Annotated in this window: 53 protein-coding genes and 2 pseudogenes (2 of these 55 cut by a window edge); 22 read left to right on the forward strand and 33 right to left on the reverse strand. The window is 71.0% G+C overall.

Annotated elements, in window-relative coordinates:
• Window positions 1-1,274, forward strand: the final stretch of a protein-coding gene (ligD, locus tag HS104_35205) for a DNA ligase D (GenBank protein ID MBE7485204.1). Its footprint begins 1,849 nt before the window's first position; only the last 1,274 of its 3,123 coding nucleotides appear in the window; its start codon lies beyond the left edge, outside the window; it ends in the stop codon at window positions 1,272-1,274.
• Between the two features lie 9 nt (window positions 1,275-1,283).
• On the opposite strand, the gene HS104_35210 is transcribed toward ligD, so the two are convergent.
• From HS104_35210 to HS104_35220, 3 genes are read right to left on the reverse strand one after another with little or no spacing between them, the layout of a single operon-like run.
• Window positions 1,284-1,910, reverse strand: a complete 627-nt coding sequence (locus HS104_35210) for a hypothetical protein (protein MBE7485205.1) — start codon at window positions 1,908-1,910, stop codon at window positions 1,284-1,286.
• Window positions 1,911-1,970: 60 nt separating this feature from the next.
• Complete coding sequence (locus HS104_35215) at window positions 1,971-2,462, reverse strand: YeeE/YedE family protein (protein MBE7485206.1); 492 nt, start codon at window positions 2,460-2,462, stop codon at window positions 1,971-1,973.
• A gap of 11 nt (window positions 2,463-2,473) precedes the next feature.
• The gene (locus tag HS104_35220) at window positions 2,474-2,896 is read right to left on the reverse strand and encodes a YeeE/YedE family protein (GenBank protein ID MBE7485207.1); all 423 of its coding nucleotides are present in this window, start codon (window positions 2,894-2,896) and stop codon (window positions 2,474-2,476) included.
• A 199-nt stretch (window positions 2,897-3,095) separates the two neighbouring features.
• Here HS104_35220 and HS104_35225 point away from each other — a divergent pair, with 199 nt between their 5' ends.
• The 5 genes and pseudogenes from HS104_35225 to HS104_35245 all read left to right on the forward strand — a co-directional run bounded on the left by HS104_35225 (window position 3,096) and on the right by HS104_35245 (window position 7,374).
• Entirely contained in the window at window positions 3,096-3,980 is an 885-nt protein-coding gene (locus HS104_35225; GenBank protein MBE7485208.1) for a sulfite exporter TauE/SafE family protein, read from the forward strand.
• Window positions 3,981-4,036: 56 nt separating this feature from the next.
• Window positions 4,037-4,936 carry an MBL fold metallo-hydrolase gene (locus HS104_35230; GenBank protein MBE7485209.1) on the forward strand — a complete coding sequence of 300 codons (900 nt, stop codon included), beginning with the start codon at window positions 4,037-4,039 and terminating at the stop codon, window positions 4,934-4,936.
• Between the two features lie 7 nt (window positions 4,937-4,943).
• Window positions 4,944-5,726: a universal stress protein gene (locus tag HS104_35235; GenBank protein MBE7485210.1), complete on the forward strand. Its 783-nt coding sequence runs from the start codon at window positions 4,944-4,946 to the stop codon at window positions 5,724-5,726.
• A gap of 27 nt (window positions 5,727-5,753) precedes the next feature.
• Window positions 5,754-7,067, forward strand: coding sequence for a sigma-54-dependent Fis family transcriptional regulator (locus HS104_35240; protein ID MBE7485211.1), 1,314 nt, complete (start codon window positions 5,754-5,756; stop codon window positions 7,065-7,067).
• 121 nt (window positions 7,068-7,188) lie between these two features.
• Window positions 7,189-7,374 (forward strand): annotated as a pseudogene (locus HS104_35245) (hypothetical protein).
• Window positions 7,375-7,923: 549 nt separating this feature from the next.
• On the opposite strand, the gene HS104_35250 reads toward HS104_35245, so the two are convergent.
• The gene (locus HS104_35250) at window positions 7,924-8,667 is read right to left on the reverse strand and encodes a 1-acyl-sn-glycerol-3-phosphate acyltransferase (GenBank protein ID MBE7485212.1); all 744 of its coding nucleotides are present in this window, start codon (window positions 8,665-8,667) and stop codon (window positions 7,924-7,926) included.
• A 62-nt stretch (window positions 8,668-8,729) separates the two neighbouring features.
• On the opposite strand from HS104_35250, the gene HS104_35255 reads away from it, so the two are divergent.
• Window positions 8,730-9,029 carry a hypothetical protein gene (locus HS104_35255; protein ID MBE7485213.1) on the forward strand — a complete coding sequence of 100 codons (300 nt, stop codon included), beginning with the start codon at window positions 8,730-8,732 and terminating at the stop codon, window positions 9,027-9,029.
• 24 nt (window positions 9,030-9,053) lie between these two features.
• Here the strand turns inward: HS104_35255 and HS104_35260 are convergent, their stop codons facing one another.
• Together HS104_35260 and HS104_35265 are read right to left on the reverse strand one after the other, a co-directional pair.
• Window positions 9,054-9,344 (reverse strand): hypothetical protein, encoded by a 291-nt coding sequence (locus tag HS104_35260; protein MBE7485214.1) that lies wholly within the window; start codon window positions 9,342-9,344, stop codon window positions 9,054-9,056.
• Entirely contained in the window at window positions 9,332-9,640 is a 309-nt protein-coding gene (locus tag HS104_35265; protein ID MBE7485215.1) for a hypothetical protein, read from the reverse strand. The genes HS104_35260 and HS104_35265 overlap by 13 nt, the downstream gene beginning before the upstream one ends.
• A 198-nt stretch (window positions 9,641-9,838) precedes the next feature.
• Here HS104_35265 and HS104_35270 point away from each other — a divergent pair, with 198 nt between their 5' ends.
• On the forward strand, window positions 9,839-10,495 hold the full coding sequence (locus tag HS104_35270; protein ID MBE7485216.1) for a tetratricopeptide repeat protein: 657 nt from the start codon (window positions 9,839-9,841) through the stop codon (window positions 10,493-10,495).
• A 48-nt stretch (window positions 10,496-10,543) separates the two neighbouring features.
• Window positions 10,544-11,890 (forward strand): thioredoxin family protein, encoded by a 1,347-nt coding sequence (locus tag HS104_35275; GenBank protein MBE7485217.1) that lies wholly within the window; start codon window positions 10,544-10,546, stop codon window positions 11,888-11,890.
• Window positions 11,891-11,935: 45 nt separating this feature from the next.
• On the opposite strand, the gene HS104_35280 is transcribed toward HS104_35275, so the two are convergent.
• From HS104_35280 to HS104_35315, 8 genes are all read right to left on the reverse strand, one after another.
• On the reverse strand, window positions 11,936-12,847 hold the full coding sequence (locus tag HS104_35280; protein ID MBE7485218.1) for a hypothetical protein: 912 nt from the start codon (window positions 12,845-12,847) through the stop codon (window positions 11,936-11,938).
• The gene (locus HS104_35285) at window positions 12,838-14,742 is read right to left on the reverse strand and encodes a DUF4339 domain-containing protein (GenBank protein ID MBE7485219.1); all 1,905 of its coding nucleotides are present in this window, start codon (window positions 14,740-14,742) and stop codon (window positions 12,838-12,840) included. Before HS104_35285 ends, HS104_35280 begins: the two co-directional genes overlap by 10 nt.
• An 87-nt stretch (window positions 14,743-14,829) precedes the next feature.
• Window positions 14,830-15,468: a ComF family protein gene (locus HS104_35290; protein MBE7485220.1), complete on the reverse strand. Its 639-nt coding sequence runs from the start codon at window positions 15,466-15,468 to the stop codon at window positions 14,830-14,832.
• Between the two features lie 33 nt (window positions 15,469-15,501).
• A complete protein-coding gene (locus HS104_35295; protein MBE7485221.1) occupies window positions 15,502-16,131 on the reverse strand; it encodes a hypothetical protein in 630 nt (209 codons plus the stop codon).
• A 5-nt stretch (window positions 16,132-16,136) separates the two neighbouring features.
• Window positions 16,137-16,535, reverse strand: coding sequence for a (deoxy)nucleoside triphosphate pyrophosphohydrolase (locus tag HS104_35300; protein ID MBE7485222.1), 399 nt, complete (start codon window positions 16,533-16,535; stop codon window positions 16,137-16,139).
• Between the two features lie 22 nt (window positions 16,536-16,557).
• Window positions 16,558-17,625 carry an FHA domain-containing protein gene (locus HS104_35305; protein MBE7485223.1) on the reverse strand — a complete coding sequence of 356 codons (1,068 nt, stop codon included), beginning with the start codon at window positions 17,623-17,625 and terminating at the stop codon, window positions 16,558-16,560.
• Between the two features lie 146 nt (window positions 17,626-17,771).
• Window positions 17,772-18,377 (reverse strand): Holliday junction branch migration protein RuvA, encoded by a 606-nt coding sequence (gene ruvA / locus HS104_35310; GenBank protein ID MBE7485224.1) that lies wholly within the window; start codon window positions 18,375-18,377, stop codon window positions 17,772-17,774.
• A gap of 6 nt (window positions 18,378-18,383) precedes the next feature.
• Window positions 18,384-18,941, reverse strand: coding sequence for a hypothetical protein (locus HS104_35315; GenBank protein ID MBE7485225.1), 558 nt, complete (start codon window positions 18,939-18,941; stop codon window positions 18,384-18,386).
• Between the two features lie 83 nt (window positions 18,942-19,024).
• On the opposite strand from HS104_35315, the gene HS104_35320 reads away from it, so the two are divergent.
• Window positions 19,025-19,261, forward strand: coding sequence for a hypothetical protein (locus HS104_35320; GenBank protein MBE7485226.1), 237 nt, complete (start codon window positions 19,025-19,027; stop codon window positions 19,259-19,261).
• A 3-nt stretch (window positions 19,262-19,264) separates the two neighbouring features.
• Here HS104_35320 and HS104_35325 read toward each other — a convergent pair whose 3' ends face one another.
• On the reverse strand, window positions 19,265-20,122 hold the full coding sequence (locus HS104_35325) for a hypothetical protein (protein ID MBE7485227.1): 858 nt from the start codon (window positions 20,120-20,122) through the stop codon (window positions 19,265-19,267).
• Between the two features lie 151 nt (window positions 20,123-20,273).
• Between HS104_35325 and HS104_35330 the strand changes: the two genes are divergently transcribed.
• Genes HS104_35330 through HS104_35345 form a run of 4 tightly spaced genes read left to right on the forward strand, consistent with a single transcriptional unit; the run spans window position 20,274 to window position 25,925 of the window.
• Complete coding sequence (locus HS104_35330) at window positions 20,274-21,950, forward strand: PEGA domain-containing protein (protein ID MBE7485228.1); 1,677 nt, start codon at window positions 20,274-20,276, stop codon at window positions 21,948-21,950.
• Window positions 21,950-23,278, forward strand: a complete 1,329-nt coding sequence (locus HS104_35335; GenBank protein ID MBE7485229.1) for an FG-GAP repeat protein — start codon at window positions 21,950-21,952, stop codon at window positions 23,276-23,278. Before HS104_35330 ends, HS104_35335 begins: the two co-directional genes overlap by 1 nt.
• Before the next feature lie 23 nt (window positions 23,279-23,301).
• Window positions 23,302-24,738, forward strand: coding sequence for a sigma-54-dependent Fis family transcriptional regulator (locus HS104_35340; GenBank protein ID MBE7485230.1), 1,437 nt, complete (start codon window positions 23,302-23,304; stop codon window positions 24,736-24,738).
• Window positions 24,735-25,925 (forward strand): formylglycine-generating enzyme family protein, encoded by a 1,191-nt coding sequence (locus tag HS104_35345; GenBank protein ID MBE7485231.1) that lies wholly within the window; start codon window positions 24,735-24,737, stop codon window positions 25,923-25,925. The genes HS104_35340 and HS104_35345 overlap by 4 nt, the downstream gene beginning before the upstream one ends.
• A 194-nt stretch (window positions 25,926-26,119) precedes the next feature.
• On the opposite strand, the pseudogene HS104_35350 reads toward HS104_35345, so the two are convergent.
• Together HS104_35350 and HS104_35355 are read right to left on the reverse strand one after the other, a co-directional pair.
• Window positions 26,120-26,224 (reverse strand): annotated as a pseudogene (locus HS104_35350) (peptidoglycan endopeptidase).
• A 57-nt stretch (window positions 26,225-26,281) separates the two neighbouring features.
• On the reverse strand, window positions 26,282-26,470 hold the full coding sequence (locus tag HS104_35355) for a hypothetical protein (GenBank protein MBE7485232.1): 189 nt from the start codon (window positions 26,468-26,470) through the stop codon (window positions 26,282-26,284).
• A gap of 43 nt (window positions 26,471-26,513) precedes the next feature.
• Here HS104_35355 and HS104_35360 point away from each other — a divergent pair, with 43 nt between their 5' ends.
• Complete coding sequence (locus HS104_35360) at window positions 26,514-27,890, forward strand: PE-PGRS family protein (protein ID MBE7485233.1); 1,377 nt, start codon at window positions 26,514-26,516, stop codon at window positions 27,888-27,890.
• Window positions 27,891-27,897: 7 nt separating this feature from the next.
• Here HS104_35360 and HS104_35365 read toward each other — a convergent pair whose 3' ends face one another.
• Complete coding sequence (locus HS104_35365) at window positions 27,898-28,323, reverse strand: hypothetical protein (GenBank protein ID MBE7485234.1); 426 nt, start codon at window positions 28,321-28,323, stop codon at window positions 27,898-27,900.
• Between the two features lie 63 nt (window positions 28,324-28,386).
• Between HS104_35365 and HS104_35370 the strand changes: the two genes are divergently transcribed.
• Window positions 28,387-29,547, forward strand: a complete 1,161-nt coding sequence (locus HS104_35370; protein ID MBE7485235.1) for a hypothetical protein — start codon at window positions 28,387-28,389, stop codon at window positions 29,545-29,547.
• 58 nt (window positions 29,548-29,605) lie between these two features.
• Complete coding sequence (locus HS104_35375) at window positions 29,606-31,945, forward strand: serine/threonine protein kinase (GenBank protein MBE7485236.1); 2,340 nt, start codon at window positions 29,606-29,608, stop codon at window positions 31,943-31,945.
• 1 nt (window position 31,946) lies between these two features.
• On the opposite strand, the gene HS104_35380 is transcribed toward HS104_35375, so the two are convergent.
• The 9 genes from HS104_35380 to HS104_35420 all read right to left on the reverse strand — a co-directional run bounded on the left by HS104_35380 (window position 31,947) and on the right by HS104_35420 (window position 42,066).
• A complete protein-coding gene (locus tag HS104_35380; GenBank protein MBE7485237.1) occupies window positions 31,947-33,380 on the reverse strand; it encodes a hypothetical protein in 1,434 nt (477 codons plus the stop codon).
• Between the two features lie 5 nt (window positions 33,381-33,385).
• The gene (locus tag HS104_35385; GenBank protein ID MBE7485238.1) at window positions 33,386-35,029 is read right to left on the reverse strand and encodes a B12-binding domain-containing radical SAM protein; all 1,644 of its coding nucleotides are present in this window, start codon (window positions 35,027-35,029) and stop codon (window positions 33,386-33,388) included.
• Window positions 35,030-35,080: 51 nt separating this feature from the next.
• Entirely contained in the window at window positions 35,081-35,530 is a 450-nt protein-coding gene (locus HS104_35390; protein MBE7485239.1) for a hypothetical protein, read from the reverse strand.
• Window positions 35,527-36,072: a hypothetical protein gene (locus tag HS104_35395; protein ID MBE7485240.1), complete on the reverse strand. Its 546-nt coding sequence runs from the start codon at window positions 36,070-36,072 to the stop codon at window positions 35,527-35,529. Before HS104_35395 ends, HS104_35390 begins: the two co-directional genes overlap by 4 nt.
• A 190-nt stretch (window positions 36,073-36,262) precedes the next feature.
• Complete coding sequence (locus tag HS104_35400; protein MBE7485241.1) at window positions 36,263-37,000, reverse strand: hypothetical protein; 738 nt, start codon at window positions 36,998-37,000, stop codon at window positions 36,263-36,265.
• 40 nt (window positions 37,001-37,040) lie between these two features.
• Window positions 37,041-38,126 (reverse strand): patatin-like phospholipase family protein, encoded by a 1,086-nt coding sequence (locus HS104_35405; protein ID MBE7485242.1) that lies wholly within the window; start codon window positions 38,124-38,126, stop codon window positions 37,041-37,043.
• Window positions 38,127-38,135: 9 nt separating this feature from the next.
• Window positions 38,136-39,017 carry an SDR family oxidoreductase gene (locus HS104_35410; GenBank protein MBE7485243.1) on the reverse strand — a complete coding sequence of 294 codons (882 nt, stop codon included), beginning with the start codon at window positions 39,015-39,017 and terminating at the stop codon, window positions 38,136-38,138.
• A gap of 104 nt (window positions 39,018-39,121) precedes the next feature.
• Window positions 39,122-40,087, reverse strand: coding sequence for an alpha/beta fold hydrolase (locus HS104_35415; protein ID MBE7485244.1), 966 nt, complete (start codon window positions 40,085-40,087; stop codon window positions 39,122-39,124).
• Window positions 40,084-42,066 carry a protein kinase gene (locus tag HS104_35420; GenBank protein MBE7485245.1) on the reverse strand — a complete coding sequence of 661 codons (1,983 nt, stop codon included), beginning with the start codon at window positions 42,064-42,066 and terminating at the stop codon, window positions 40,084-40,086. Before HS104_35420 ends, HS104_35415 begins: the two co-directional genes overlap by 4 nt.
• A gap of 55 nt (window positions 42,067-42,121) precedes the next feature.
• On the opposite strand from HS104_35420, the gene HS104_35425 reads away from it, so the two are divergent.
• Window positions 42,122-42,970: a hypothetical protein gene (locus tag HS104_35425; protein ID MBE7485246.1), complete on the forward strand. Its 849-nt coding sequence runs from the start codon at window positions 42,122-42,124 to the stop codon at window positions 42,968-42,970.
• Window positions 42,971-42,976: 6 nt separating this feature from the next.
• Here the strand turns inward: HS104_35425 and HS104_35430 are convergent, their stop codons facing one another.
• Complete coding sequence (locus HS104_35430; protein ID MBE7485247.1) at window positions 42,977-44,758, reverse strand: hypothetical protein; 1,782 nt, start codon at window positions 44,756-44,758, stop codon at window positions 42,977-42,979.
• Between the two features lie 37 nt (window positions 44,759-44,795).
• Between HS104_35430 and HS104_35435 the strand changes: the two genes are divergently transcribed.
• Complete coding sequence (locus HS104_35435) at window positions 44,796-46,169, forward strand: alkaline phosphatase family protein (protein MBE7485248.1); 1,374 nt, start codon at window positions 44,796-44,798, stop codon at window positions 46,167-46,169.
• A gap of 5 nt (window positions 46,170-46,174) precedes the next feature.
• Here HS104_35435 and HS104_35440 read toward each other — a convergent pair whose 3' ends face one another.
• Window positions 46,175-47,953, reverse strand: coding sequence for a hypothetical protein (locus HS104_35440; protein ID MBE7485249.1), 1,779 nt, complete (start codon window positions 47,951-47,953; stop codon window positions 46,175-46,177).
• A gap of 77 nt (window positions 47,954-48,030) precedes the next feature.
• Here HS104_35440 and HS104_35445 point away from each other — a divergent pair, with 77 nt between their 5' ends.
• Both HS104_35445 and HS104_35450 read left to right on the forward strand, forming a co-directional pair.
• Window positions 48,031-48,738: a hypothetical protein gene (locus HS104_35445; GenBank protein ID MBE7485250.1), complete on the forward strand. Its 708-nt coding sequence runs from the start codon at window positions 48,031-48,033 to the stop codon at window positions 48,736-48,738.
• A gap of 5 nt (window positions 48,739-48,743) precedes the next feature.
• The gene (locus HS104_35450) at window positions 48,744-48,914 is read left to right on the forward strand and encodes a hypothetical protein (GenBank protein MBE7485251.1); all 171 of its coding nucleotides are present in this window, start codon (window positions 48,744-48,746) and stop codon (window positions 48,912-48,914) included.
• A 5-nt stretch (window positions 48,915-48,919) separates the two neighbouring features.
• Here HS104_35450 and hypE read toward each other — a convergent pair whose 3' ends face one another.
• From hypE to HS104_35470, 4 genes are all read right to left on the reverse strand, one after another.
• Window positions 48,920-49,972, reverse strand: a complete 1,053-nt coding sequence (gene hypE / locus HS104_35455) for a hydrogenase expression/formation protein HypE (protein MBE7485252.1) — start codon at window positions 49,970-49,972, stop codon at window positions 48,920-48,922.
• Window positions 49,969-51,333, reverse strand: a complete 1,365-nt coding sequence (hypD, locus tag HS104_35460) for a hydrogenase formation protein HypD (protein ID MBE7485253.1) — start codon at window positions 51,331-51,333, stop codon at window positions 49,969-49,971. The genes hypE and hypD overlap by 4 nt, the downstream gene beginning before the upstream one ends.
• A complete protein-coding gene (gene hypF / locus HS104_35465; protein ID MBE7485254.1) occupies window positions 51,305-53,560 on the reverse strand; it encodes a carbamoyltransferase HypF in 2,256 nt (751 codons plus the stop codon). Before hypF ends, hypD begins: the two co-directional genes overlap by 29 nt.
• 141 nt (window positions 53,561-53,701) lie before the next feature.
• Complete coding sequence (locus HS104_35470) at window positions 53,702-54,910, reverse strand: hypothetical protein (GenBank protein ID MBE7485255.1); 1,209 nt, start codon at window positions 54,908-54,910, stop codon at window positions 53,702-53,704.
• A gap of 231 nt (window positions 54,911-55,141) precedes the next feature.
• On the opposite strand from HS104_35470, the gene HS104_35475 reads away from it, so the two are divergent.
• On the forward strand, window positions 55,142-56,016 hold the 5' end (the start) of the coding sequence (locus HS104_35475) for a hypothetical protein (GenBank protein ID MBE7485256.1). Its footprint extends 952 nt past the window's final position; only the first 875 of its 1,827 coding nucleotides appear in the window; the start codon lies at window positions 55,142-55,144; the stop codon falls past the right edge of the window.

Here is a 56,016-nt window from a genome sequence, read left to right on the forward strand (position 1 = left end):
AGGGCCGCGGGGCGCGTCGGGCGCTCGGTGCGCTCTGCCTGGCCAGCTACGAGCAGGGAGAGCTGGTGCTGCGCGGCAAGGTGGGGAGCGGCCTGGACGGCCCCACCTTGAGAGCGCTCGAAACGCGGCTCGCGCCGCTCGAAGTCCCGGAGAGCCCGGCGCGCGGCGAGCCCGGCCGGACCCGCGGGGCGGTCCACCACGTGAGACCGGAGCTGGTGGTGAACGTGCGCTTCGTCGGTTGGAGCGACGACGGGCACCTGCGCGAGCCGGTGTTCCGCGGCGTGCGCGACGATGTCCCGCCGAGCGCGTGCACCGTGGCTCCGCCGGGCGGCGAGCGCCTGGACCCGGCCAGCTTGCCCGAGGCTGCCGCGCTGTCGACCCGTGTGGCGCTCACCAATCGCGACAAGGTGTTCTGGCCGGAGCAGGGCTACACCAAGGGCAACCTGCTCGACTATTACGCCAGCGTCGCCCCCGTTCTATTGCCCTTCCTGCGCGATCGGCCGGTCATCTTGGTGCGTTATCCCGACGGCATCGGGGGCAAGAGCTTCTACCAGTGGCGCCCGCCGGAGGGCGCGCCGGCCTGGATCCGCACGCTCGAGCTGCGCGACGAGGAAGATCGCGAGGCCCGCGGCGACAAGAGCGTGTTCCTGATCGATTCCCTCGACGCGCTCCTCTACATCGTGAACCTGGGCTGCATTCCCCTGCACGTCCTGGCGAGCCGGGCCGGCGATCTGGACCATGGGGACTTCTTCACCATCGACTTCGACATCGGCGACGGCAGCTTCCGCGATGCCGTCCTGTTGATGCTCTCGCTGCGTGATTTGCTCACGGAGGCGGGCCTGGTGGGGTTTCCGAAGACCAGCGGTCAGACCGGGCTCCACGTGCTGGTGCCCGTGGGGCCGCGGGTCCCCTTCGCGGTGACCAAGGTGCTGGCAGAGCTGTTCGGCCGCCTACTGGAGGCTCGGCACCCGAAGATCGCCACCACCGAGCGGCGCGTGGACCGGCGAGGCCCGCGGGTGTTCGTGGACACGGGACAGACCGGGCGCTCGCGGGCCATCGTCGCGCCGTACTCCGTGCGCGCGGTCTCCGGAGCCACCGTGTCCACCCCGCTCGTCTGGGAGGAAGTGAACTTGGCGCTCGACCCGAGGCGCTTCGACATCACGACGCTGCCCGCGCGCCTGGCCCAGCGCGGCGATCCGATGGCGACCTTGCTCGACGCTCGTCCCGACGTCGCCGCCGCCGTCGCGGCGATCGAGCAGATGGTTAAGGTCTGACTCCCTCGTTCACTGGCAGTCGTACGTGGTGGCGATGGGCCAGCAGAACCTGGTGAACGAGTTGCACTCGTACTTGGGCGGGCAGTCTTTGGGGGCGTCGCAGGCGTGGGTGCAGATGAACGGGTTCGAGAGCTCGCCGAAGGCCATGCACAGGTTGCCCTGGCACTCCTCGCCCGCCTGGCCGTCGCCGGTGGCGACGCAGCAGCCGCCGATCGGCGTCGAGCCGGACGTCCACTGCTGGGCCGGGATGCAGGTCGGGGATCCGCTGGGCACGCACTCGCCGGCGGCGGTGTCGCACTTCATGTTCGGCGCAGCGTTGCAGCTCGTGTCTTGGGTCGTGCAGGAGTCGCTGCACATCTTCACGCCGCCGAAGTCGCGGCAGTTGCGGTACCGGCACTCGGAGTCCGACGTGCAGCAGTAGCCGCTCGGGAGCGAGCCGTGCACGCCCGGCCCGGTCACGCCTCCGGCGCTGCCGCCGCTGCTCGAGCCGCCGCTGCTGGAGCCGCCGCTCGAGGCCCCGCCGCTCGTCGCGCTTCCGGAGCCGGCGGCGCCCCCAGAGCCCGGGCCCTCGCCCACGGTCTGGCCCTGGCAGCCCAGGGCGAAGAGCAGGAGCAGCGGCAGGGCGCGGGCGGTCACGTCCGGAATGTGGCACGCGGGGGTGGGCGACCGCCAGCGGCGGCCGCCGGTCGGCGCTGGTCAGACGGCCGACTCGGCGTTCCCGCGGACCACGGCGCGCTCGCGGCGAGCCTTCGCGCGCTGGGTGAAGAGGGCGTCCAGCTTCGCGGTCGCGAACATCCCGCCGAGCATCGCCGCCACGAACGCCAGCACCGTGGGCGCACCGGTTCCCAGCGAGACCAGGCCGGGGCCTGGGCAGAACCCGCCGACGCCCCAGCCGACGCCGAAGAGCGCCGCGCCGGCCAGGAGCTTCACGTCCAGGTCGCGCCGGGTGGGCAGGGAGAAGCTCGGCGTGAGCAGCGGCGAGCTCCGCCGCTTGACCAGGCGGTAGGCGACGAAGTGCACGGCGATGGCGCCGGCCATCACGACCATCAGGCTCGCGTCCCAGCGCCCGAGTGGATCCAGAAAGCCGACGACTTTGCTCGGCTGCGTCATGCCGCTCACGGCGAGCCCGACGCCGAACACCAGACCGGCGAACAGAGAGACCAGAAGCTGCTTGGATTCGCGTTTCATGTGTTTGCCTCTCAACCAGCGCCCAGCATGCGGAGCAAGGTCACCGTACCCATACCGGCGCCGATGAAGGTGACGGTCGCAGCCAGCGATCGCACCGAGAGCCTGCTCAACCCGCACACGCCGTGGCCGCTGGTGCAGCCGTTACCCAGGCGCGTGCCCGCGCCGACCAACAGGCCCGCGGCGATCGCGAACCCGATGCCGCGAGGCGAGCTGCCGAAGCTGGCTGGGGACAGCGCCCAAGCGGCGGCGCCAGCGATCACCAGTCCGGTGATGAATGCCGCGCGCCACGACACGTCACCGCGCGTGGGGAAGAGCAGTCCGCCGATCAGGCCGCTGATGCCTGCGACCTTGCCGAGCACGAGCAGCAGGATCGAGGCCGAGAGCCCGATCAGGGCTCCACCTGCGAGTGCGCTCCAGGGTGTGAAGTCGTGCATGTCGCTCCCCCAGTGCACGCAGCGTGCCGAGCGCGATCCGCCGAGAAACGCGCGGCGTGCGCGATGCCTGAAACATCCGCGTTTCACCGGTTTCGAGCGAGCGTTTCGCGCTGCGGCTGGTTTTGGCGGACAAGCCCGGGAAAGCGCCCGAACCTGCGCGTCCACGCCGCTGGCACGCGGCTCGCAGTGGCGAGCGCTCATGATCATCGTCGCCGTCATCTTGGCTCTGCTCGTGGGGGTGTCGCTCGGCCTGCTCGGTGGGGGAGGCTCGATCCTCACGGTGCCGATCCTTCGCTACGTTCTGGGCATGGAGGCGCACCGCGCGGTGGCGCTCTCGCTCTTGGTGGTGGGGACGACCAGCCTGGCCGCGCTGATCCCTCACGCTCGAAAGGGACGCGTCCGCTGGCGCACGGCGCTGATCTTCGGCGCGGCGGGGATGGTCGGGGCGTTCCTGGCTGGGCGCGTTGCACACCTGATTCCGGCCGTGCTCCTGCTCGTGGCGTTCGGGGTGATGATGCTCGTGACCGCAGTCGCCATGTTGCGCGGTCGAAGCAGCGTCAGCGCTCCCGCCCAGCGCGAGCTCCCGGTCGCCAAGGTGCTGGGCGAAGGCTTGGTCGTGGGCGCCGTTACCGGTCTGGTCGGCGCGGGTGGCGGGTTCCTCGTCGTGCCCGCGCTGGTGATTCTCGGCGGCCTGCCAATGGAAGTCGCCGTGGGCACGTCGCTGGTGGTCATCGCCATGAAGTCCTTCGCGGGGTTCGCCGGGTTCTTGGGGCACACTCCCATCGACTGGACGCTGGCCGCCTGGGTGAGCGGCGCCGCGGTGGTCGGCAGCTTCGCCGGCGGAGCTCTCGCGGACCGCATCTCGCCAGCGCGGCTGCGCAGCGCGTTCGGTTGGTTCGTGGTCGCGATGGCGTTCTTCATCCTCGGCCAGGAGCTGCCGCGGGCCTTCGGCCTGGTGCCGTCCGTGGTCCTGGCGGTGGGTCTCGCGGTCGTGGGCACTGCCCTCGCTGCCGCCGGAAAGCAGCTGTTCTCGCGCGCAAAGGCCGCCTCGATGCTGGCGTCCGGCGCCGCGGCGGCGGAGTAGGTGCGAATCCTTTTCGCACCTGGCGGCTCGTATGCTGAAACGACCGAGAGGAAACGATGAAACGCGAAGTCCAGGCCTTTTTCGACCAGCGCACCTTCACGCTCAGCTACGTCGTCTGGGACGAAGAGACACGAGACGCGGTGGTGATCGACGCGGTGCTCGACTACGAGCCGGTCGGCTCCTACACGTGGACCGAGTCGGTCGATCAGATCTCGACCTTCGTGCGGGAGAAGGGGCTGAAGCTGCACTACGCGCTCGAGACCCACGCCCACGCCGATCACCTGTCGGGCGCTCAGCTGCTGCGCCGTCGCTTCGACGCTCGAGTCGTGATCGGCGAGCGCATCCGCGAGGTGCAGGAGGTCTTCAAGAACGTGTTCGACTTGGGGCCCGACTTCGCCGTGGACGGCAGTCAGTTCGACCAGCTGGTGAAGGACGGCGAGGTTTTTCACGCGGGTAGCCTCCCCATCGAGGTCATCGCCACGCCGGGTCACACCCCCGGCTGCGTGAGCTACCAGATCGGGGACGCAGTGTTCACCGGTGACGCGCTGTTCATGGAGGACTACGGCACCGGACGTACCGACTTCCCGAAGGGCTCGGCGGAGGCGCTGTACGACTCGATCCAGAAGCTCTATGCCCTGCCGGACTCGACGAGGGTGTTCGTCGGGCACGACTACCTGCCGAACGGTCGGAAAGTGAAGTGGGAGACCACCATCGGAGCTTCGAAGCGCCTGAACGTGCAGCTCAACGCGGCGACGAGCCGGGAAGAGTTCGTCAAGATGCGTACCGAGCGCGACAAGGGTCTGGCCGCTCCCAAGCTGCTCTTCCCCAGCGTTCAGGTGAACGTCAACGCCGGCAAGCTGCCGGAGCCCCGGCCGAACGGCATCCGCTACCTGGCGACTCCCCTGAACTTCCTGCGCAAGGCGGACGAGCTCGGCGAGCCGATCGGCTGGAAGTGAGCGACTCGTGCCCGTAATCGTCCACACCACCGACCTCTCCGGCGACGACTCGGCAGCCTTCGCCCACGCCGTGGCCCTGGCGGCGCGGCGCGGCGCGAAGCTCTGCAGTGTGCACGCCTGCACCGGCCCTGCGCCGGAGCGGGGCTTCCCCGATGCCACGCGCTTGCTCGAGAGCTGGCGCTCGGAGCGCGAGCCCGTCGCCCACGAGGCGATGCTCCACCAGTGCTGCGATGACGTCACCGACACGCTGCTAGACGCGCTCCGGCGCGTGGAACCCGAGCTGGTGGTCACGGCGACTCACGGCAGGACCGGCGTGGCGCGCATCTTCTCCGAGAGCGTCGCGGAGTCGGTGGCGCGCAACGTGAAGGTCCCCACGCTGATCGTGCCGCTCGCCGGCGACGGCTTCGTGGACCCCGCGACCGGGGCAGTTCGGCTAGGCCGCGTGCTGGTCCCCGTGGGTAACGCCGGCGACGCCGAGCGTGGCCTCCGGGCGGCGGTCTGGCTGCTCGAGCTGGCGGCGGTGGGCGACGCCGAGATCGTGCTGCTCCACGTGGACGACGGCACCCCGATGCCCGCAGTGACGCTACCGGAGGGGGTGACCACGCGCGTGCGCCTGGCCAAGGGTGCGCTCGAGGACGCCATCGTCGAGGCGGCGAAGAGCGAGCGCGCCTGTGTGATCGTGATGGCCACGCACGGCCACGACAGCATGTCGGACGTGCTGTTCGGCAGCCACACCGAGCGAGTGCTCGGCGCCGCCGGCTGTCCCATCCTGTCGGTGCCCCTGGCGTGAAACGTGAAACATGCTAGAAACGCCGGTGTGAAACGCGATGCCGAGCCGTCGGGGTCGTTGCCTGCCCTGGCGCTGACCGAGGCCGCGGGCGCGGCGCTGGTGCTGGATCGCGAGCTCTCGGTGGTGCTGGCCACGGAGTCCGCCGAGCGCCTACTGGGCCCAGTGAAGCTGGGCGTCTCGGCGCCGAAGCTGCTCTGCGCCGAGGGCGCGAAGCGGCCCATCGCCGAGGCCCTGGTCGCGGGGCGTTCGGTGCGCGCCGTGATCCCCAAGCCCCGACCCGCCGACGGCGAGCGGCTCTTGGAGGTGCGCTCACTCCCGCTGCGGCACGACGGCGAGCTCTCGGGCTGGCTGCTCCTGCTCGAGGACGCCGGCCCCGCCGACGAAGGCGCCGTGGAGTTTCACGGCATGTGGGCGCGCACCGCCAGCATGAAGCACGTGTTCCACGTCATCGAGCAGGTGGCTGCCGACGACGTCACCGTGCTGGTGCGAGGCGAGACCGGCAGCGGCAAGGAGCTGGTCGCGCGGGCGCTGCACACGCTCTCGCGGCGCAGCGCAGGGCCGTTCCGAGCGCTCAACTGCGCAGCGCTACCCGGTAACCTGCTGGAGAGCGAGCTCTTCGGTCATGTGCGGGGCGCGTTCACCGGCGCCGTGAAGGACACGCCGGGCCACATTCAGCTGGCGCACGGCGGCACGCTCTTCCTGGACGAGATCGCGGAGATGCCCCTGGACCTCCAGGCAAAGCTCTTGCGCGTGATCGAGACGCGGAGCGTGATTCCGGTCGGGGCGCGAGAGCCGATTCCGGTGGACGTTCGCATCGTGTCCGCCACGCACCGCTCGCTCCGCGCCGAAGTCGAGGCCGGACGCTTTCGAGCGGATCTGATGTACCGCTTGCGCGTCATCCCGATCTTCCTGCCGCCGCTGCGCGAACGACGCGAGGACATCGTGCTGATCGCGAATCAGCTGATCGCGCAGGCGAACGAGGGCGCGCGGCGGCGCATCGAGCGCATCGCTCCCGCCGCGGAGGCGGTGCTCACGCGCTACGACTGGCCCGGCAACGTGCGCGAGCTGCGGAACGTCTTGGCCTATGCCTACGCCATCGGCAAAGGCCCCATCCTCCTGCCCAGCGAGCTGCCCTGGGAGCTCTCGGAGCCGAAGCTCGAAGACCGCGGCGAAGGCAGCGAGAGCATCGCTCGGAGGAGCGGCGAGCTGGACGCCGAAGGCCAGCGCATTCTGGCCGTGCTCGAGCGGGCCGGCGGCAGCAAGAGCCGCGCTGCCAAGGTCTTGGGCATGAGCCGCGTCACGCTCTGGCGCCGGCTCAAGGCACTGGGCATCGAAGGCTGACGACGCAGACATTGCGCACCTCTCTCTGCCTGGTGCTGGGATCATCCCGGTACTCAGAGTGCGACAGGAGGCGAGGATGCGACGTTTGCTTTTGCTGGGTGTGGTTTCTGCTCTGGCGCTCGCGGGCTGTGGAGGCGACGACGACGGAGGGGGTGGCAGCGGCGGTAGCGGCACGGGCGGCAGTGGCACCGGCGGCAGCGGCACCGGCGGCAGCGGCACCGGCGGCAGCGCTGGCTCCGGCGGCGCGGCGGGCACTGGCGGCGCGGCGGGCAGCGGCGGCGCGGCGGGCAGCGGCGGCGCGGCGGGCAGCGGCGGCGCGGCGGGCAGCGGCACCGGCGGCAGCGGCACGGGCGGCAGCGGCACCGGCGGCAGCGGCACCGGCGGCAGCGGCACCGGCGGCAGCGGCACGGGCGGCAGCGGCACCGGCGGCGGCAGCGGTGCGTTCTGGCCCGCGGCTTACAACGCGAGCTGCACGCCGGCGAAGAGCTCCCCGGGCAATCACAGCGGCTTCTCCGGCATGGAGTGCGTGAACTGCCACAAGCAGGGCGGCACGGCTTCCGGCAAGAACTGGCAGTTCGGCGGCGTGGTCTGGAGCAGCGCGGCTGCCACCGACGGGGCGCCCAACGTCGAGGTCGGCGTGAAGGACGGCACGAACTTCATCTACGCCTGCACCGACAGCAAGGGGTTCTTCTTCGCGGACACCAAGAACACCACGGCCCCGAACTGGGCGACGGCGGAGATCCGCATCCGCTCGGCGACGGGCGAGAAGACCATGCTGACCAAGGCGGTCCAGGCCGGCACCTGCAACGCCTCGGCCTGCCACGCCGGCACGACGAAGCTGGTCAAGCCCTGACGGTCAGGCCGGCTGCTGGTGCTCCGGCAGCGTCTTCAGGAACGGCGCGCGCAGGGCCTCGATGTGATCGTCGATGCGCTCTTCGCTCCAGTCGGCGGTCGAAATCGGAGGCAAGAACACGATCTTCACCTCAGCCGGCTGGAGCAGCAGGCTGGAGCGCTTCCAGACGTTCTGAAGGCCGATGGTGACCATCGGCACGACGGGCAGCCGCGTCTCGAGCGCCATGTGGACGATGCCCTTCTTGAACGGGAGCAGGCGCCCGCTGTCGGAGCGGGTGCCCTCCGGCAAGATGCACAGGTGGAGGCCGTGCTCGCGAATGAAACGGGCCGTTTTGCGGAGCGCGGCCTTCGCGCGCTCGGTCCGCTGCCGGTCCACGAACACGTGCCCGGCGAGCCACCAGGCCTGCCCGTAGAAGGGGTATAAGAAGACCTCCTTCTTGGCCACGCCCACCGTGCCTCGCGGCGTCAGCCAGATGGTGGTGAAGGCGTCCAGTATCGAGGTGTGATTGCAGGCGTAGATGGCCGGGCGCGCGGCGCTGACGTTCTCGAGCCCCTCCACGGTGACTCGACAACCCGTCCACCACAGGACCGTGCGGCCGATGGCAGTGCCGAAGGCGTTGGTGACGTAGATGCGGCCCACGCGCCATGGCAGGAGCACGAGCAAGAGCGGCGTCATCGCCGCGACGAGCAAGCCGACCGACACCAAGCCGAGCCCGACGCGGAGCAGGCTCTGGGCGCGGTGCAGCATGGAAGAGCCCTCTTACCACCTCCCTTCGCCGGCAGGGGCGGGCGCGATAAGATCGGGCGAACATGAGCCAAGCGCCGAAGCTCGCCCTCGCCTGCGGGGCGCTCACGCTGTTTTCGTTCGCCAACTTCGCCAGCTCCGAGCCCAGTCCACCGGTGGTGAGGTTCCCGGTGGAGCAGCCGGTCGCGCTCTCGGCGCGCGTCGCCCTGCTCGAACAGAAGGTCCATGCCCTCGAGCAACGTCTGAAGGCGCACGAGGCTGCCCACAAGGCCACGCCGCCAACGGGTGTTCTGGCCGACCCTTGCGAGCCTCCGTACACCGTGGACCCCCAAGGCATGCGCATCCCGAAGTGGGATTGTCTCTAGCCTAGGCCGAGTAGTCGGCGCACTTCACAAGAGGCATCGTTCGACCTCGTCGACGCTCGGGGCCTTCATCGCGCACTCCCACTGGGCACGAGACACCTTGGTGCTGCACTTGGCGAAATCGGTCGAGCCCGCGGCCTTCAGGCGCGCGCTCTGCTTGGTGCGCTCGAGCTCGTCATCGCTGACGCCGCGGCGTTCTTGCCTGACGAGCAGCTCGGTGTAGTGGTCGAGGAGCTGGTTGCACTCGTCTGGGTCGAGCGGCCTGCCGCAGCCCGCGAGCATGCCGAGCAGCGACGCGCAGAGGGTCAGTCGAAGCAATCCTCCACGACCTCCTTGCTCGTCTTCGCGTTGCGGACGCATGTCATCGCTTTCTCGGTGATGCGGCGGCCGACGCACTCCTTCAGCATCGACTCTCTCACGCTCTTCTTGGTGGCTTCGATCTCGTCGGCCACCGCCTGCGCGTTGCCGGGGTTCTTCTTCTCGAGCTCGAGCCGCGCGACGCGCTCGACGATCTCCTCGCACTCCGCCTCCGAGGCGGGATGACCGCAGCCCATCGCTCCGAACGCGGCGGCCACGATGGCGGTCGAGACGCGACGGAGCAGGCTTCGAGACATCGGGGGGTGGGCTTATCCCGAAGGGAGGTCGTTTTCAAAGGGCGCAGAAATCTGGACGAGTGTACAGGTCTTGCTAGGCTTGACCCAATGTCCAGGACGCGTGAGGCCGCGGCGGAAGCCGTGACGCCGGAGCTGTTGCTCCGCAAGGCCACACTCGCCCGCACGTCCGGCCTTCGGGCCAAGTACGCCCTCCGCGCGCTGGATCGGGGTGGCCGCATCAGCCGCACCACTCGGGCGATGCTGCTCAGACAGCTCTACCTGTCGCACATGGAAGCGCGGCGTTTCGAAGAGGCGCTGGGCGTCGCGCAGCAGATCGTGAGCCTCGACGTGATGCCGGACGTGGCGCGTCAAGACGCCGCGAGGGCTTGCCTGGGCCTCGGCGATCAGGACGGCGCCGTCGCGCACCTCAGGCTGGCGAGTCGCGTGAGCCCGCCCTCTCGCCGCGCGTTCCACCTCTGGACGCTGGGCAGCGTGCTGTACCTGGCGGGGCGCTACCGCGACGCGATCGGAGCGCTGTCGCGGGCTTGTCGCTGGGGTACGACGGACCGACCGCTCTATCAAGCGCAGCTGGCCCTGTCGCGGCTGGCCGGCGGCGAGGCCCTCGACCCAGCGGAGGTCCGCGGGCTCCGGGAGCGACTGGCAGACGCGCCCTGCGGCCAGGGCTACGGGCAGTTCGTGCTCGGGGAGCTGGCCTTCCACGAAGGGGACTTCGAAGCGGCTCGCCAGTACCTCCAGGGCTTCGTCCGCCGCTCCACCGGGGGCCGGGTCGCGCTCGCGGTGGCGCTGAACGGGGAAATCGCGCGGGCGCGGCGCCTTCTCGGCAGAATCCGCAGGAAGAAGAAGAAGAACGAGTGACCCGGCCTCCACACCGGGCGTGCTCGGCACTAGACTAGGCGAAGCTCGATGCCGCGCGTCCGCTGGACACCGTTCTCAATCGTGCTGCTCGCGCTGACGGCCTGGTCCGTCGGCGCCGAAGCGGCGGAGAATGCCTGCACCGTCGTGGGAGCGGCGGTCGACGCCGGCGGCGGTGACGCCTTCACCCGAGCGCTCTCGAAGGGGCCTGGCTACGCCGCGCTGGCCGCGCTGGTCGGAGGGCTACTGGTCAGCCTCACGCCCTGCGTCTACCCGATGATCGCCGTGACGGTCAGCGTGTTCGGCGCGCGGGAGGCGCGCAGCCGGGCGCAAGGTGTCCTGCTCTCGCTGGCCTTCGTGCTGGGCATCGTGGCCATGTTCGTGCCGCTCGGGCTGGTCGCGGGCCTGACCGGCGGCATGTTCGGCGCGGTGCTGCAGAGCAAGTGGGTCATCGTCGGCATCAGCGTGCTCTTCCTGGCCATGGCGGCCAGCATGTTCGGCGCGTTCGAGTTCACGCTGCCTTCTTCTCTCACCAACAAGCTGGCGACGGTCGGCGGCATCGGCATGAAGGGCGCGTTCGTGCTCGGGCTGGTCTGCGGGGTGATCGCCGCCCCGTGCACCGGTCCCGTGCTCACCGGCATCCTGACCTGGATCGCGAAGACGCAGAGCGCCGGCCTCGGTGCGCTGGCCATGGCCGCCTTCGCCCTCGGCCTCGGCGCGCCGTTCTTCCTCGTCGGTGCCTTCGCGGTTCAGCTGCCGAAGAGCGGACGCTGGATGGTGCACGTGAAGTCGCTCCTGGGCGTCGTGCTGGTCGTGGTCGCGCTCTGGTTCCTGGCCTCGGCGTTCCCCGCCATGACCCGGCTGGTGGTCCCAAGCTCGACCTTCCTCGCGGTCGCGGCGGGCGCCGTGCTCTTGGGCCTTCTGCTCGGGGCGGTGCACCGCTCGTTCGAGGAGCCCGGCGCTGCGGCGAAGGCGCGCAAGGGCCTGGGCATTCTGCTGACCACGTTGGGAGCCTTCGCGTTCATCGCCGGGCTCTCCAAGCCCTCTCGCACGTTGGCCTGGGAAGAGCTCAGCGTGGCGGATGCGCGTGCCAAGGCGGCGACGGAGAAGCGGCCGCTCCTGCTGGACTTCACCGCGGCCTGGTGCGGTGCCTGCAAGGAGCTGGACAAGCACACCTTCAGCGAGGAGAGCGTGGCGCAAGAAGCTGGGCGATTCGTCGCCGTCAAGGTCGACGCGACCGACGACGAAGATCCGGTGGTCGCCGCCACCATGAAGGAGCACAAAGTCGTGGGCCTGCCGACCGTGCTCGTCTACGACTCCAGGGGAGCCGAGGCGGTGCGCTGCACCGACTTCGTCGCGGCGAAGCCGTTCCTCGAAGCCATCAAGAGCGTGAACTGAACCGGGTCCGGAGCTCGGCTGCCCGAGCCCCGAACACGCGGTGATTCAGGGCTCGAAATCGCTCGGAGGCTTGGGCTTGTCGGGCGGAGGCGCCGGCGGCTTCTCGGCCGGGGGCTTCTTTTCGCCGCCCTTCTTCTCGCCGCCCTTCTTTTCGGGCTTGTCGGGCTCGGGCTCGGGGGGCGGCGGCTCGGCGGGGGGCGGCGGCGCGTCGAACTGCCCGGTGTCGGTCTGCGCGGCGTCGGAGATCTTCTTCGCGGTCGACTTGGCGGCGTCGGCCACCTCGTCGGCACGAGCCTGCATCAGCGGGATGAGCTTCTTGGCGTCGTCGAGGTTCTTGCGGACCTCCGCCTTCTTCTTCGGCCCGCCCTTGCGGAAGGCCGTGTCCACGGCCTGCTCCAGGGCCAGGATCTGTCCGTTCGCCTGCTCGAGCGCCTTACGCGCCTTCTTCATGCGCACGTGCAGCTTGGCCGCGCTCTTGGCGGCGGCCTCCATCGCATCGACGAGTGCCTTGTCGTCGCCCTCGAGGTCCTTGCCCTTCACGCTGATCTTCGCGCTCGGGTCGTCGTCGTCGTCGAGGCCCTCGAGCTCCATCTTGACCCCGGTGCCGGCCGCGGCGAGCTCTTCCAAACGCTTGCCGAGCTTCTTGCCGAGCATGGTGGCGGAGGTGCCCTCGTCGAGCTTGGCCTTGGAAGCCAGGGTCGCGCGGATCTCCTTCTCGGAGGCCGGGGCCTTCGCGAGGTCGATCTGCATGTCGTAGAGGTTCGTGAAGAACTCGTCGAAGGTCGGATCGCCGCTCTGGTACCGCTGCCCTTGCGAGACCGCGGAGGGACCGGGGCTCCCCAGGATTCCGCAGCCGGTCGTGGCAGCGACGCTCGTCGCGGCGATCGGCAAGATGCAGGTGGAAAGGCAGAGGGTGATGGCGCCGCTCCGGCGCTGGATTCGATTTCTCAGGGACATGTGAGCGTGGCTCCCCAAAGCTCGTGGGTCTTGCCCTTCAGCACCAAGAAGAGTGAGAGGGCCTTTTCTCCCCGGACCATTACTACGCCTTGGCCCGCGTTGGCTTCTTCGGGTGACAGGGTAATGGGGTCTCCCACCGGAACCAGGTCAAAACCCAGGGTTTGGATGCGGACCTGGCGCCTCCCGGCGGCCCCTTCGGTCCACTGGAGCAGCCAGCGGCCGTTGCTCAGGCCCTCCACCGCCGGCGAGATGGCGTCGGCGCCCAGGCCCCCCGGGGGAGTGGCGAAGCTCTGCGCGCTCTTGGGCGTGGCCCCGGCAGGGGCGGTCCCCACCTGGAGCGTCCAGTAGGAATTGTCCGTCGGGCGACCCGCGAAGGAGACCAGGGTACCGCGCTCGTTGGCGGCGATGCTCGGGGTGCCGACCTGGGGCTTGGAGCTCACCTCGGTCAGCTCGCTCTTCTTCTCACCGGCGTCGTCGATGAGCCCGACCACGATCGATCCCCCCAGCCCGCCGCGGCGCGCCGTCACCGCGAAACCTCCCCCGGGCAGCGCGACAGGGCGCGGATCGGTCACCTTGTCGCTGGGGCTCGCCCAGATCGTGGCCGGCTCCCCGGAGGCTGCCCGGCGCGCGAGCCCCGCGTCGCTCCAGCCCAGGGTGAGCTTGCCCTTGCCGTCGAGGGTGCGCGGCGACCGGAAGCCGCGATCCTCCTGGTCCACCACGAACGCGAGGTCGCCCTGCATAGCGAGCGGAACGACGCTCGCTATGCCGCGCTCCGTCTTCTGGCGAAACGGTCGCTCGACCGCCAAGCTGGTGGGGTCCACGGTCATGCCTTCGGCCTCACGCTCGGACGCGGCGTAGCCCACGGCGAATTTTGCCCCGCCGGCGACTGCCGCCGTCACCGGCACGACGGACGGCAAGACCGAAGGCGCCAGGCGCGCCGCGCTCTTGTCGAGCTTGCACGGCAAAATGCGACCGCTGCCCTGCGCTCCGGCAGCCGACGAGCCGCTCGCAGCGGGGTTCGCCTCGTCCTTCGAGGAGCGGAGCAGCAGCGCGACGACGCCGACCACTCCGATGAGCCCGAGCCCGCCCACCGCGAGGGATGCCAGCAGCAGAACCGGGCTCTTCTTTGCGGCTGGCTGCACGACGGGGGGGCCCGGTGTCGCGTACGCCGTGGGCAACATGCGCCCTGGGCTCGGCATCGCGCCCGCGCGCATCTCAGCGTCGAGGTCGTCGCTCCAAGAGGGCAACGGCGCCAGAGCCCGCGGGTTGGTGGGCACCTCCGCCGAGATCGGAGCTGGCTCTTCGCTGTGCTTCACCTGGATCACCGGGGCCACCGGCGCGGCCACGATCGGCGTCGGTGCGGCGGGTTCGGCGGCGGGCAGCGGCGCCGCCGGGACTCCGCGCGGTGGTGGCGGTACCGCACCTGGGGGTCGCAGCGTCGCGGTGGACGAGAGCTGCGCTCCTTCGACCAGCGTCGGTTGCGCCGGGCGGGGAGCCGGCGGTGGGGGAGGCGGTGGAGGTGCGCCCGCGCCCACCAGCCCGGGTGGAGCCACGGGCACGCGCGCGGCGGGCTTCATGCTCTTGCCCATGAGCTTCGCGGCCGCCTCGCGGGTCTGGTACGCTTGATAGCGATCGACTGGCGGCGGGGGAGGGTCGGTGAGGAGCGGGTCCGAGCCCGGGTCCACCGCCTTCTCGAGCTTGTCCTTGGGGAGGATGTTCGCGAGCTCGGCGACCTGGCAGGCGGGAAGCCACTGCTTCCAGCCGCCGCGCCATACCAGCGTGTAGTGCGGTAGCGTGGCGGTCGAGAGTGACGACAAGAGCTCCCACTCGTCCACGATGCTGACCACGCCGTCGGCGTCGGCCCAGTGCCAGCTCTCCGCCTCGTCCTCGCTCACTGAGAGCGGTTTCCCATTTTCCGCACCGTGCAGCAATTCCGTAGCGTCCGCCGTGCTCTCGGCCTGGGAATTCAGGCGATCCGGCGCTCAGCGCGACGCGAGCGCGATGCACGCGACGGCGACCACGCGTGCGCCTGCGGCTCTGAGCGCCTCGAGGCAGGCAACCGCGGTGGCGCCGGTGGTGATCACGTCGTCGACCAGCACGACGGGCCTTCCGCCGAGCCGTTCGCCGGAGCTCGGCGCGAAGGCCCCGACCACGTTCTCACGCCGCTTGCTCTCATCGAGGCGGGCCTGCTGCAGCGTCGGGCGGACGCGACAGAGCGCGCGTGCGCTCGAACGTCTCCCCGCAGACCGGGCGAGCGCTCCCGCCAGGAGGGCAGCTTGATCGTAGCCCCGCTCCGCCAGTCGCGAGCGGTGGAGCGGCACCGGCACGAACAGGGTGCCCGGCTCCCGGCTGGCGTGCTTCAAAGCGTCGAGCCCGATCAAGGATGCCAGCGGCTCCGCCAGGTCAGGGCGGGCCTCGTACTTGAAGCGCTGAATGGCACGGCTGAGTGGTGCACGGTAGGTGGCGGCCGCGAGCACCGGCGCCCCCGAGAGCACCCGGGCCCCGGGGGGCTCGAGCAGCCCGCGACACTCTGGGCAGAGCCCGCGCGTCGATGACTCCCCACAGGCCGCGCAGTCACGCGGGGCGATCAGATCCAGGAGCGCGGACAGGAGCGGCCACACGCCACCTCATCGGGCAGGCAACCGCCGAGTTGCTCAGAACCTGCCGTTCACTCCGAGCCAGGCGCCGCGGACTGCCGCCCGCGAGTTGGACCTCACGTCCTCGAGCTTCGTGCTGCCCGCCATGCTCATGGCCAGGCCGCCACCGAAGCAGACCGCGCCCGCCGCGTACATCGGGATCAGCACGCTGGCCTTGTCGAGCTTGCTGGGCGCTTGCGACCCCGAGACCAGGATCGCCGTGGCGCCGACGATGCCCAGGACGCCGACTGCCATCAACAACGTGCCGGTCGTGCCGAGGCCCTCGGAGCCGGTCCTCACCTTGAGTCGGCGCGGCTCGCTGCGCATCTCGAAGAGCATGCTCTCGTTCGAGATCTCCACGCCCTCGACCTCGATGCGGTAGCTGCCCGGCGGCAGCTGAAATCCGAGCGGCGTCTTGCCGAGCTTCACGAAGTCGCTGTCCGCGGGGGCGGCGGTCGCGGTCGGCCCGAGGCGCGCCACGAACACGTTGACCGGCTTACCCTCGCTCGTGACCTCCACGCTCGCGCCCGGCCCGAAGGGCGCGAGGGCGGCGCCTGCAGGCGCGCTCGGCCCGGGCGGGGGCGCAGCGACGGGCACCTGTGCCCACGCCGGCGTGAGCCAGCCGAGGCAGGCCGAGAGCGCGAGCAACGTCCTCAGCCGAGGCCGAGGAGCTTGTTCATCGAGAGCTCGTCCGCAGGCGTGAACGGATACTGGTCGAAGTCGCCGCTCGTCACCCACTTGAACGAGTGTACGTTGAGCTCCTTCGGTTCGCCAGCGGCGATCCGGCACTCGTACAGGTAGAGGTCCACCGTGTAGTGCTCGTATGGGTGGCTCACGAAGCTGATGAGCTGACCGGGCTGCACCTCGACGCCGAGGCGGTGCTTGACCTCTCGCCGCAGCGCATCGGCGTCCGTCTCCCCGTCCTCGACGCGCCCACCCGGGAACTCCCAGAGCAGCGGTAACACCGCGGTCGGCCGGCGCTGGGTGATCAGGTAGTTCCCGTCTCGTTCGATGACGGCAGCCACCACGCGGATCGTGCGAGGACCGGACATTCTTCGTCTGCTCCGGTCCGGATCAGAAGTCGACGCGGAACAGCTGCTGCCCCATCAGCAGGATGTCGCCGCGCTGCACCTGTTGCTCGTGGCCCAGGCGCACGAACGTGCCGTTCGAGCTGCCCACGTCGGTCAGGTACATCTTGCCGTCCGCGCCGCGCGCGATGCGACAGTGCAGGCCAGAGACGTAACCGTCCTCCGAGAACAGGATGTCGCCGCGCTCGCGGCCGAGGTGCACTCCGCGCTCCGGGATGGGGAAGGCGTTACCGGACGTGTCGCGGCCGATCACCAGGGAAAGGCGGCCAATGTAGCCCTTCGCCGGGCTGCCGAAGCGTTCCACGCCGTCCGGGGAGGGCGCGGCGGGCTTGAGCTCCTCGAGCCGCACGATCTCCTGCCCGATGCGGAAGATGTCGTTGTAGGCGAGGGCCCAGGGCTCGTTCGGCTTGATCTTCAGGTACACGCCGTTCAGCGAGTTCTCGTCCTTCACGAACAGCTGGTTGTTGCGGCGCGTGAACGTCGCGTGGCGCGGCGAGAGGTAGCTGTCGCCAGCGAAGATGGAGCCGGTGTCCCGCCCGCAGGTGACCGTCGGGGCGTCGGGCAGCTTGTAGGTACCGGCCTCGGTGCCGTCGGCACGCAGCGCGGTGAACACGACGCTCGGGCCGCCACCGGCAGCGGCCGCGGGCGCAGCCGCTGCTGCCGCAGGAGCGGGCACCGAACCGCTGAGCGCGCCGACATTGTAGCCGCACGACGCGCAGAAGCGGTTGTTCGGCGGGTTCTTGTGGCCGCACTGCGGGCAGGTGACGATGTCTCCCGCTGCGGCAGGCGCAGGAGCAGGAGTCGCCGCCGGAGTGACCGGCACGGCCACGGGGACGGGCGCTGGGGCCGGCGCAGGCGCGGCTGCCGACCGCGGCGCGGGCGCGGCTGCCGGAGTCGGCGTGGCGGCGCGCGGCGCTTGCGCCGCGACACCATGCGGCGGCGTCTGCGGCGAAAACGGCTTGGGCGCCGCGCCGCGTGGCAGCTCGGCACCACAACCGAGGCAGAACTTGTAGTGGTCCTGGTTTTCCTTGCTGCACTTCGGACAGGTGATCACTGAGGAGCTCCCCGGGGCGTTCGCGATGCCGGTACCGCGCCGCGTCTTTGCTGGTAACTGCGCGATTATCCACGCCCATCGGTAGGGGTCAAGGATCGTGGTCCGGCAGGGCGCAGGGGGCGACCAGCGCGCAAAAACCGGCCGGATCAGGGGGTCAGGTGGGCGAGCGCCTCGCGCAGCAGATCGGCCAGGGGGTGCTTTCCGACCCGGTCGCCGAGCGCGCGAACGGCGCGGTCGGCCTCGGCAGAGCGGTAGCCCATGTTGGTCAGCGCGAACGTCAGCTTGCGCGCGTCGTCGTCGCCAGCGGCCGCGCGTGGCGCCGGGCCCGGCGCCGCCCCGCCGACCTTCGGTAGCTTCTCGCGCAGCTCGAGCACCAGTCGCTCGGCCGTCTTCTTGCCGATCCCGGGCACGCGCGAGAGGCGTCCCAGGTCCTCGGCCTCCACGGCTCGCGACAGCTCCTCGATGGGCAGCGCGCTCAGCACCCCGAGCGCGGTTTTGGGTCCGACGTTCGGCACGCCGATCAAGAGCCGAAACACCCGCCTCTCCTGCTCGCTCGGGAAGCCGAACAGGTTCAGCGAGTCCTCGCGCACGTGGGTGTGGATGAACAGCACCACGTGGTCGGGGCCGTTCGACTCGGCCCGGCCGCGCGCCCCAACCGGCGTGGTCACCTCGTAACCCACCCCGGCGACGTCGATCACGAGCTCGCCGCTCGCGTCGTCGTGCGCCACTACTCCAGACAGCCTTCCGATCATCGCTCCTCAGTCGATCTTCGCGCCCTGCGCGATCCAGCGCCGGACGACGTCACGATCTTCGGCGCAGAGCACGCCACTGCCCTGCGGCATGCTGTCTCCGCAGGGCTCGCCCGACTTCGCCTTGGGCTGCGCCGTGCAGGCGAGACCCGCGGCGTTGTGGCAGCCATCCATCTTGAGCATCAGGAAGCTCTGGCTCGGATCGGCGGGCTCCACCAGGTCCATCGCAGGAGCGGTCTTGGACGGTACGTTGGCGATGCCGTCGATGACCTGCTGGTACAGGGCGACGTCGATGACCGTGGTCGTGTCGCTCTTCTTCGGCCCCAAGTACAGGCCGGCTGCGCTCGATGATTGTGAGCCGTGGCACACGCTCGACAACCCGCACGAGCGCCGGAAGAGCGGGAACACGTCGTTCGCGAAGCTGACGGAAGGGGTGGCCAGATCGAGACCGGCGTAGTCGATGGGGCAGCTGGGCGCTTCGCACGCGGCGGTTGCTTCGTCGTCGCCGCCGCAGGAGACGGCTGCGATCGAGCACCCGAACAGCGCTGCGAGCAGCTTCGGTGTCATCGTCCGCCCGAAAGCTAGAGCCTTTGGGCGCTCCCGGCCACCCGAACCTAGGCGGCCGCGCGGTGGCGTGCTACGAGGCGCGCGTGTTGCGCTTCGGCATCGGCGTGTTGGCGCTCTCTGCGCTGCTCTCCCTCGGGTCCTGCGGAGGCTCGTCGAGCGAGACGCCGTTTCCCCTCGAGCCCGACCTGTCGCGGCTCGACGGCGGCCCGACCGGGCAGGCGCGCTACATCGTGTATTCCGGCGACAAGCAGCGGTCGCCCGAGGGCGAGGGGACGCCCCAACCAGAAGAGCCGGACGAGCCCCCGCCGCCCGCCAAGTGAGCGTCAGAACGTGCCGCTCACGGCCAGGCCGGTGAAACCCCGTCCGACAACCGGGTCGACCCGGGGCAGAAGGCGGCGTTTGGGCGCGAGCGCGGTGTTCGCTTCCCCGCCCTTGGGCTTCGAGAGGAAGTACCAGACGAGCCCGCCCGCTGCGATGGCGACGCCGCCGACGGTGACCACACCCCATGTGGTCTGGCGACTGCGCGCGTCGTTGCCTTCTTCCACCAACTTGGGCGGGCAGTTGCTGCGACCGCCGCACTTGTCCTCGATGTCGCTGACGTCCCCGGCCGCGCCCAGATAGAGCACGCCGCCGATGATGGCGATCACGCCGCCGGCGCCCGCGACGATCAGCGGAGTCAGCGGACGCTTGCCCCCGGTGTCCGGCTCCGGTGTCGAAGCCGGCTGACCATCGGGTTTCTGAGCCGTGGGACCCGTGCCGGGTCCAGGACCAGCCGTGGGGTTGTTCGCCTCCTGGGCGATCTTCTCGTTCAGGCCTTCGATGCGGCGCGCGATCTGGTCGCGCTGCGGCGAGCTCGGCTGCCGCGCCAGGTAGGTCTCCAGCGCCACGATGGCGTGCCGCTTCTGGTTGTTCAGCTCGTACGCCCGGGCCAGGTTGAGCAGCAGCGCGTGGGCGGTGCAGTCCCGGCGGTACGCATCGTCCCAGTACGAGATGGCGCGGTTGTAGTCGCCCTCCTCGAACGAGGCCTGCCCCGCTTGGAACGCGCCCTTCGCACCGGCCACGTCGCCCTCCGTCGGCGTCTTCTCGCAGGGCGGGATCGGCTTGGGGGCGTCTTCGGCACGCGCCAAGCCGGGTGTGAGCCCGACGGCAGCAGCCAGGAGGAGGTGGCGGGGAGCGCGCATGGCGGTCAGAGGTCTGGTCGATAGCATAGTGGCAGCCCGGGCCAGACCTCAATCTTCGTGAGGCCCTCGTCCCGAAACCCACCGACCGCCGTCACCCGAGCGTGACCCAGAGGCTTGTGCCGCGCCCGCATCCGGGGTCAAGTTTGCCGCCGTGGGACGGGTCGAGCCGAGAGTACTGGGTTGGGCGAGCGCGCTCCTGCTGCTCCTGGGGCTCCTCGTCCTGGCGCCGGAAGGGGCGCGAGCCCAGGCTGGAAAGGCCGTTTCCGCGCGCAAGCTGGAGCTGATCCGGGAGCGCATGGAGAAGGGGCAGGCGCTGTTCGTCGCCGGCGACTACGCGAGCGCCGCCAAGGTGTTCGAGGCGGGGCACGCCGAGCAGCCTTACGCCGCGTTCTTGTTCAACGCCGGCGTCTGCTACCAGAAGCTCGGTCAGATCGACCCGGCTCTGCAGAAGTTTCGCGACTACCTCGCGGCCGATCCCAACGCACCGGACGCGGCAAAGGTGAGGGGGCGCATCGCCGCCCTCGAGGCCTCGAAGGGCATCGCCCCGACCCCGACCCCGGAGACGGACGCGGGAGTGGAGGACGGGGGCGACGAGGGCGGCAGCGACGCGGCACCGCCCGCCCCCCAGCCGCCGCCGACCCTGACGCCGGACACGGCGGAGTCGATGAAGTCGCTGGCTCTGATCGAGACCGAGCCGCCCGGCGCCCTGATCAAGCTCTACGCCCGCTCGACGGAGTCGGCCCCTCCGTACAAGCTCGGCGCGCAGAATCCGGGTTGGCAGGAGATCACCAGCGCGCGCTCTCCAGCGAACCTGACGCTCGAGGTGGGCAGCTACCACGTCGTGGTCGAACCCTACCTCGACTTCAAGGCCTGCGACGCCGCCGTCGAGGTCAAGCGCGCGAAGGTGTTCCACTTCCGAGCCAACCTCTCGCAGGGCGAGTTCATGAGCTTCCTGCGCGTGTCGGCCAACGTGCTCGGCGGCTACGTGTTCATCGACGACGACCGGCGCGCGCGGCCGCCTTGGGGAACCACTCCGCACGGCGAGCTCGTCTCCAGCGGGACGCACTCGCTGTTGGTCGAGGCCCCCGGCTTCGAGCCCTACCACCAGAAGCTCGAGCTCGGCCGAGGGGAGCAGAAGGAGCTCGAGGTCAAGCTCGTGCGGGTCGGCTACGGCTACGTGCGGATCGACGGCAACGCCCCCGAGCTGAAGGTCTCGTTCGACGAGAAACCGGCGGGGGTCTGGCGCTCCGGCGAGGCGCCGCTCGCGGTGAAAGCCGACGCCGGTCAGCACAAGCTCACCATCAAGGCCAGCGGCTACAAGACCTACGAGGAAGTCGTCACGGTGCCCGCGGGGCAGGTGCTGCCGCTGCACGCGGACATGATCCAGAAGTACCCCCGCGGCGCGGCCTGGACGCAGGCGGTGATCGGCGCCGTGTTCCTGGGCGCGGGCGTGTTTCTGGGGATCCAATCCGACAACCTCCACGAGGAGCTGGAGAACGATCGCAAGGCCGGCGTTCTGGAGCAGGAGGACGAGCGGGTCAGCCGTGGACGCATCTTCGCGATCGGGGCGAACGCGGGCTTCGCCATCGGCGGCATCCTGGGTGCCTTCGCCACCTACAACTTCATCAAGGACCCGCTGCCGGAGTCCCGCGCCGTGAAGGACCAGCCGGTGGAGTTCAACGACCCGCGCAAGCAACGTCCCACGGCGAAGCTCCGGGCGCCGACCCGCGTGGCCGTGCCACAGCCGCGGTCGCGCCCGCGCCAGGCGCCGTTCTCGATTGGGCTCTCGCCGGGTCCCGCGGGGCTGTCGCTCGGAGGGCGTTTCTGATGTCCCGTGTGGCGATGGTGCTGGCGGTTGCCGTGGCCTCGGGCGTGGCCGCTTGTTCTTGGGCGCGCTTCGACGACGTGAGCGACAACGCCCCGGTCCTGCTCTTCACGAAGCCCAGCAACGTCAGCTACGGGTTCGGCTCCAGCGTCGCCAGCGGCGAGGTGGACGGGTTCTATCGCGTCTACGTCGGCGCCTCGCCAGGCCGCACCGGCGGCGCGGAGTTCGAGCTCGGACCCGGGCAAGGCGCCAGCGCCGACGCCGTCCGCAGCGGCCACTGCGGGCTCGGCTGCACGCTGGCCAAGAGCGCCGCGCCGCTCCGGCGAGCCACGCTCGAGGCCAAGGAGCACACGCTCTGCTTCGCCGAAGGGCTCGGCACGGGCGGCGGCCAGAAGCCCCTCGGGATCCAGATCCAGTGCGCCGGCGAGCCCGCCTACCTGAGCACGAACGAGCTGCCGGCCGGCTCGCAGCTGACCGCGGAGTCGGCCAAGTACCTCTCCCTCGCGGCGCCCGCGGTTGACTTCCCCATCTTGCTCGCGGGCACGCCGGCTCATCAGGTCGACGTGGGCGGCACGCTCGTGGACCAGCCCGCCGCGGCGTGGTTCTACGCGTCGCAGTCGCAGACCCCCGTGGTGCTCGATCCCGGGTCCGGCGCCCAAGGGACGTTCGGCTCCGCGCTCGCGGTGGTGAGCATGGGCGGCGCCCAGTGGCTCGCAGTCGGGGAGCCCGGCCAGGGTCGCGTCTACCTGTTCGACTCGAGCGGCGCGCTCGCAGGCTGCTTGGCCCCCAACATTGCTGGCTTCGGCCGCACGCTCGCGGCGGGGCGGGTGGACAAGGACGCCGATCAGGAGCTCCTGGTCGCTTCGGACGCCAAGGTGCACGTGCTGAGCGGCGCCGTGCTCGCGAGCTCGGCGCCCGCTGGCTGCGGCGCGCTGCCGGCGGGGGCGGAGATCGTGGCGCTCTCGTGCCGCACCACCTCCGACCTCGATGGTTGCGGGAGCAGTCAGTTCGGCGCCGCGTTGGCGGTGGCGGACTTCGACCGTGACGACGACGGCGAGGTGCTGGTGGGTGCGCCCGGGATGGGCGTTCGCGATGCCAGCCAGGGTGGAGCCGTGTTCGTGTTCGACGTCGAGCCCGAGCACCCCGACTGGATGCTGGAGGCGCGCTTCGTCTCCAGCGCAGAGTCCGGTGATCGGCTCGGCACCGCCATCGGCGTGGTGCGCCAGCCGGACCGGGACGTGTTCGTCGCCGGCGCGCCCGGCAACGGCAAAGCGGCGCTGTTCTTCTGTTCGAAGCTACTCCAGGGCGCTCGCGGCGCCCGCTGCGACTGAACGTACGGCCGGAGGCTTTCGTCATGATGCTGCCCGAGCGCAAACAGATCCTGGTCGTGGACGACGAGCCCAACTTGAGACGCGTGCTCTCGGCGCAGCTCGCGCGGGACGGCTACGACGTGCACACCGCCGACGACGGCGAGCAGGCGCTGGCATTGCTCGCGGAGAACCACATCGACCTGGTGATCACCGATCTGCGCATGCCGAAGATGGACGGCATGGAGCTGTTGCGCCGTGCAGTCGCCCTCGACGGCGAGTTGCCCGTGGTGATGATCACGGCGCACGGCACCGTGGACAACGCGGTCGAGGCGCTGAAGACCGGGGCCTTCGACTACATCACCAAGCCCTTCGATCAGTCCGAGGTCCGGACCATCGTCAAGAAGGCGCTGCGCACCCGAGACCTGTCCTCCACCGAGGTCACGGCCAGCTCCGAGGCGCATCCGCCGGCCGGTGCCCGCTACGGCATCATCGGCCAGAGCGCCGGGATCCAGGAGCTGTATGCCGTGCTCGAGCGGGTGGCCGACACGCCGACGACGGTGCTCGTCTCCGGCGAGAGCGGGACGGGCAAGGAGCTGGTGGCGCGGGCGCTGCACGAGAACTCCTCGCGCCGCGACAAGCCCTTCATCAAGGTCAACTGCGCCGCCATTCCCCGCGACCTGATGGAGAGCGAGCTGTTCGGCTACGAGCGCGGCGCCTTCACCGGCGCGGTGGGTAGCAAGCCTGGCCGCTTCGAGCTGGCGACGGGCGGCACGCTGTTCCTGGACGAGATCGGCAACATTCCCATCGAGATGCAGGTCAAGCTCTTGCGCGCGCTGCAAGAGCACGAGTTCGAGCGCGTCGGCGGCATCAAGACCATCCGCGTGGACGTGCGCTTGGTCGCGGCCACCAACAGCGATCTGAAGAAGGAGATCGCCGCGGGGGCTTTCCGGGAGGACCTGTACTACCGCTTGAACGTGGTCTCGATCCGCTTGCCGCCGCTGCGCGAGCGCCGCGAGGACATTTCGGCCCTGGTGGGCCACTTCGTGGAGAAGTTCAACGCCCGGCTGAAGAAGAGCGTGAAGGGGCTCGACGCGGAGGCGGAGCAGCTCCTGCTCGCTTACCCCTGGCCTGGCAACATCCGCGAGCTCGAGAACCTGGTGGAGCGCGCGGTGCTGTTCTGTGATCGCAGTCACATCTCCGTGGCGGATCTGCCGCCGGAGGTGCAGCGCGGCGAGGCGCCGCGGGCGTCGACCCCTTCGGAGCCGCCGCCGGCGCTGGAGGCCTCGCCGACCGACGGGCTGAAGGAGCAAGTGAAGGCCGCGATGAGCCGGCTCGAGCGCGAGCTGATCTTGAAGGCGCTCGACCAGACTCACAACAACGTGACCCACGCCGCGCGCCTGCTCAAGATTTCGCGCAAAGGCCTGCAGCTCAAGATGAAGGAGCTCGGACTGCGCGAGAAGGACGAGAGCCGCGACCCATGAGCCGGGCGTTCGCTGGGAGCGAACGCGTGGGGCTCTGGCTGGCGCTCGGGCTGTCCTGCCTCGGGTGCAAAGGCAAGGGCGAGGGCGGCCCGGAGCCGACTTCGAGCGCCGCACCCAGCGGGTCGCTCGGGCCGCCGCCCGCGCCACCGCCGCCGAAGAAGGGCATGGTGTGGGTCCACGGCGGGGCGCTCGTCGCGGGCACGCCACCCGACGCCTACCCGCGCCTCGCGGACGAAGAGATGCCGGGCGAGCAGCTGATCTTGCACGGCTTCTACATGGACGTGTTCCCGTTCCCGAACGAGGAGGGCGCCATCCCGCGCACCAACGTCACCCACGCCGAGGCAGCGGCGCTGTGCGAGGAGAAGGACAAGCGCCTGTGCAGCGAGCTCGAGTGGGAACGCGCGTGCAAGGGGCCGAGCAACTTCACCTACGAGTACGGCAACGCGCACAAGCCCGAGCGCTGCGGGACCGGGAGCCCGTCGGCGATGCGCCCCACCGGCTTCCTGGTCGGCTGCAAGAGTGAGTTCGGCGTGCGCGACATGCACGGCGGAGTGTGGGAGTGGACGGACAGCCCTTGGGGCCGCGGCTCGGAGCGCGCGTTGATCTCGCTGCGCGGCGGCAACGCTCCGCAGGGCGAGCTGGTCGGGCGTTGCGCGAACGCCATCGGACGCTCGGCGGAGACCCGCGCGGCGAACATCGGCTTCCGCTGCTGCGCCGGCCCGAAGAACGAGTCCGAGGTGGTGCTCAACGTCGTGCGCGGTGACAAGCTCGACCCCCGAATCTCGCCCGACAAGGAGCTCGCGGCAGCGGCGCTCGCGCTCTTGCCCGAGGAGGCCAAGAAGGACATCGGCGACCAGAAGGGCTTTCGCTTCGAGCGCGAGTGGATCTGGCGGCCGATCGGCAACGAGGAGCTGCGGGTGCTGAGCGGCTGCTCGGGCCTGGCGGTGAAGCCGGCGTGCGGCATCCTGCTCTTGCGTTCGACGCTGACGGCGCCGAAGGTGCTCGCGTGGGTGTCGAGCGGGCACTGGGCGCCGATGCTGCACATGGACACCGATCCGCGGGACATTTGGCTGTTCGGCGGGGACGAGCTCGGGCAGTTCCGCCGCCAGGTGGGCTATGTGTGGGGGCACGTGAGCGTGGGGCCGAAGGAGCGCAAAGTGCCGCGCCCCAAGAAGAAGAAGAAGTAGGGAAACGTGCGCGCCTGACGCGCCGTGCCAGCCCCCCGACCGGCTCCTGTTGAGAAGCGGCCGAGGCGAGTGCAGAATTGTCGCATCATGAAGGGTCGACTCGCTCTTGGCTTGGCGGTGCTGCTCGGCACCAGCCTCGTGACGCTCACGTTCGCGGGCTGCGCCGGAGGTGACGAAGCGTCCTCCGCCAGCGGTGGCGGCGGCGGCACCGGCGCAAAGGATGCCGGTACCGGCGCCACGGGTGGCAGCGGTGGAGGCAGCGGTGGCTCCGGCGCGAGCGGAGGCAGCGGTGGCTCCGGCGGTGGCGGCGGCACGGGCGGAGCAGCAGGCGCAGCGGGCGCGGCCGGCGGCGGCGGTCAGGGCGGCACCGACGGCGGCAGCGACGGCAGCGCCGGCACCGGCGGTGACGACGGCGGCACGGACGCGGGGCCTTGCGCGACCGGATGTCCGTCGGGGTACAAGGACATCGACAACAACCCCCTCACCGGCACCTGCGGCTGCGAGTACCAGTGCCCGAAGTGGCCCGCGGACACGGTCGATCCCATCGACGCGAACTTCAGCGACGACAACTGCGACGGCGGCGACGGCATGGTCGAGCAGTGCGTCTACGTATCGGGCGCCAACGGCAACGACACCACCGGCTCTGGCACTCGCGACAACCCGATGAAGACCATCACCGCGGCGATCGCCAAGGCCAAGGCCAACCCGGTGCCGGCGGTCTGCCTCTCCGGCGACACGTACAACGAGGCCGTGACCGTCGAGAGCGGCATCAGCGTGTACGGCGGCTTCGACGAATACGACGCGAACTTCAAGTTCCGCCGCTCGGCCTCCGCGACCACCATCGTGCAGGCCCAAGGCACCGTGTTCCAGGCGCCCAAGATCGACGTGGACACGCACATCGAGGGCATGACCATCAAGGCGCAGACGCCCTCCGGCAACGGCGCCAGCACCTACGGCGTGCGACTCGTGGACGGCAACGGCAAGCTGTACGTGCGCTTCAACGACATCCAGGCCGGTCCCGGCACCACGGGCTCGCTCGGCGCGGACGGCGTAGCGCCTTCGAGCTCCACGGCACCTGGCGGCATCGTCGGCTCCGCCGGTGGCGAGAAGTGCGGCAGCTGCGGCGGCGGTGGCCCGGCTCCGACCTGCGCCGAGCCCGGCGGCAAGGGCGGCGACGGCGGCGGCGAAGGCCTGTACGGCGTGAAGGGCGACGACGGCGCGAACGGAGGCGGCACGGGTGGGCCCGGCGCGTCGCCCAACGGCTGCCTTCCCGCGCTGTCCGATCCCGGGAACCCCGGTGGGGCGGGGCAGAAGGGCGCGAACGGCTCGCCGGGTCAGGCGGGCCAGGGCGGCGCGAACCTGGGCAGCGCCGTCGGCGGTGCCTACGTACCGCGCGCGGGCCTCGCCGGTCAGAACGGCACCAACGGCAAGGGCGGCGGCGGCGGCGGCGGCGGCGGCGGCGGCTCCGGCGGCGGGCTGTGCTTCGGCTATTGGGACAAGGGTGGCGGCGGTGGCTCCGGCGGCTGCGGCGGCCTGGGCGGCAACGGCGGCAAGGGCGGCGGCGGCGGCGGCGGTAGCTTCGGCGTGTTCGCGGCGTCCGGCGCCAACATCATCGTGACCAACAACACCATCACCACCGCCAAGGGCGGCAACGGCGGCAAGGGCGGCGACGCTGGTGCGTGGCAGAGCGGCGGCGGCCCCGGCGGCGGCGGCAACAACAGCGACGACAGCGGCTCCGGCGGTCCCGGCGGATCGGGTGGCAACGGCGGCGCCGGCGCGCCCGGTGGCGGCGGTGGCGGCGGCCCGAGCGCGTGCCTGGGCTACAGCAGCGCGCTGGTCGCGCACACGTTCAGTCAGAACTCCTGCACCACGGGTCTGCCGGGCTCCGGCGGCCCGGGCGGCAGCGGCGGCAACCCCGGTAGCGACGGCAGCGCCGGTCCCAAGGTGCAGGTCCCGACGAACTGAGGTGGGCTCAGGGCTCGGCGCACAGGCCGTCGATGCGCGCGACCAGGGTCTTGTCGCGCCGAGCCAGATTACCCATCTCGCGGCGCAGACGCGACGCCGCGATGGGATCCTGCTTCTCCATGGCGTCCGCCAGCGTCCGCAGCGAGCGGGCGGTTTCGTCGAACGCGAGCGAGTATTCCTTGAGCGTCCTTCCGAGCGCGTCATCGCCCTTCGAGTGCGCTTCGACGTCCCGCGCCAGGCGCTCGTAGCGGCCGGCCAGCTCTCGGTGACTCGCCGGCGTCGCGCCTCCGGCGTCGTGGGCTGCCGCGATCTCGCCGAGCGCGCCGTTCACCCGAACCGCCAGGCGCCGGCATTCGCCCACGCGACGGAAGTAGCCACAGCCCGACAGGAGCGAGAGCGCGAGGAGCGCGGTCACGGCGAAGCGGGCGAGCATCTGGCCCGGAAGTACTCGTACTTTCCCTGGCTGTCACCTGTCTCGGGTTAAGCTTCGCGCGCGATGCCGCGAATGTCTCTCGTAGCCTTCGCCACTTTGTTTGGGCTCCTGGCCTGCGAGGAGCGCCCGCCGACCCCGGGCCGACCGGACGAGCCGCCGCGTCCTCCCAAGCTCGATCTGGACGCGGCGCTCGGGGAAGTGGCCGATGCCGGCGACTTCGACGCCTCCGCCGAGGCGAAGAGGCTCGTGGCCGAGCTCCGGAGCGCCAAGCTCGACGTGGCACCGCGCCGCGTGCCGACCCAGCGCTTGGCCTTCGGCAAGGATCGCCTGGCCCAGCTCACGGACTCCGAGCTCGTGATCCGCGACACCAAGGACATGAAGGAGGTCGGCCGCTTGCCGGTGACCGGGCCGCGTCGCGTGGCCGCGCTCTCCGATGGCAGCCTGCTGGTCGCGGGGCAGAGCGACGTCTGGCACGTGCCGAAGGACCCCAAGAAGGCGCAGCGTTACTCGCGCTTGCCACTGTTCCCGGACTCGCTGCTCCTCGGCGATCGCCGGGACAAGAAGAAGCTGTGGGTCCATCACGGCATCGACCCCACGCTGTACCCGTACGAGCTCGGGGAGGCGGGGCGGCTCGAGACCCTCGACTTCATCGAGCTCGAAGCGGCCGACCAGAAAGCGTTCGCGCTGCTCAAGGACGGCTCCTACGTGTTCACCGCCAGAGACAAGCTCGTGCGCTTCTTCCCGGGTGGGAAGCGCTGGTCCTTGGCGCTGCCGGCGGGCGCCGAGATCTGGCGCATCTCGACCACGCGGCGTCTGGACGAGCTCTGGCTCGTGCGCAGCGACGGCAAGCTCGAGCTCGCGCAGCTCGGCGAAGGCGCCTTGAGCGTGAAGAAGACGCTGGAGCTGCCAGGGACCTTCGACGTCGCGAGCAGCGACACCGAGATCGCGCTGCTCCGGCTCGAGACCAGCACCAGCGCCGCGCCCGGTGACGCCGCGCTGCCGCCGCGTTCGTGGAAGCTCTTGGTGCTCGACGCGGACGGCAAGGAGCAGATGTCCACTGAATTGCCACTGGATCCCGCCACCGCGACCGAAGACTGGGTGCGCGAAGTGACCAAGAACCGCGCCGTGGTCCTGTCACCTTCCGGTAGCCTGGTCGCCGTCGGCGGGCCGAGCTGGCTGGGCGTTTGGAGTTACAAGGACAAGCGGCAGGTTCTGGCTCCTTGAGCGTCGGCTTCGCGAATCATCCGGTGTGGTCTAGGATCGGCGCTCTTCCTCCGCACAGATGACGAGCCCTCCCGACGACCGGCCCACGGCCTTGGATTCGCCCCTCGGGGGCGTGCTCCCCGAGGCCGAGGGCGAGCTCTCCGACGACTTGGTCGGAGTGACGCTGCAGAATACCTACCGGCTGGAGCGCGTCATTGGCGAGGGAGGGATGGGCCGGGTGTACGAGGCGCACCACACGCGCATCGCGGGTAAGCGCTTCGCCGTGAAGGTGATCCGCGCCGAGATGGCGGGCAGCCCCGAGGTGCGCGCGCGCTTCCATCGCGAGGCCGACGCCGCGGCCAGCATCTCTCACCCGAACGTGGTGGCGGTTCAGGATTTCGGCTACGCCGAAGACGGTCGCCCCTACCTGGTCTGCGAGTACCTCGAGGGGAAGAACCTCGGGGACGTGATCAAGGAGCGGGGCATGCTGCCGCTCGAGCTCGCCGCGCACCTGGCGCGCAAGGTGGCCCAGGGCGTCGCGGCGGCGCACGCCCAAGGCGTCATTCACCGCGATCTGAAGCCCGACAACGTCCACCTGATCGGCTCGCCCGAGCGCCCGGAGGTGAAGGTGCTCGACTTCGGGCTGTCGCGCTTCATCGAGGCCTCCGGCAACAGCGTGACTCGCACTGGAATCGCCATGGGCACGCCCTCGTTCATGGCGCCGGAGCAGGCCCGCGGGGAGCGCGTCGATCAGCGCGCGGACGTCTACGGCGTGGGCGCCATTATCTACAACTGCCTGACTGGAAGGCCGCCTTTCGCCGAGGAGTCGGTGCAACAGACGATGCTGGCCGTGATGACCGGCGAGCCGACGCGACCACGGCTCGTCAATCCGGATATACCGGAGGAGCTCGAGCTGGTGGTCCAACGCGCCATGGCCAGCGACCCGGCAGAGCGCTACCAGACCATGGAGGAGCTCGAGGTCGCGCTCTCGCACTTCGACGCGCCGCGCGGCGAGGAGCCGAACCGCCCGCCGCGTCGCCAGCTCTTGTCGCGCACCGGCTCGCTCACCGAAGACTCGGACGTGGGCTCGGCGCGCCCTCAGGTCCTGCTCCTGGCGGTGCTCGGTCTGCTCGCGGGGTTGCTCGGCCTCATAACCACCGTGCACGGCCTGCCGGAGCTGCTGGGTCGTCGCGCGCTGTCCGCGTCCGAGTTCTGGCTGGTGCTCGCAGTGGTGGTCGGGACGCTGCTCACGCCGGGAGTGCTCACCGCGCGCTGGTTTTGGCGCCGCTACTGGAACAACAGCGTCAAGATGCTGGAGCTGCTGCCGCGGCTGCGCGGGCCCGTGGTCGGCGCGATCGCCTCTTACGGCCTCGTGGTGCTCCTGGGGCGAACCGCCGACGCCGTGGCTCAACACGCCTGGGGTAGCGGCGCGTTCAGTTACTCCGGGTGGGCAGGCTTCGGCCCGATCTTGAGCGCCATCGGCGTGGTCGCAGCGGCCAGCATCGTGCTGCGCCGCCGGCTCTTGGAGAGCGCGACCGGGAGCTTCGGCCGCGTGCTTGCCGGTCCGGTGCTCACGACCGCCGCCATCGTGGTCTCGCTGGGCCTCTTGCACCTGGGGCAGAGGGCGCGCGCGAAGCTCCCTGCCCCGGCTCCCGTCCCGAGCGCGGAGGTCGGCAAGCCGCCGGAGCCCGAGACAAAACCCGCCGAGAAAGCGCCGGCCTCGGCGGCTTCTGCGCCCGTGGAGGCGGTGCAGGGCGGCTCGATTCGGGGTCCCCGGGCGCCCGCGGAGGAGGTGCGGGCCGCGGCCGAGCGCGGCGTAGACGCCTTGCTCCCGCTCCGCGAACGCTACCCCGACGATCCCGCCGTCCTCGAGCCGCTCGTGCTCGCGTTGGGCGGCTCGACCGAGGGCCTGCCGCGCGCGATGGGCGAGCTCGATCAGCTGTTCCGCGTCGCGCCCGAGAGAGTAGCGGACAAGACGTTGGGCGCGTTGGTGGTGAAGGCAGCGCTCTCGCCAGGGGAGGCCTCGACGCGGGCGCTCGACGTGATGGGGCAGCGCATGGGCACGCTCGGCGCCGACATGCTCTTCGATCTGATGGTGACCAGCGTGCCGTTGCGCCAAGCGGCGCGCGAGCGCTTGGACGATCCGAAGGTCAAGCAGCAGTTCACTCCCGCGCTGGCCATCGCCTTCGAGCTCCGGACCGCGAAGACCTGCGAAGACCGCCTGCCGCTGCTCGAACGCGCCAAGCAACACGGCGACGCACGCTCGGTCTCCGTCCTGATTGGCCTCGGCTCCGGCGCCAAGCGCGGCTGCGGGCCGAAGAAGAACAAGCCCTGCCCGCCGGCCTGCGTCGCCGAGGCCGCGCGCTTCAAGGACGCAGCGCTCAACTTGCAGGCCAAGCTCAACGCAAAGAAGCGTTGAGTCAGCTCGCCCGGAGCTCCGCGACGCGCCGGCGCAACGTCTGCCAGCTGAGGCCCGAGACCAGCCAGGCGACGGCCGAAAAGCCCACCACCAGACCCAGGCGCAGGCCCAGACCGAGGGGGGCCGCTCGCCCCATTCCGAGCGCGAAGCTACCGAGCGCCGCGCCGGCCACGACCACCCCGAGGGCGCGCGCCACCGGCAGGCGGGCAGGGTGGACTCGTCGCGCCAGCGCCGAGGCCACCAGCGAGCCGGCGATGGCGCCCGCCAGCAGCGCCAGCGCCGCGCCGGTCGGACCCAGACGGGGCACGGCGAGCGGCATCAGGGCGAGGGAGAGTGCGGCGTTCACGGCCGCCGCTCCCAGCCAGAGGCGGGTGCGCTTGGCGAGCTCGCCGGGGATGCCGGCGACGCGTTGCACGCCCTCCGCCACGTCCACGAACAGGAGCGCGGGCACGATGATGGCCCCGCTCGCGTAGGCCGGCGCGAACCAACCGAAGAGCTCGGGCGCCAGCACCGCGATCGCGAACGTCATGACGCCGAACAGCGCGGCGTAGGCGCGTAGAAAGTCGGCGATGGCGGCCCTGGCGCCGGCGTCGCCGCTCAGGCGGTACGCCAGGGGCTCGAGGGTCAGGTTCAGCGCCACGTTGGACAGGGCGACCGGCGCGGCGAAGCGCGCGGCGACGTCGTAGCAGCCGGCGTCGAACAGGGTCGCCAGCCTCGCGATGACGACGCGATCGACGCTGCGCACGGCGATGAGCAGGTGGAAGACACCGAGCGGAAACCCGATGGCGAAGAGCGCGCGCAGCGTCTCCGCGCGCATCCGGCCGGCGAGCAGACCGCGACTCGGGTAAAAGAGCACCGAGAGCGCGACGAGCTGCGCCACGACCCGCGCCGCGAGCAGTCCGAACAGATCCAGGCGCGTGAGCAGGGCGAGCGCCAGGAACAGCGCGTTCTCGCCGACCGTGAGCAGGCCCAGGCTGCCGGCCACCAGGCGGTGGCGTTCGACCGAGCGCAGGTAGTCGGAGAGAGCGCGGGCGAGCGCACCGAGCAGCACGGACGCGCCGAGCAGCGGCGCGTAGCGGGCCGCGTCCGGCGATCCGGTCAGCAGCAGCGACAGCGGCCCTGCGAAGAGCACCAACAGCCCTGCCACCGTCAGCCCGAGCGCGATGCGCAGTCCCGCCACCGTCTTGAACAGCGACAGCCGCTCGGCCTCGTTCCCTTCGCCGGCCAGGCGCAGCGCCGCCTCGCCCAGCCCGAAGTCCGCGAGCACGATGTACGCGATCAGGGTCGCGCTCGAGAGCGTGGCGAACATGCCGAGCTCCGCAGGGGGAACGGCGCGCGCGAGCACGGGCAAGACCGCGATGGAGCTGAGGCGCGCTACCACCAGGCCCAGGCCGTAGGCGCCGACGGTGCCGCCGATCTGCCGGGCGCGTGACATCTGGCTCACGCCGCGCCGCACGCCCGCGATGCGCTTGGTGCCGGAACGTGACGCGCCGCCGCGTGGACCGGGTCCGTCTCTCGGGTGTCGGTCGCGCCGAAGCGCGGCGTCCCGTCGGGGCGGTAGCGGAGCTCGAGCAGCCCGCGCATCAGGCTGCGGCGCGCGCGCGTGCGCAGCGGATCGAGGGCGGGGATGGCCCCGAGCGCCGCGCGCAGCACCTCGGCGGCCAGGCGCCAGCGGGGCGGCAGATCGATCTCAGGATGCTTTTCGCGCAGCCCGAGCAGCGCCCGCACGTGGTCGAGGTGCCGGTGCGCCCAGGCACGGCGCTCGGGGGGCGTCACCCGCGCGGGGTCGAAGCCCGGGTGGTCCACGTAGAGCTCCTGTTGCAGGCGCTTCACCTCGTGGTGCGTGAGCAAGTCCGTGTCCACCACGCACTTGTCGAAGAGCCGGAGGTCGTCGAAGCCGTGAGGCAGGACGCGCAGGCTCTTGTGCTCGTGGATCTTCTCCGCGAAGTAGGTCTTCGGCAGCGGTGCCAGCATGGTGATCTGGATGTGCTCGGGCGCGAGCTTCTCCAGCATCCGGCGCGTCTCGCCCACCGTGTCGCGGGTCTCGTCCAGCCCCCCGACCATGGTGTAGGCCCAGGTCTTGATGCCCGCTTGCTTGGCCCAGGCGAACGCCTGCTCGCACTCGGACACGGTGGTGCGCTTGTTCATGGTTCGATCGAGCAGGATCTGCGAGCCCGATTCCATGCCGAAGCGCAGCTGCTCGCAGCCGGCCTCGGCCATCACGGCCAAGAGCTCGGGGCTCACCGTGTCCACGCGACTGTTGCACGACCAGCCCAGGCCGAGGCGGCGGTCGCTCATCTTCCGACACAGCTCGGTCACCCAGCGCGAGTCGAAGGTGAATGTGTCGTCGCAGAACCAGATGCCGTCGATGCCGTGGCGCTGCTTCAGCCACTCGAGCTCCGAGACGACGTTGTCCGTGGAGCGGATGCGCACCTTCTTGCCGTGGATGTGGTCGAGCACCGGCTGGCAGTAGCTGCAGTCCCAGGGGCAGCCGCGGGAGGTGATCATGGTGAGCACCCGGCGACCGAACAGGTAGGAGTGCCCCATCGCGGCGATGTAGGCGTCAACGGTGTCGTAGCGCGAGCGATCGGGGAAGGGCAGGCTGTCGAGATCTGCGACCCTGGGCACCTCGGGATCGAAGCGGAGCTCGCCGCTCAGGCGGTGAGCGACCCCGGGCAACGCGGCGCTCTGCCGGTGCTCGATCTGGTCGAGCAGGCGCGGGAAGGAGAGATCCCCGTCTCCGACCACCGCCGCGTCCACCCACTCGTCGCTCGCGACCTCCAAGGGGTAGAGCGTCGCGTGCGGTCCTCCCATCACGACCTTGGCGCCGAAGCGCCGCTTCACTTCGCGGGCCAGCCGCAGGGTCTGCGGGTAGGTGACGCTCATCACGGTGAAGCCGACGACGTCGGGGGCGAAGCGCTCCAGCGCCGGCCAGAGGTGGGCTGGCGAGCGCGTGAAGGCCGTGTCGAGCACCCGCACCCTGTGCCCCGCGCGCTCGGCCGCCTCGGCCACGTACAGGAGGCCGAGGGACATCTCCGAGTCCCGCGACAGGATCGGGTTCACCAGTGCGACGTCGAGCGCCATGAGCGGGCCCACCGATGGTGGCAGCGCTCGCCCTCTCGGACAAGCGCGGGTTCAGGGGCCGGTTGGGACTGCCAAGCGGAGCGCGAGCGCTGGACTCGTCGAGAGCACCAAGAGCGCCTGCCGGTTCCGCCAGGACCAGGTGTCTTCTCGGGTCTCGGTCTCCTCTCCGTAGAGCTCCCGCAACGTCGCCAGTACCTTCGCGCGGGCGCGCGCGTCGTCCAGCACGCACTCGATGCTGGACACCTTGGAGGCCGCCCCGAGCTCCAGCGTACAGGTGGCAGGTTCGTCGAAGACGCGGGTGCGCGCGCGGCCGTCGGGCCCTTCCAGCCCGGGCAGCGCCGCCCGGGCCTCTTGCAGCGTGCTGCCGAGCCGGACGCCGGCGAGGCCGCCCGGCACGTAGGCGCGCTCGTCGCGGGTGAGCTTCCAGACCAGCGCCGCGAGCAGCAGCGCCACCGCGATCGCACCGACCGAGCGCGCGAGTCGCGGCTCGGTGCTCTTCATCGCGCGAAGATCGCTTTCACCGAGGGTCGCGTCATCACGTACAGCTCGACGACCGGCAGGACCAGCGCGACCAAGCTGCCGAACAAGCCCCCGACCACGCCGCCGATGGCCCCGCCCCGCTCGACCGCGCTGCCGCTCGAGCCGAGCTCCCAGAGCGCCGGGTAGAGGAGCGCGACCGCCACGATCTGCCCGACGACCGCGTGACTGATGGCGCCAACGGCGTGCGCCAGCGTCAGCGTCCGACCCCAGGGGACGGCGCGCACCACGCCGACGCCGGCCACGATCAGACCCGCCGCGAGCAACGTCCCGAGCGCCAGCGAGAGGTAGGTCCAGGCGCCCAGCCAACCATCCCACAAGAGCTCCTGCACCCGGCGCGAGGCCGGGTCGCTCGCGATGAAGCGCGTGATCAAGGTCAGCGGTGCGGCGCCGAGCCCGAACACTCCGAGCGCGCACTGCGCGATGCCGAGCAGCCTGAGCCCCGAGCTCGGCGGCGGCGGCGGCGGCGGCGGCGCGGGAGGGGGCTGGAAGCCTGCGGGGTCCACGCGCGGAGCATAGCCGAGCGCGGCCTCGGCGGTGAGCCGAGCCCTGGAATCACCAGTGCTGTCTGGTCATGATCAGATCTCGATCCGCCACTGATGCGTGAGTGCGCACGCGGCGGTCAAAGCCGTTTCGACCGAACGGAAGGTCGCGAGGCGTCTGCTGCCGCCAGCGGAGCGCGAACTAGGGACACCCCTAGCGGCTCGCCCGCATGCAAAACAGCATGGGTGTGCCCGCACCGCACTGGCGGTTCGGCGCCCGCGACTTCTCCTCGTAGCCTTTGGGGCAGCTGGGGTCGCAGCTGTAGAAGTGGCTCCCGCAGCTCTTGACGCAGAAGCTCTGGAGCGCGCCGTCGGAGCCGCACTGCCGGCTCGGTGCCCGCGACGCGGTGTGGAAGCCCTCGCCACAGCTGCCGCACTCGTATTTGGTCGGGGCGGGCTCGTGCTTGGGGCCCGTCTGTCGGTCGCAGCTGTCGAAGGTGCAGTCGTCGCCGTCGTCGATCTCGACGGGGTCGTGGGTGACTTCCCCGGTTCGCGGGTCGCAGGCGTCCTTGGTGCAGGCGTCCTGATCGTCCACCAGCACGGGCTCGTGGACGGCGCCGCGGGCCGAGTCGCAGGAGTCGCGGGTGCAGGCGTTGCCGTCGTCCACGTTCGGCGGCGTGCCCGGAACGCACTGGCCCTTGCCGTTGCAGGTGGCGACGCCGTCGCAGACCGTCTCGTTGTCGCAGCTGGTTCCGGCTGGCGTGAGCAAGAGCACACACTTCGCGTCGCGGCACTCCTCCTCGGTGCAGGGGTTGTCATCGGCGCAGTCGCTGCTCGTGGCGCACTGCTCCCGCGTCTCCGACTTCTTCTGCAGCGGAGCCTCCTGCTTCTTCTGGCAACCGTCGCAGGCGCTGGCGCTGCCGAGGAGCAAGAGGGGCACGAGCCAGCGCATGGGGGCATGGTAGGCCAGCCGCGTGCTCACGGGGGTGCCTTCAGGCAGCACCGATGCGGAGCAGGGCTTCGCGCGCGGCTGCGTGCCCCAGGCGCATGTAGCGGGGCCACTCCCGGCGATCGAGGAAGGTGTCGTAGAAGCGCGCGCCGCGCACCTCGGCGTAGGGCACCGGGTGCAGGAGCACCAGCCGGTCGCCCAGGGCGCGCGCGTGCTCGCGCGCCAGCTCCAGGTAGACCGACCAGCGGAGCTGGCTGCTGGCCCGGAGGATCGACCAGGTCTCGTCCATCCAGCCGCTGACGTCTTCGCCGGCGAAGTCCGGCGGCATGTACGAGTTGATGCCGACCACCAGGTCCAGAGGCTCTTCGTCGGCGAGGGGGCGGGTCGGGAAGATGTCCACGACGCCGCCGTCGCCGAACTCGTGGGCGCCCATGCGCACGGGCTCGACGAAGATGGGGATGGAGATGGCCGCGCGCACTGCGCGCGCCAGAACGAGGTCCGGCGTCGCCTTCGTGCCGACGTACCTGAGCTCGTTCGTGTCCACGTTCCAGAGCACCACGGACAGCGGCACACGCGTCTCCCCGAGCTTCATGGCGCCGAAGCGCCGGAGGTAGGTCTGCTCCAGCGCCTCCCCGTGCAACAGCCCGCCGAAGCCGCGGAAGCGCCGGAGCGGGGCGCGGAGCACGTCCCTCCATTTCGGATCGAGGTAGTCGCGGGTGCCGAGCTCGAGCCAGAACTTCGCCATCGCTTCGGCGTCGAGCCCCGCGGCCCAGAGCGAGGCGAACAACATCGAGCCGGAGCACGCCGAGAGCGCCGCCGCTTCGAGCCCCGCTTCTTCGAAGGCCCGCCGCACGCCGCAGAGCGCGGCAGTGGCGCCGCTGCCGCCGGAGGCGACCACGGCGATGCGCTTGCCTCGCAGCTTGGGGACGTCGAACGGATCGAGGGGGCCGAACACGCTCCCCGCCGGCGGCGCTGGCTCGGGCAGCGCCAGCGGCGACAGGGCCCGGGCCGCGCGGGCCACGAAGCCGGCGTCGGCGCGCACGGCGCTCAGCAGATCGCGCGCCCAATCCGTGGCCCCGAACACCAAGCGGAGGTTGTTGGGCTCGAGCAAGTCGCTCGGTCGTCGCATGGCTCCTCGTCAGCGCGCATGGGCCACGACGTGGCGGCGCGGGCGTCTGGGCTTCGGGCGCTCGGCCTCGGGTGGCTCGCCTTCGCCGCGGCCCACGAAGCTGTCCATGGAGGCGTTCAGGCCCAGCGCGTCGGCGGCCAGGTCCATCACCGGCACCGGCACCAGGCGGAAGAGCGGGATGCTGTAGACGATGCGCGGCATCAGCACCCGTGCCTGGTTCTTCTCGATGGCGCGCACGACGGCCTGCGCCACGTCCTCCGGCTTCAGGATGGGCAAGAGCGCTGAGAAGCGCGTGCGCACGCCGGCGAACATTCCCGTGTCGACGTAGTACGGGCAGACGACGGTGGTCTTGACGCGGGAGTGGAGCTTCCTGAGCTCGAGGCGCAACGCCTCGTGGAAGCCGAAGGCGGCGAACTTGCTGGCGCAGTAGTCCGTGAGGCCCGCCACGCCGACCAGGCCCGCTGCCGACGAGATCGTGACCAGGTGGCCCTGGTTCGCCATCACCATGTCGGGCAAGAAGGCCTTCGCGGTCCAGAAGTGCGCCAGCGTGTTGACCTGGAGCGTGCGCTCGATCTCCTCGTCGGTGAGCTCCAGGAACGGCTTGCCGGAGACGATCCCGGCGTTGTTCACCAGCACGTCGATGGAGCCGCCCCGCTGCTTGAGCTCCCGCGCAGCGTCGTAGACCGCCACCCGGTCGGCGACGTCGCAGAGCTGGCCCTCGGCGCTGCCTCCCGCTCGCTCGAGGCGCCGAAGCGTGGCCTCCAGGCGAGCAGGGTCGCGGCCCCAGACCACGACGTGAGCCCCCTTCTGCGCGAGCTTGCTCGCGATGATCTCCCCGATACCGCGGGTCCCGCCGGTCACGAGAACCCGCTTTGCGTTGACGCGGGTCATGCCCAGAGCTGGGCAAGAAGCGCGCCGGTGACAATCCTCGACCGTCCGTGCGCTCGCGGCGCATTCCTTGCGATCTCGGCGCGCGGACGCGCAGCGAGGTCGCGTCAGGCCCGCGCCAGCAGCCAGTCCGAGAGCGGCGCGAACACGCGTTCCTGCGCCAGGCGGCTGATGAACAGATCGGCGTGGGCGAACCAGGTCTCGTCGTCGCCCACGCCGAGCTCGGTCTTGTGCTCGGAGCCGATGACCTCGAGGGCGCTCCGCGCGGCCGCCGGTGGGACGATGCCGTCGCGGTTCGCGACCACGCACAAGAGCGGGCGGTCGATGCCCCGCAGCGCTTCGGTGACGTTGACGCCGTCCACCATCAGATCGCCGGACTTGAACCAGCGGGAGATCTCCGCGTTCAGCTTGGGGATCGGGTCTTCGACGGTCTTGACCAGCTCGTCGGCCCGGGACAGATCGACGATCGACGTGTTCATGTAGATCGAGAGCAGACCCGGAGCCCGGGCGGCGACCAGCGGCAGGACGAGGCCTACCACGCTGCGCGTGCCCGACACGCGCAGGCGGCGAACGACCGCGGGGGAAGAGAAGGCCAGGCGCAGGAGCGGGTGCGCGTCTCGCCAGCGCAGCGGCGCGCCGATGCCGACCACCGAGCCGATGCCATGGGTCTCGGGGTGGTGGGCGAGGTAGGCGAACACGTAGGTGCCGCCCAGGCTGCAACCGACGACGTCCACGCGCTCGGCGCGCGTCTCGGTGTGGGAGCGTACGTGGGCGATGGCGGTCGCCAGGTCCTCGAGTGCGAGCACGCGGAAGCCGACATCCCGCGGCCCACCCTCGGAGCGTGACTCGCCCTGACCGCGCAGGTTGCTCGTCCAGACCTCGAAGCCGCGCTGCACCAGGAACTCGATCAACGAGGGCCCGTTCGGGTGGAAGCCGAGCGGAGTCGTGTTCATGCAGTAGCCGGGGACCAGCAGCACCGGACGCCGCCCCCGTGCCGGGCCGCCCTCCGCACAGTAGCGGCGCACGTCCAGTACCCACCCGCTGCTCTTGGGCCAGTGTCGCTCGATTTTCATGCTGCCCATTTCGGGGGTGGAGCGTCCGTCTTGCGGGCCCGCTCGGGGAAGATCTGACGCAATAGCCAGCCTTGGGCGAATTGTCGGCGCTCCGCCGTGGCCAGAGCGTCCACGGTGCGCCCGAGCACGGCGGTTGCCAAGAGAACGATCACGCCCGTCGTGACCCACATGAACGTCAGCGCGGGCATGGGGTGAAAGGGGGCCGCCCAGGGATTGACCACCATCTTGTCCCCCTCGAAGCTGTAGGACGCCGGCAGCCAACCCGCGAGCTGGAGCAACATCGGCACGCTGATGCCCGCGAGAGCGAGCCCGACGATGGCCATGCGCAGCACGCGGTCCGCCCGCGAGTTGACGATCAACACCACCGCGCAGGCCAAGACCAGCGTCGAGCTGACGATCAGGGGCCCGAACACCACCGACGTGGCGGACGCCCCGCCGATGGCCAGCGCGCTGGTCAGGAGCGTGTGCGCCCGCGAAGCGCGTCCGGTGCGAGCGGTGCGCCACACCGCCACCATGGTGGCGACGGCGAGGACGAAGAACGGCAGCCCCAGGCGGTAGTCTCGCGGCTGCATCCAGAGCGCCAGCGGCGAGAAGGCCCAGGCTGCCAGGATGGCGAGCCAGGCCATGCGTGCGGCGCGGCGGCGCACCTTCGCGCGCTCGAGCGCCAGCTCCTCCTCGGCCGCGGGGGGCAGCACGTCGGGCACGCGGGTGACGATGCGCGCGAGCATCGCCAGGGCCGCCGCGTGGGTTGGGTCGAGCGCCAGCGCGGCGTTGAGCTCTCGCAGCGCGTTCACCCGCTGCTCGACCTCGCCCGCGGGGCCCTCCCCCGCGAGGATGCGCTCCGCCGAGACCACGTGCTCGTGGGCGAGCTGACGCCGCCGCTCCACGTCGCGGTCGCCGTCGAGGAAACGCTCGAGCGCATCCGAGAGCTCACGGGCGCTGTGATAGCGCTGGCTCGGGTCGAGGGCTGTCGCGCGCTCGCACAGCTCGTCGAGCTCGGGAGGGATGTCGAAGTCGGGGCGGCGCCGGCTGGGGCGCGGGTCGGAGCTGCCGGTGACCGTGGCGTTGACGAGGTCGTTCAAGGTCCGGCGCGCGTGGAGCGGCTCGAGCGCCAAGATCTCGAACAGAATGGCGCCGAGCGCGTACACGTCCGAGCGCGCGTCGAGCTGGTCGTTCTCCCCACGCACTTGCTCCGGTGACATGTAGCCCGGGGTGCCGACCATGGCGCCCACCACGGTGCTCGGCACCAAGTCGCGGTCGAGATCGGCCGGAGTGATCGGGGGCACGAAGGGCGCCTGGCTCGCCGGGGCTTCTTCGTCTTCGGCCTCGACGGCCTTGGCCACCCCCCAATCGAGCACGTTGACCTCGCCGAACTCGCCCAGGATCACGTTGCCCGGCTTCAGATCGCGATGGATGACGCCGCGGCTGTGGGCGTAGGCCAGGGCCTGACACACGGACGCGAAGGCCGTCAGCAGCCTGCGCCTGGAGTAGCGCTTCTCGACGTGAGGATCGCGCCGTCCGAGGGCCGCGACGATCTCCTCGAGCGTCAGGCCGTAGACGCGCTTCATCGTGAAGTAGAGCGAGCCGTCCTCTTTGAGCCCGACGTCGTACACGGGAACGACCCCGGGGTGCTCGAGGCGACCCTGGATCTTCGCCTCCTGCTCGAAGCGCAGCACCAGCTCCTCTCTCGGCCCGTGCTCGGGGCGGAGCTGCTTGACCGCCACCGTCCTGCCGATGCGACGATCGCGGCACGCGAAGACCTCGCCCATGCCGCCGCTGCCGAGGCGCTTCTCGACGGCGTAGCGCTCGTCGAACAAGCGCGCCGCGAGCCGCGCCAGCTGCGCTTGCCGGGGACCCGACTTGGTCTCCGGGGCGGGCGTGCCGCCGCGCGGGAGCGTGCCCTTGTCGAGCTCGGTGTCCGTGCCGCGTACGAGCGTCGCGGTCTCGTCCGGGCGGGGGTCCGCGTCGTCCGCGCTCACGCCCTGAGCATATCGCACCCGTGTGAGCGCCGAGCGGTGTATCCTGTGCGCCTTCATGCTGCGCTTCATCCGCACGGTCGCCGTCTGCTCGCTTCCGCTTCTGGTCGCCTGTGCGGCCAGTGAGGACGTCGGCGACGAGGGTGTGGGTGGCGCCGCGAGTGGTGGATTCGGGGGCACGACCTCCGGCGGCGCGAGCGGATTCGGCGGCGCGGGCGCGACGGGCGGCGGCGGGGCGCCCGGCGGCAGCGGCGGCGCGCCGCCGAACGGCGGCAGCGGCGGCGTGCCGAGCGGTGGAAGCGGCGGTGCGCTCGGCGGCAGCGGCGGTGTCGGCGGCGCGGGCTCTGGAGGCGTCGGCGCGACCGGGGGCGCGGGCGCCAGCGGTGGCAGTGGCGGCGGCACTTCTTGCGCGGTGGTCGGCTGCGCCGACGGCAGCGAGAGCGGCGCCGGCTGCTCCGCCGCGCGGGTCGTCGGCCGGCCGAGCGCCGCAAAGCTGGGTGGCTTTCAGGTCACCGCCAACACCTGCAGCGCCGCCAACGACGTGAGCGGCTACGACGCCACGAGCTGCAAGGACCAGGGGCGCGACCGCTCCTGGCGCCTGTACCTGAAGAAGTTCGAGAAGCTCGACGTGCTCTTGACCCAAGGCGCGAAGTGCTCGAGCGCGACGAGCTGGGAGCGCGTCTTCAAGATCTACTCGGGCACGAGCTGCACCGATCAGAGCTGCGGGAAGAAGCACCTGTGCGCGAACACCGGCGCCGGTACCTGGGGCACGAGCTTCGTGGCCCCAGAAGACGGCTGGTACGTGATCGTCGTGGACGGCAAGAACGGCCCCGGCGCGGGAGACGACAGCGGGGAGTTCACGCTCACGCTGAGCCTCCTGTGCGTGTTCGGCGGCTGCGAGTGCTGAAGGCGCTCAGCGCGCGTCGTCCAGACCGCGCCGGAGGAAGGCGAGCAACGCGCGTCGCCGCTCGGGCGTCAGCTCGAAGCTCCGCGCGTCGGCGTCGAACGTCTTGGGCGCGATGCCCAGACCCTGGCCCGAGCCCTTGGCGTAGAAGTCGACGACCTCCTCCAGCGTGCCAAAGCCGCCGTTGTGAAAGTAGGGAGCGGTGCGCGAGAGCCGTCGGAGCGCCGGCACCTTGAAGGCGTGCTCGTGCTCGGCGCGCCCCGTGACCGCGCCGCGCCCGCGGTCCGCGTCGAGCGTGCGCGCGCCCGGACGCGCCGGGACGCCGATCGCCGTGAGCTCGGCTCTCGTGAAGCGGGGCGGCTCCGCGCCCGAGGTGAGCGGCAGCCGGTGACAGCGGCTGCAGCGCGCCTCGCCGAAGAACACGTCGAAGCCGGCCAGCTCCTCGGGGCCGAGGGCTTTGCGATCGCCGCGCACGTAGCGGTCGAACGGCGTGTCGTCCGCGATCAACGTGCGCTCGAGCTCGGCGAGCGCGTCGACCAAGCTCGCCTGGGTCGGTCCATCCGGGTAGAGCTCGCGAAAGCGCCGCACGAGCTCGGCGTCGCCGGCCACGCGCGTCACGATCTCGGGCCAGCTGCCGCCCATGTCGCTCTCGACGGCGATCTCGACCTGGCGCGCCAGCGTGCTGGCGCGTCCGTCCCAGAAGAACATCGGCTCGTAAGCGATGTTGAGGAGGCCCGGCACGTCGCGCTCGAGCCGCCGTCCGTCGAAGCGCCGCGGGCGCTCCCGACCGGCAGAGAACCCCTGAGCCTCGCGGTGGCAGCTCGCGCAGCTGAGCTTCCCGTTCTTGCTCAGGCGCTTGTCGTGGAACACCAGCTTGCCCAGCTCGGCGCGACGGGGGTCGGGCGCCGCGCCGGGCAGGCGCGGGAACGTCGCCACGCTCACCCGCTCGGCGTACGGCTCGCGCGCGGTCGCGTGGCGGGGCGCGAAGGGTGGCGGGAGCACCGTGCCGCGCGCGGCGAACAGGCCGCGCAGCTCCGCGCCGAGCTCCGCGCTCTTGGCCAGCCCCTCGAGCTTGTCGTCGAGCGGCGCGGCGGGCGCTGCCTCGCGGGCGTCGAGCCAGCGCTCGAACCCGGTGGTCGCGCGCTCGAGCGCCGCCGGATCCGCGGCCAACTTTGCCACCTCGCGCGAGTAGCGGACCAGAGCGCGCCCGCCTTCGAGGGCGTCGATGCGCGCCTCTTCGCGGCTCTCGCCGGCGGAGCCGTCGAGCAGCGTTCCCCAGCGAAAGACCCCGCGATTGAGTGCGTCCGCCAGCTTGTGCGCGCGCAGCGACAGGGTCTTCGCTTCGCCGGGCGCGAGCAGAGACGCGGGTTTGGTGCGGCTCAGCGAGCGCTCCAGGGCCTCCCAAGCCGGGGGCTCTTCGTGGAGCGCGGCGGCGAGGGGCGCGAGCCCAAGGTCGGCGGGGAACTCGTCGGCTTCGTCCGGCGGCTCCAGCGTGGACGAGTGCGTCAGGAGGGTGGCGATGGGCAAGAGGCGGCGCCAGGCCCGGCGGAGCTCGAGGTAGGCCAGGCGAGCTTCGCGCGCGTCTCGTGCCTTCGCCGCCCGCTCGATACGCTCGAGCTCCTTCGCCACGGACTCCGCGTCCGCGATGGCGAGCCGGCGGATCCCGTCGGGCTCGGCTGGCGCCGTGCTCTTGGGTGACGAGGCGGTTCCGGGAGTGTGACGTTCCTCCGGCGCGCGGCAAGCCGAGAGCACCAGGCAGGCTGCCACGAGGCTCGGGAGCGGCGCTTTCACGCCCACGGTGTATGCTCTCGGCCGGAGACTCGCCAGCATGAAAGTCGCTCCTGCCAAGCTCGCGTGCGCCGTGTTCTTGACGGCGGTCATCGGCTGCTCGTCTTCCGACGAGGGCTCCGAGCCGACCGTGGTGCGCCCCGACGACTCGGTGGCCGCGGCGGCGCGCGAGAGCTGCCAGTTCCAGGTCGGCGCGTTGGCGCAGGACACGCTGGGCAAGTCGGAGCCCATCGGCAAGCAGATCCCAATCGATCACATCTTCGTGCTGATGATGGAGAACCGCTCCTTCGACCACTACTTCTCCAAGCTCCCCGAGTACGGCGTCACCGACGTGACGGTCGCCGACGAGTCGTTCACGAACCTCGACCAGAACGGCAAGCCCGTGAGCTGGTTCCACGAGACGAAGTACTGCGTGGAAGATCCTTCGCACGGCTGGAAGGGCACCCACCGCCAGTGGAACGGCGGCAAGAACGACGGGTTCGTGATCGACAACGAGCCCGACGGCCGGCGGGCGATGGGCTACTTCGACGCCTCCGACCTGCCTTTCTACTACGCGCTCGCCAAGGAGTTCGCCATCGGCGACCGGAACCACTCGTCGCTGCTCGGCCCCACCTGGCCGAACCGCATGTACCTCTACAGCGGGACCAGCCACGGGTTGACCCAGAACACCCTTCCGACCGGCGTGACCATCGCGAACGTGTTCGCCGCGCTCGTGGAGAAGCAGGTCGAGTGGAAGGTGTACCGCAGCAATCTGCCGCCCGCGGCCATGTTCATCAAGACCTGGCTCGAGAGCATCAAGGGCTGCGGCGATCCGGAAGCGGGACCCTGTCGCCTGGCCGAGTTCGAGGACCTGTTCGGCGATCTCGAGACGGGCAACCTGCCCCCCGTCACCTTCATCGACCCGGAGTATTCGACCGGCATCGACGAGACCAGCGAGCACCCGCCGGGCAACCCGCACCACGGCCAGAACTTCGTCTGGCGCGTCGTGGACGCGCTGACCAAGAGCCCGATCTGGAAGCGCAGCGCGCTCTTCATCACCTACGACGAGCACGGCGGCTTCGCCGATCACGTCCCGCCGCCGCCCGCTTGCCACCCGGGGGACGACGACCCGGCGGATCAGAGCGACGGCACCTTCGACCGCCTGGGCTTCCGCGTCCCGCTGTTCGTGATCTCCCCGTTCGCGAAGAAGGGCTACGTCTCCCACGTGGTCCGCGACCACACGGCGGTGCTGCGCTTCATCCAGGCCCGGCACGGCATCGGCGCGTTCACCCGGCGGGACGCAAACTCCGACGCGCTGATGGACCTGTTCGACTTCGACGGCGCCCCCCACGCCACGCCGCCCGCCTTCCCCCAGCCGGTGATCGACCCGGCGAAGGTGGCCGAGTGCAAGGCGGATTTCCCGGGCGGCGGCTAGTCAGCTCAATGTGACGCGAACCCGCTGTCGATGAGCTCGCAGCTGCCCTTGGCGAGCCAGGTCGAGAAGCAGTGGGCTACGGCGGTCTGCGAATACGCCTGCACGATGAGCGCGCCGTGGCGCTGAGCCGCCGGGATCTCGTTCATGGGGTTCTGCACCAAGATACGTGTGGCCTTCTCGCCTCCCGGTGCGAAGCTCATGTTGTCGCTGGCCGGCAAGCCGAGCTCGGCCATGCCCGCGACCGGATGCTGCGTGGGTAGCGCCAGGCCGGCGCCGAACGCGCGCGCCCACTGGTCACTGGAGGGCTCGGGGATGACCGGATCGGCGATGGCCTGCATGAACAGCGCCGGACGCGGTCGCGCCGCGCGATCTTCGACCCTGAGCGCGTAGGCGAGGGGATCGGCCCCGTCGAGCACGACCTCCGCCAGGCCGAGCAGCGTCTCTTTCTCGGGCGTCGGGCGGTTCACGATGTTGGCCACCAGCGCGGCGAACAGCCCCTTCGACACGATCTCCGGGTAGCCGCCGGCGGCGACGAACAGGCCTGCGGCGTTCACGTTCTTGGTGGTCGCGAACGTCATGCTGCCGGAGATGCCGCCGAGCGAGAGGCCCATGTAGAACCCCTTCGAAGCATCGAGCGCGTCCTTGACGCTCAGCGCCGGCTCGAGCGCGGCGTTCAGCGCGGCGATGCCGGTGAACACCGCCTGGTGATCGGCGACCGCCTGGCGGAAGTTGTCGCGCGTCTTGGCGAGGTCGGAAAAGTCCACGAAGTCGAGGTCGCTGCCGCCCGCGCCCCCGGCTCGGTCGCCGTGGTACGGCAGGTCGATGGCCACGAAGGCGAAGCCCGCCTCCGCGAGCGGCTTCGCCAGCTGGAAGAAGTCGGTCTTGTTCTGGCCGCCGCCGTGCTGGAACAGCACGAACGGGAAGGGCGCGCTGCCCTTGGCCGGCAGCGCCACCACGAAGCCGGGCTTGGTGACCCCGGTGGCGATCGGCACGCCGTCGGCTCCGCGCTGGATCACGCCTGCGGCGTCGGCGTACGCCGGCAGCTCCAGCAGCCCGCTGGCTGCGGTAGGTGCCAAGGATGGCGCGACGTCGGCGGGCGGCGCCGCGGACCCGAAGCTCGCCAGCGGGCGCGCCTCGACCTTGGCCACCTTCAGCACCGGCGTGGCGGCGACCTGCTCGTACAAGTGGAGCAAGTCTTCGGCGGTGGTCGCGACGCGGAAGGGCAGCGCCAGCGCTGCGTCGGTGCCCGAGGGGAGCGACTGCTTCGCGGCGGCGTAGGCCGCGGTCGAGCCGCAAGCGGGCAGCGCGCGCGCGCCGGAGACGGCGCTTTCGCCGACCACCAGCACGACGTCGCTCACCCCGGGCGGGACCGGATCGCGCGGCTGCACCACGAGCGTCAGGCCGTCCTCCGACAACGTCGTGGAGAACGGCGTGCCGAGGTCCGCCGGCGCTTCGCCGGGCTTGGCGCCGAAGAACCAGAGCTGGCTCGCGTCCACGCTGGAGGCCGCGGCGTCGAGCGGCAAGACTAGCGTTGGCCGCGCCGGCCAGCCGTCCACCAGCTCGAGCTGCTCGGCCCATTTCGGCTTCACCTCCGCCACCATCCCCAGCGCGAAGTCGCCGGCGGGAGGCGAGAGCTTCTCGCCCTTCTGCCAGGCCGGTGTCGGGAACGCCAACACCTTCGAGGCGTCGGCGCAGGCTCCTTCGCCGGGCGTCGCGTCGTCGGAGCCGCCGCAGCCCAACACGGGCAGCGCCAGCACGAGGGTCCAGGTTCGAGATGGAAGCATGGCGCGAGCGTGCAGCAAGCCGGGCTCGGGAGCCAGGGACTTGCAGCGCCGTGCGAAAACCGAGAGCCTTGGCGCCGATGTCGGAGCAGGCGGAGGTCGAAGCGGAGGCGCCGCTCGAAGAGCCCGCGCCGGCGCCCATCACCACGCCCGAGCCCGACCCCGTGACGCCAGCGAGCGCGGATCCGCCGATCGCGCCGTTCTTGAGCGGAGCAGAGCTCGTGCGCCGACTCGCGGCTGCCAAGGACGAGGGCGTGATCGAAGAGGTCTGTAGCCGAGCGGAGAAGCAGCTGGCCGCCGAGGACGCCCACGCGGCGAAGCTCGACGCCAGGGCCACGGCGTTGTTCGCGGCCGCGGGTTTCTCGATGACCGTCGCCTTTTCCTTCGGTGGGTGGGCGCTCCTGGACAACGCTCGGAAGGTCCCCAGCGGGCAGCTCATCGCCGTGGCGTTCGTGTTCGTGCTCGCCCTGGGCGTGGCGACGAGCGCGTTCGCGCTGCGCGCGCTGCTCCTGACCTTCGGCCAGAAGTTCCCGGACGAGCGCGACATCTTTCGTCCCGAAGCGCTGGCCAAGACCAAGATCCAGTACAAAAGGTACATCGCCGTTCACCTGTGGCTCGTCTGGCAGGACCGCTTCGAGCGCAACGAGCGCCGGGCCGGCTTGATCAGGACCGGGCAGTTCCTGTTCGTGGGCTTTTTGGCTGCGATCTTCCTGTTGTCGATCCTGACCACGACCAGCGCGATCTCACGGAGCCCGGACCCGGCACCTCAGAAGAGCGGAAACCCCTGACCCAGATGGCAGACGACAAGCCCCAGGACGAAGAAGAAGAGCTCGTGCCCTCGCCGGGCCGGCCGCGCTACGGCAAGGCCCCGCGCAAGAAGGCGGCTCGCCGCAAGAAGGTGGCCAAGAAGAGCGCGCCGAAGCGGCAGAAGAAGAAGGCGAAGAAGAAGTCGCGCGCCCGCTGACGCGCTCAGCAGATCCGCGGCAGCTGCTCGCCCGAGAGCTCGGTCAAGACCCGGGTGCCGCCGACAGCGGAGCGCAGGCACACGAAGCCTGGTCGCTCCGCGCTGACGTGACCGATGCTCGAGGCGCGGGCGCCCCGCGGGTGGCTGCGCAGGGCGGCCAGCGCGGCGGCGTGCTCGTCCTCGGGCACGACGGCCACCAGCTTGCCTTCGTTGGCCAGGTGCAGCGGGTCGAAGCCCAGGAGCTCGCAGGTGGCGTTCACCTCCGGGTGGATCGGGAGCTGGCTCTCGTCCAGCGTGAAGCCGACCCGCGAGGCCCGCGCGATCTCGTGCAAGACGCCGGTGAGCCCGCCGCGCGTCGGATCGCGGAGCACGCGCGTCCCCGGCGCGGCGGAGAGCAGGCGCTCCGCCAGATCCCCGAGCGGCGCACAGTCGCTGACCACGCTGGTCTCGATGCCGCTGCGCTGGCTCATCACCGCGATGCCGTGATCGCCGAGCGTGCCGCTGACCAGCACCCGATCGCCGGGTCGCGCCCCGGACACGCTGATGGCGCGTCCCTCCGGCACGAACCCCACGCCGGTCGTGACGATGAACACGCCGTCGCCGCTGCCGCGCTCGACCACCTTGGTGTCGCCGGCCACCAGCGCCACGCCCGCCTCGCGCGCCGTGTCCCGCATCGATGCGACCAACCGCGCGAGCTCGGCCAGCGCCAGGCCTTCCTCCAGGATGAAGGCCGCGGAGATGTAGGCCGGACGCGCCCCGACGCAGGCCAGATCGTTGACCGTGCCGGCGACGGCGAGGCGACCCAGATCGCCCCCGGGGAAGAAGCGCGGCTTGACCACGAAGGCGTCGGTGGTGAGCGCGATGCGCCCGGGCTCCGCGCCCAGCACGGCGGAGTCTTCCAGCGCGCCGAGCACCGGGCTGTCGAAGGCCGGCAGGAACACCTGGCGCAGCAGCTCCGCGGCCAGCGTGCCGCCGCCGCCGTGCCCGATCACGACCCGATCGTAGTCGCGGAAGGGCAGGGGACAGGCGCCCAGCTCGTCGTCGTCCGGCGCGCTCATTCGGCGACTCGCGGGAGGTGGCGCCCGTAGGCGTAGTAGGCGGCGCAGGCGCCCTCCGACGACACCATGGTCGCGCCGAGCGGATGCTCGGGCGTACACGCGCGGCCGAAGGCCGGACAGTCCAGCGGTTTCTTCAAGCCGCACAGGACCTGTCCACTGAAACACTCCGGCGACTCCGCGGTCTCGATGGCCGTAACCGAGAGCTCCCGCTCCGCGTCGTAGCGCCGGTACTCCGGCGAGAGCTCGAGCCCGCTCTGGGGGATCTTGCCGATGCCGCGCCACTTGCGGTCGCAGGTCACGAACACCTGGGCCAGGAGCTCGCGGGCCTTGGCGTTGCCGCCGCGGGTCACGGCCCTCCGGTACTGGATCTCCACCTCGGAGCGCCCGCTCTCGAGCTGCTCCACCGTCGCCAAGAGGCCCTCCAGCAAATCGACCGGCTCGAACCCCGTGATCACGATCGGCACGCGGTGGCGCTCGGCGATGGGCTCGTACTCCCCGGTGCCCATCACCGTGCAGACGTGCCCCGGCCCCAGGAAGGCCTGCACGCGGTTGTCCTCTGTCGCCAGGATGGCGGTCAGCGCCGGCGGGACCCTCACGTGGGACACCAGCGCGAAGAAGTTGTCGAGGCCGCGCCGCTTGGCGGTGAGCAGCGCCTGCGCGTTGGCCGGGGCGGTGGTCTCGAAGCCGATGGCGAAGAACACCACGCGGCGCCCGGGGTTCTCGGCGGCGATGCTCAGCGCGTCCAGCGGCGAGAGCACCACGCGCACGTCCGCGCCGCGCGCCTTGTGCGCGAGCAGATCGCCCCGCGACCCGGGCACGCGCAGCATGTCGCCGTAGGAGCAGAACACCACGTCGGGCTCGGCGGCGATGGCGTGCGCGCGGTCGATGGTCTCGAGCGGGGTCACGCACACCGGGCAGCCAGGGCCGTGCACGAGCTCGAGCTCCGGGGGCAAGAGCTGGTCCACGCCGTAGCGGACGATGGAGTGCGTCTGCCCGCCGCACACCTCCATCACCACCCAGGGTCGGGTCACGCGCCGGCGGAGGGCGCGGGCCAGCGTCTCCACCGCCTCGCGCTGCCGGTATTCGGCCAGGTACTTCACTCGCCGCGCTCCGAGGCCGCGTCGAGCTCGCGCAGGAGCTCGAAGGTCCGCGCTGCCTCCGCCTCCGAGATGCGCGTCAGCGCGAAGCCGACGTGGACCAGCACCCAATCCCCGGGCTTCGCGTCCGGCACGTGGGCCAAGCACACGTTCTGCTTCACGCCGCCGAACTCGACGCGCCCCATCAAGAGGTCGGCGTCGGAGTCGTCCACCGCCACCACGCGTCCAGGAACGCCTAGGCACATGCCGCGTCTCCTCGCGCATCGCGGGCCGCCAGCGCGTGGAGCTGCCCCAAGGCGAGGCCGCCGTCGTTGGGCGGCACCTGGCGGTGGCAGCGCGGCGCGAGGCCGCGCGCGGGCAGCCGGCGCAGCAGGGACTCGGTCAGCACGCGGTTCACGAACACGCCTCCCGATAGCACGACCTGGGCCGTGCCGTGCTCGCGGGCCAACGCCTCGCACGTGCGCGCAGTTGCTTCGGCCAGCGACTCGTGGAATCGCCGGGCCAAGAGCGAGGCCGGCGCGCTCTGCTCCGCCAGCGCTCGGAACATCGGGGCTGGATCCAGGAGCCAGGGCGTCCGGCTCGTGTCCACGGTGAGCTCGTACAGCACGCCGTCGTCCTCGACGCTGCTGGCCAGAGCTTCCAGGCCCATCGCCGCCTGGCCCTCGAAGCCCTGACGCTGCACTCCGCCCGCCAGCGCCGCCACCGCGTCGAACAGGCGTCCCACGCTCGACGTCACAGGGCAGTGTACGTTCCGCCGCAGGAGCTCCGTGACCGCCCGCCGCGCCGAGGCTTCGACGCCCGCGAGCGCCGGCACGTCCTCCGGGTCCACGCCGGCGTGGAGCAGGTGAGCCACGCCCATGCGCCAGGGCTCGCGGGCGGCACGGTCACCGCCCGGCATCCCCACCGGGGTCAGGTGCGCGGCGCGCCGGCTCGCGCACGCGTCGCCGACGAGAAACTCACCGCCCCACGCCGCGCCGTCGTGCCCGAGGCCCACGCCGTCGAAGGTGACACCGATGGCCGGACCCGTGACCTCGGCGTCGCACAGCGCGCTGGCGAAGTGCGCGTGGTGATGCTGCACGGCCACGAGCTCGGCGCCCGTCTCTTCCGCGAAGCGCATGGCCCACTGCGTCGAGACGTAGTCCGGGTGCAGATCGCACACCACGCGCTCTGGGATCACGCCGAACAGGCGGCGGTACAGCGTCAGCATGCGCTCGAAGTCGTCCTGCGCCGCGGGGTCGTCCAGATCGCCGATGTGCGCGCTCGGCAGCGCCAGCTCGCCGATGCCCAGCGCGAAGACGTTCTTGAGCTGACCGCCCACCGCCAGCGTGGGCCGCGCCAGCGGCAGCGGAAGACGCACGGCGCGGGGCGCGTAGCCGCGTGCCCGGCGCAAGAACAGCGGAGCGCCGGCGACGACGCGCAGCACGGAGTCGTCCACCCGGACGGCGATCGGGCGATCGTGGGCCAAGAAGAGATCGGCGATCGCCGACAGGCGCGCCCGCGCGTCTCCGTCCTCCGTGGCCATCGGCTCCTCGGAGCGGTTTCCGCTGGTCATCACCAGCGGGATGCCGCCCACCGCCCGCATCAACAGGTCATGGAGCGGCGTGTACGGCAAGAGCACGCCCAGCTCCGCCAGCCCCGGCGCGACCAGGCTCGAGACACTGCTGTCCGGTCGCCGCCGGCAGAGCACGATGGGTCGCTCCCGGGACTCCAAGAGCGCGCGCTCCTTGGGGTCGAGCGAGAGCTCCCGCTCGGCGCTGGCCGCGTCCGCCAGCATCACGGCGAAGGGCTTGTCGTCTCGGAGCTTGCGCTCCCGGAGGCGCGCCACCGCGGCGTCGCTCCGCGCGTCGCAGGCGAGCTGGTAGCCGCCCAGGCTCTTGAGCGCGACGACTCCCCCGCCCAGCAGGCACGCCGCCACCTCCTGGAGCGGCCGCTCCAGCTTCGGGCCGCAGTCGGCGCAGGCGATGGGCTCGGCGTGAAAGCGCCGGTCGTTCGGGTCTTCGTACTCGTGCCGGCAGCGCTCGCACATCGGGAAGGCCGCCAGCGTCGTCTGCGCGCGGTCGTAGGGCGAGCCGGTGATGACCGACAGGCGCGGCCCGCAGCGCGTGCAGTTCGTGAACGCATAGCCGAAGCGGCGCCCGGTCGGATCCCGGATCTCCCTCAGGCAGTCCTCGCAGGTGGCCACGTCGGGCGCCATCAGCACCACGTCCGCGGTGCGCGAGTCACTCTCGCGGATGACGAAGCCGCCTTCCCCCGTGGTCGGGAGCGGCCGGATCTCGACGGCGCTCACCTGCGCCAGGACCGGTGCCCGCGCCGTCAGCGCAGCAGCGAAAGCGTCGAGCGCCGGCTCCGCCCCCTCCACCTCGATGCGCACCCTCGCGCCGGCGTTCGAGACGAAGCCGGCGAGCCCGAGCTCGGAGGCCAGCGCGTGCACGAAGGGACGAAAGCCGACGCCTTGGACGACACCGCTCACCTCGACGGCCCAGCGTGGCATGGCGCCACGATAGCGTGCCGCTCAGTCGCTCACGATGTTCTTGAAGCGGCGCAGGTACTCGACGAAACGCGGGCTCACGTCCCGCACGGTCAGCTCGGCCGGCGAGAGGGGGGGCGAAGAGGTCGGCCAATCGCGCGGTGCTCACGGCTCGAGATACACCTCGAGCAGGTCGACGTCTGCATATTCGGATGGCGTCAAGAGGGCCAGCCGAACGCGGAGCGCCTGCGTCCCCGCCGGAGACGTCGCGGTGAGCACCGGATCGGCGTTGTACTGCCAGGCGTCCGTCGCCCACTTCACGGAAGAAAAGCCGATCTCCTTGTCGGCCCCGTCCATGAACAGAACTTGCGTCTCGCCCAGACTCCCGGCGTTTCGCGTGGTGGTGTGGATTCGGTAGACGCGTCCAGGCTGCGCCGTCACCGGCGGCGTGACCGCGTACACGCCGGGGAAGGCGCAGCTCGGCACGAAACCCGTGCTGTGCAGGCGCAGGTTCCAGCTGCCGCCGCCGGGCGCGGGATAGTTGTCGCGCGCGACCGACCAGGACGTGTCGGTCGGGCAGTTCTGCCAGCTGACCCACCCGCTGGGGAAGTCGCCCGGTGACTCGAAGCTGTTCTGGTAGATGGGCGGACAGTTCGCCGGGCTGCACCCGCACATGTTCGCGACGCCGAGGCCGCCGCAGGTCTTGGGCGCCGCGCACGTCCCGCAGGACAGCGTGCCGCCGCAGCCGTCGGGGATGCTGCCGCACTCCTTGCCCTGGGCGGCACAGGTCGTCGGCTCGCACGCGCAGACGTTGGCCGTGCCCCCGGCGCCGCACTTCTTGCCGGTCGGGCAGGTGCCGCACGCGAGCGTGCCGCCGCAGCCATCGGGGATGTTGCCGCAGTCCTTGCCTTGAGCGGCGCACGTCGTCGGCACGCAGCCGCACACGTTCGCCTGCCCCGAGGCGCCGCAGATCTTCGGCGCGGGGCACACGCCGCAGTCGAGCGCCTTGCCGCACCCATCCCCGATGGCGCCGCACTCGGCGCCCAGCGTCGCACAGGTCGACGGCGTGCAGGTGCCCTCCCCGCACTTGTTGGGACCGGCAGCGCCGCAGTTTTGCCCGGTCGGACAGGTCCCGCAGTTGATGATGGCGCTGCAACCGTTGCCGACGTCTCCGCAGTTCGCGCCGAGGTCGGCGCACGTCTTCGGCGTGCACGCCCAGGCGCCGTCGCCGAGCGTGTGCGCGTCCGCGTCGGAGCCGGCGTCGCCGACGCCGGTCGGCGGATCGGCGGCCGCGCTCTCCACGCCCAGGCAGCTCGCCACCGAGAGCGAGAGCCCTGCGAGGCCGACTACCGCGAGCGCGAGGCGGCGGAGCATCGGAGGCATCCTAACCCGCGCGTCGCAGGGATGCCATGGACGGCGTGCTCCTACTTCACTCGGTACGAGTAGGACGTTCAAGCGTGCCTCGTCTACGGGCGCCGTTTGGTCGCGCACGAGCACCTGGAGGTCCTGGTCGACACCTGCGTATCGGGGAAGGTTGGCCGGGTAGGTGAACCGCGCGCCGAAACGTGCGACCCTCTCTCTCGGGTTCTGGCGGAGGTCTCTCACATGCACAAGGCACTCGTGGTGTTCGGGGCGATCGCCATGGCGGTCGCGTGTGGAGCGTCGGGCGGCGACGCCGGGGTCGGCAGCGGCGGCGCGACCGGCACCGGCGCCAGCGGCAGCGGCGCGAGCGCGGGCGTGGGCGGCGGCGCGAGCTGCAGTCCCGCCTGTCCGAGCGGGCAGTACTGCGCGAGCTCGGGCAGCTGCGTCCCGGGCTGCGACGAGGACGGTGACTGCTCCGGCGCGGCGCCGTACTGCGACACCGCGACCCACCAGTGCGGCGAGTGCGCCCAAGACTCGAGCTGCGGCGCCGGCGAGATCTGCAAGAGCGGCAGCTGCGTCGAGGGCTGCTCCGCATCGCAGCCGTGCACCGACAGCGCGAAGACGTGCTGCAACGGAGCCTGCCTCGCGCTGGACGCCGACCCGAAGAACTGCGGAGCGTGCGGCACCGCTTGTCCGACCTTCACCAACGCAGAGAGCGCCTGCGAAGCCGGCGCGTGCAAGATGGGCACCTGTGCCGGTGGCTACGCCGACTGCAACGGTGACGCGAAGGACGGCTGCGAGACCAGCGGGACCTGCGCGTGTACGCCGGGCGCGACCCAGCCCTGCTACGAGGGCCCAGCCGGCACCGAGGGCGTCGGCAAGTGCGTGGGCGGGACCAAGACCTGCAACGCCACGGGCACGGCCTACGGTCCTTGCGCGGGGCAGGTCCTGCCGGGCAAGGAAGTCTGCGCGAACGGCGCGGACGAGGACTGCAACGGCACGGCCGACGACGTCGTCGACGTGGACAAGGACGGCTGGACCGAATGCGACGGGGACTGCTGCGAGACGCCGGCGCAGTGCTCCAAGCCGGAGGCAGTCAATCCCGGCGCCTTCGAGTA

The sequence above is a fragment of the Polyangiaceae bacterium genome, assembly GCA_015075635.1.
Classification (GTDB): Bacteria; Myxococcota_A; Polyangia; order Polyangiales; family Polyangiaceae; genus JADJKB01.

Bases quoted from the DNA above. Each gene is read 5' to 3' on its own strand.
- HS104_35215 (MBE7485206.1), bottom strand. From the start codon at position 2,462: ATGAAACGCGAATCCAAGCAGCTTCTGGTCTCTCTGTTCGCCGGTCTG.
- HS104_35220 (MBE7485207.1), bottom strand. From the start codon at position 2,896: ATGCACGACTTCACACCCTGGAGCGCACTCGCAGGTGGAGCCCTGATC.
- HS104_35225 (MBE7485208.1), top strand. From the start codon at position 3,096: ATGATCATCGTCGCCGTCATCTTGGCTCTGCTCGTGGGGGTGTCGCTC.
- HS104_35230 (MBE7485209.1), top strand. From the start codon at position 4,037: ATGAAACGCGAAGTCCAGGCCTTTTTCGACCAGCGCACCTTCACGCTC.
- HS104_35250 (MBE7485212.1), bottom strand. From the start codon at position 8,667: ATGCTGCACCGCGCCCAGAGCCTGCTCCGCGTCGGGCTCGGCTTGGTG.
- HS104_35255 (MBE7485213.1), top strand. From the start codon at position 8,730: ATGAGCCAAGCGCCGAAGCTCGCCCTCGCCTGCGGGGCGCTCACGCTG.
- HS104_35265 (MBE7485215.1), bottom strand. From the start codon at position 9,640: ATGTCTCGAAGCCTGCTCCGTCGCGTCTCGACCGCCATCGTGGCCGCC.
- HS104_35275 (MBE7485217.1), top strand. From the start codon at position 10,544: ATGCCGCGCGTCCGCTGGACACCGTTCTCAATCGTGCTGCTCGCGCTG.
- HS104_35280 (MBE7485218.1), bottom strand. From the start codon at position 12,847: ATGTCCCTGAGAAATCGAATCCAGCGCCGGAGCGGCGCCATCACCCTC.
- HS104_35300 (MBE7485222.1), bottom strand. From the start codon at position 16,535: ATGTCCGGTCCTCGCACGATCCGCGTGGTGGCTGCCGTCATCGAACGA.
- ruvA (MBE7485224.1), bottom strand. From the start codon at position 18,377: ATGATCGGAAGGCTGTCTGGAGTAGTGGCGCACGACGACGCGAGCGGC.
- HS104_35315 (MBE7485225.1), bottom strand. From the start codon at position 18,941: ATGACACCGAAGCTGCTCGCAGCGCTGTTCGGGTGCTCGATCGCAGCC.
- HS104_35325 (MBE7485227.1), bottom strand. From the start codon at position 20,122: ATGCGCGCTCCCCGCCACCTCCTCCTGGCTGCTGCCGTCGGGCTCACA.
- HS104_35335 (MBE7485229.1), top strand. From the start codon at position 21,950: ATGTCCCGTGTGGCGATGGTGCTGGCGGTTGCCGTGGCCTCGGGCGTG.
- HS104_35340 (MBE7485230.1), top strand. From the start codon at position 23,302: ATGATGCTGCCCGAGCGCAAACAGATCCTGGTCGTGGACGACGAGCCC.
- HS104_35345 (MBE7485231.1), top strand. From the start codon at position 24,735: ATGAGCCGGGCGTTCGCTGGGAGCGAACGCGTGGGGCTCTGGCTGGCG.
- HS104_35355 (MBE7485232.1), bottom strand. From the start codon at position 26,470: ATGGGATCGACCGTGTCCGCGGGCCACTTCGGGCACTGGTACTCGCAG.
- HS104_35360 (MBE7485233.1), top strand. From the start codon at position 26,514: ATGGTCGAGCAGTGCGTCTACGTATCGGGCGCCAACGGCAACGACACC.
- HS104_35365 (MBE7485234.1), bottom strand. From the start codon at position 28,323: ATGCTCGCCCGCTTCGCCGTGACCGCGCTCCTCGCGCTCTCGCTCCTG.
- HS104_35370 (MBE7485235.1), top strand. From the start codon at position 28,387: ATGCCGCGAATGTCTCTCGTAGCCTTCGCCACTTTGTTTGGGCTCCTG.
- HS104_35375 (MBE7485236.1), top strand. From the start codon at position 29,606: ATGACGAGCCCTCCCGACGACCGGCCCACGGCCTTGGATTCGCCCCTC.
- HS104_35380 (MBE7485237.1), bottom strand. From the start codon at position 33,380: ATGTCACGCGCCCGGCAGATCGGCGGCACCGTCGGCGCCTACGGCCTG.
- HS104_35385 (MBE7485238.1), bottom strand. From the start codon at position 35,029: ATGGCGCTCGACGTCGCACTGGTGAACCCGATCCTGTCGCGGGACTCG.
- HS104_35390 (MBE7485239.1), bottom strand. From the start codon at position 35,530: ATGAAGAGCACCGAGCCGCGACTCGCGCGCTCGGTCGGTGCGATCGCG.
- HS104_35400 (MBE7485241.1), bottom strand. From the start codon at position 37,000: ATGCGCTGGCTCGTGCCCCTCTTGCTCCTCGGCAGCGCCAGCGCCTGC.
- HS104_35405 (MBE7485242.1), bottom strand. From the start codon at position 38,126: ATGCGACGACCGAGCGACTTGCTCGAGCCCAACAACCTCCGCTTGGTG.
- HS104_35410 (MBE7485243.1), bottom strand. From the start codon at position 39,017: ATGACCCGCGTCAACGCAAAGCGGGTTCTCGTGACCGGCGGGACCCGC.
- HS104_35415 (MBE7485244.1), bottom strand. From the start codon at position 40,087: ATGAAAATCGAGCGACACTGGCCCAAGAGCAGCGGGTGGGTACTGGAC.
- HS104_35425 (MBE7485246.1), top strand. From the start codon at position 42,122: ATGCTGCGCTTCATCCGCACGGTCGCCGTCTGCTCGCTTCCGCTTCTG.
- HS104_35435 (MBE7485248.1), top strand. From the start codon at position 44,796: ATGAAAGTCGCTCCTGCCAAGCTCGCGTGCGCCGTGTTCTTGACGGCG.
- HS104_35440 (MBE7485249.1), bottom strand. From the start codon at position 47,953: ATGCTTCCATCTCGAACCTGGACCCTCGTGCTGGCGCTGCCCGTGTTG.
- HS104_35445 (MBE7485250.1), top strand. From the start codon at position 48,031: ATGTCGGAGCAGGCGGAGGTCGAAGCGGAGGCGCCGCTCGAAGAGCCC.
- HS104_35450 (MBE7485251.1), top strand. From the start codon at position 48,744: ATGGCAGACGACAAGCCCCAGGACGAAGAAGAAGAGCTCGTGCCCTCG.
- hypE (MBE7485252.1), bottom strand. From the start codon at position 49,972: ATGAGCGCGCCGGACGACGACGAGCTGGGCGCCTGTCCCCTGCCCTTC.
- hypD (MBE7485253.1), bottom strand. From the start codon at position 51,333: ATGCGCGAGGAGACGCGGCATGTGCCTAGGCGTTCCTGGACGCGTGGT.
- hypF (MBE7485254.1), bottom strand. From the start codon at position 53,560: ATGCCACGCTGGGCCGTCGAGGTGAGCGGTGTCGTCCAAGGCGTCGGC.
- HS104_35470 (MBE7485255.1), bottom strand. From the start codon at position 54,910: ATGCTCCGCCGCCTCGCGCTCGCGGTAGTCGGCCTCGCAGGGCTCTCG.